Source organism: Rhodococcus sp. HM1 (genome assembly GCF_023218075.1).
In the GTDB taxonomy this organism is placed as follows: domain Bacteria; phylum Actinomycetota; class Actinomycetes; order Mycobacteriales; family Mycobacteriaceae; genus Rhodococcus.
On record NZ_JALPTB010000030.1, the window covers coordinates 1 to 57671 of the forward strand.

Here is a 57671-nt window from a genome sequence, read left to right on the forward strand (position 1 = left end):
CCTCCCGGATCCCGTATGTGCACCGGCGCCTGGCCGAACTCGGCCCGATCGCCACCCTCGACGACCCGAAAACCGTCGTCGCCAAGGGCGCGGCCGGGTTCGTCGCCGGCGGACGCGCCACCGACCCTGCCCCATGGCGCGCGACCGAGCCTGTCCGCCGCGAGCCCGCGCAGCCGCCGCGCACGCCCATTCCCGCGCCGAGTTTCACCGGTGTTCCCGTACCGGAACCGGCTCCGGTGTCCGGGCGGTCGCGCACACCGTTCGTGATCGCCGGGGCTGCGCTCGCCACGGTGCTCGCCGCGGCAGGCGTCTACTTCGCCGTCGACGGTGGCGAGACCCCCGCGACCGCCGCGGCATCCACCATCGACGCGGCCGCCACCCCGGCCGGCGCACCCCCTGCGACCTCGGACTCGGCATACATCAGCGAGGTGTCCGAGGACGTTCTGCCGTTGCTGCCCGGCAAGCTGATCACCTCGTCGTCCTCGTGCGACAAGTCCGGATTCAGTTACGAGGGTGCGTTGCAGCTGCGGTGTGTGGTGATCGCCGATTCGAGTGTCGGCAAGGCGATGCGGTTGGCGGAGGACGACGACCAGTGGGTCACCGCCTGGCGCGACGACCAGTACGCCCGCTCGAATTTCATCCGGTACCGGGACCGAACCCTGTCCGGATACGCCAGTCGCGTGCACTCCTCGGGTGATCGCATCGTCAACTACGCCACGGACGACACGTACAGTTCCGGATTCGAAACGATCGACCGGAAGACGGGTCTGATCCTGACGTACAGCGTCGACACCGTCGAGCAGGGCCTGACCCTGGCGACCGAACTCGGCTTCGCCGACTCGTGATTCGCGGCCCGTCACTGCGGGCCGGACGTTGACGGTGAGGTGAGGAAGGCGTTCTCGGCTGCTTCCCGTCCGGCGTGCCAGCCCTCGGCGTCGACGGTGCGGGCACGCGACGACCGGGTCGCGGGGAACAGGCGGCGGAATTCCTCGTCGACCGCCTCGGAGCGGCGAGCCAGGATCGGCGCGAGCGTCGTCATCGGCAGGTGCGCGTCGGCGGCGGCGTCGACCGTGGCACGAGCGTCGGCCTCCCGCAACCGTTCCCCGATCCGCCCGGCGTAACCGGCGAGGAACGCGCGCCGGAACGCGGTGGCCCCGCCGCCGACCCGGCCGCCGGTTCCGGCCGCGGCCATCGCGCGGGTCGCCTGCACGAGCAGCGACCCGAACAGCACCTCGATCTGGCGCAGTTCGACGTCACCGCCGACGACCGTGGCGATACCGACCTTCGCGAACCACACCGTGCGCGCCCGGTTCGCGCTCCCGATCGCGGTGAGCAGCAGCACCTTCTCCTTGGCGTACGGATTGTCCAGGTGCACCCGCATCCCGCGGATGCCGGACGACTCGTCCTTCCCGGCGAGCAGGGCCGCGCTCACCGCGTAGCGGGTCACGAGTTCCTGGGCCTTCGCGGTCAGCGCCTCGGCTTCCTCGGGGAAGTCGGTGGACTCGGCTTTCGACAGGAGCCCGCGGATCCGGTCGAGGATCCGCGGATCCGGGACCGTATCCGCCGAGGAGGCGGTGCGCAGCGGCGGCCACTGCGACGGCGGCGGGGCCAGAACGGTGAAGCGCGGCAGGTACTTCCAGGTGAACGCGAGGCCGGTCACCTGGAACCGCGTGACGTCCGGCAACGCGCGCTGCAGGGCGGCGCCGAACAGCGGACCCCGATCGCCGGGCGGGATCCGCGTCGCGAGTGCGGCGAGGTGCGGATGGTGGTCCGCGACGGTGCGGATCTGCCGGAGCCAGCCTTCCGGGGCCCGGTCCTCGGCGCGGCTGCGGTGCGCGTCGAACAGCACCGCGGCCGCGCCGAGCGGCACGTCCGAGAGGTCGCCGGAACGCGCCGTCACGTGCAGCACGTCCGCGGGTTGCCATCCCCGCTCGTACGCCCAGGTCAGCTCGTCGAGCAGCGCCTGGGCGCCGAGGTCTTCTTCTCGAATGTATGTTCTAGTGCTCCCCATGTGGGCAGTGTGACGGAAGGCACCGACACGAACCCGGGATGCCGACTATTCGGCGTCGTCGACGAACCGCGGGAACACCGGCGACGGTGCCGGCAGCGCGGTGCCCGGCACCAGACGCGTCGCGAGGTCCGCGAACGTGCGGGCATCCGTGTCCTGGCCGAGCAGGTCGAGGATCTTGGTCCCCGAATCCGGCATCACCGGCTGGACGAGGATGCCGACGATGCGCACGACCTCGAGCGTCACGTACAGGACCGTGGCCATGCGCGCCGGATCGGTCTTGCGCAGCACCCACGGTTCCTGCGCGGAGAAGTACCGGTTCGTCTCGCCGAGCACGTGCCAGATCGCCTCGAGCGCCAGGTGCAGGGCCTGCACGTCGAACTCGGCGCGCACCTTCTCGAGCAGGCTGTCGGCCTGCGCCAGCAGCGCCAGGTCGTCCTCGGTGAACTCGCCCGGCGTCGGCGCGAGCCCGTCGAGATTCTTCGCGACCATCGTCAGCGACCGCTGCGCCAGGTTGCCCAGTTCGTTCGCCAGATCCGCGTTGATCCGGGTGGCGATCGCCTCGTGGCTGTAGCTGCCGTCCTGGCCGTAGGAGATCTCGCGCAGCAGGAAGAACCGCAGCTGGTCCAGACCGTACTTCTCGACCATCTCGAGCGGGTTGACGACGTTGCCCACCGACTTCGACATCTTCTCGCCCTTGTTGAAGAGGAAGCCGTGCACGAACACCCGCCGGGGCAGTTCGATGCCCGCCGACATCAGGAACGCCGGCCAGTACACCGTGTGGAAACGGGTGATGTCCTTGCCGATGATGTGCAGGTTCGCGGGCCAGAACTTCCGGAACGCGTCGGACTCGGTGTCCGGGAATCCGACACCGGTGAGGTAGTTCGTGAGCGCGTCCACCCACACGTACATCACGTGGTCGGGATGCTCCGGCACCGGAACACCCCAGTCGAACGTGGTGCGCGAGATCGACAGGTCCTTCAGGCCACCGGAGACGAAGCTGACGATCTCGTTGCGGCGGGTCGCGGGGGCGATGAAGTCCGGCTGCTCCTCGTACAGCGCGAGCAGCTTGTCCTGGTAGGCGGACAACCGGAAGAAGTAGGTGGACTCCTCGGTCCACTCCACCGGGGTCCCCGTCTCGGTGGAGATCCGGGAGCCGTCCTCCTGCAGCGTCGTCTCGGCCTCGGCGTAGAACGCCTCGTCGCGCACCGAGTACCAGCCCGAGTAGGTGTCGAGGTAGATGTCGCCGGAATCGACCATGCGCTGCCAGATGGCTTTGCTGGCCTCGATGTGGTCCGCGTCGGTGGTGCGGATGAACCGGTCGTACGAGATGTTCAGGGCCTTGTCCATGGCCTCGAACACGCTCGAGTTGCGCGCGGCGAGCTCCTCGACCGGCAGCCCTTCCTTGACGGCCGTCTGCTGCATCTTGAGGCCGTGCTCGTCGGTGCCGGTCATGAAGAACACGTCGAAGCCGTCGAGACGCTTGAACCGTGCGATCGCGTCCGACGAGATGTACTCGTAGGCGTGCCCGATGTGCGGGGCACCGTTCGGGTAGGCGATCGCGGTGGTCAGATAGAACGGCGGGCGGGCGGAAATGGGCGCAGTCATGGTGGCCCTACTGTATAACCCGTGAGCAAAGCCCGTCCCGCGCCCGAGCCCCCCGAACCCCTCGCACCCCTCGTCGACGCCCACACGCATCTCGACGCGTGCGGCGCGGAGGATCCCGAATCGGTTGCGGCGATCGTCGATCGGGCCGCCGCGGTCGGTGTGGGCCGGGTCGTCACGGTCGCCGACGATCTCGACGCGGCACGGTTCGCGGTGCAGGCGGCGCACTGGGACGACCGTGTTTACGCGGCCGTCGCGATCCACCCGACCCGCGCGAACGTCCTCGACGAGCAGACCCGCGCGGAGGTCGAACGCCTCGCCGCGGACCCGCGGTGCGTCGCGGTGGGGGAGACCGGCCTGGACCTGTACTGGCCGGGCAAACTCGACGGCTGTGCCGACCCCGTCGAGCAGGAGGACGGTTTCCGCTGGCACATCGACCTCGCCAAGCGCCTCGGCAAGACGCTGATGATCCACAACCGCGACGCGGACGCCGAGCTGCTGCGGGTCCTGCACGACGAAGGCGCTCCCGAGACAGTGATCTTCCACTGCTTCTCGTCGGACGCGGACATGGCGCGGGCCTGCGTCGACGCCGGCTACGTGCTGAGCTTCTCCGGGACCGTCAGCTTCAGGAACGCGAAGGCGCTGCGCGAAGCGGCGCCGCTGGTGCCGCGCGAGCAGGTGCTGGTGGAGACGGACGCGCCGTTCCTGACCCCGCATCCGTTCCGGGGCGCCCCCAACGAGTCGTACTGCCTGCCGTACACGCTGCGGGCGCTCGCCGAGGTGCGCGGGGAGGATCCGCTCGAACTTGCGGCCGCGACCACCGCGAACGCCGAACGGGTCTACGGCTTCCCGGCGATCTGATCCCGAACCGCCCGGGTACGCGCGCCGGAACCGCAACAATCGGAGGCATGTACAACTTCGTCTACACGGCACAGCCGGCCCGGGTGGTGTTCGGAGCGGGAACGGCCGCGCGCGTGGCCGACGAGGTCGAGAAGCTCGGCCGCTCGCGAGTGTTGCTGCTCGGCGGCGATCACGTGCGCAAGCAGGCGGGTTTCGTCGAGGACGTCCTGGGCAGCCTGCGGGTCGCCCGGTTCGACGGTGCCGTCATGCACACCCCGGTCGCCGTCACGGAACGGGTGCTGCAGGTCGTCAAGGAGCACGACGTCGACGCGGTCGTCGCGGTCGGCGGTGGTTCGACGACCGGTCTGGCGAAGGCGCTGGCCGTGCGCACCGGGATCGACCAGGTGATCGTGCCGACGACCTACGCCGGGTCCGAGGTGACCCCGGTGCTGGGGGAGACCGCGGACGGGGTCAAGACGACGCGATCCTCGCCGGAGATCCTGCCGGAGACGGTGATCTACGACGTCGAGTTCACGCTGTCGATGCCGGTACCCATGGCCGTGAACAGCGCGTTGAACGCGATGGCGCATGCCGTCGAGGCCCTGTACGCCGAGCAGGCCAATCCGATCGTCGATGCGCTGGCGCTGCAGGCCATCGCCGCGATCGGCCGGGGACTGCCGGCGATCGGCGCCGACGCCGTCGACCACGGAGGCAGATCGGAGTTGCTGCTCGCGGCGTGGCTGGCGGGAACGTGCCTCGGTGCCGTCGGCATGGGCCTGCACCACAAGCTGTGCCACGTGCTCGGCGGCTCGTTCGAACTGCCGCACGCGGCGACGCACGCGGTGATGTTGCCGCACGTCATGGCGTACAACGCGGAGGCGGTGCCCGGCGTGATGGCCCGTATCGCGGACGTGCTCGGCACCGAGTCCGCGCCCGCGGGCGTGTTCGACCTGGTCGCCGCCGCGGGTGGGCCGACCACCCTCGCCGAGTTGGGGATGCGCGAGGGCGACCTCGACGAGGCCGCGCACCTGGCGACGGAGCGGAGGTACCCGAACCCGCGGGAGATCACGCGGGTCGGGGTGCGCCGGGTGCTCGGCGAGGCGTTCGAGGGCGTGCGGCCGGTCTGACCGTCAGAGCACCTGGTTCCCGTACATCTCGCCGAGCGGATCGGCGATGAGTTCGACGCGGGCGCCGTCGGGGTCGCGGAAGTACAGCGACGTCCCGCTGTGTTCCTCGGTGGCGACACCGGCGTCGGCGAGTGCCGACCGCAACCGTTCCCAGTGGTCGGGGGCGACGCTGATCGCGATGTGGTGCAGTCCGCCCAGGACCTCCCGGTAGGGGCCGACGTCGAGCCCGGGGAAGTCGAAGAATGCCAGCAGGTTTCCGTTGCCGATGTCGAAGAAGAAGTGCGTCGAGCCCGGGTAGTCGCGGTTCTCGATCAGTTCGGTGAGTGGGAATCCGAGGAGGTCCTGGTAGAAGCGGATCGTCGTCTCCACGTCGCTGCTGAGCAGCGCGGTGTGGTGGAGCCCGCGGGCGGTGGAGGCGGGCCGCCGGTCGGCGGGCAGCAGGTACTGCGTGCGGAGACGTTCGCGCTGGGCTTCGAACCGGTCGGGTTCCCGGTCGGTGGTGGTGCTCACGATTCGCTCCTCACAGTTCGTTGCGTGTTCAACTACCTGAGCGTAAACCATATCGTTGCGCAGTCAACCAATTTCCCGCGGTGCGATACATTGAGTGTGACGTGCATCACCGATGTGCGTGAACCTTCCGTTTCGTCGATGAGAGGTTCCCCATGAACAGCACGTTCTTCCGCGACATCGCGATTCTGCTGGCTCGACTGGGTATCGGCGTCATCTTCCTGGTGCACGGGTTGCAGAAGCTCATCGTCAACGGCTACTCCGGCACCAAGGCCGGCTTCGAGAGCATGGAGGTCCCCGCGCCGCCGGTCAGCGCGTTCATCGCCACGTGGGTGGAGATCCTCGGCGGCGTCTCCCTGATCCTGGGTCTGCTCGTCCCCGTGTTCGGGGTGTTGTTGTTCCTGGACATGCTCGGCGCCTACCTGTTCGTCCACATGGGTAACGGCGTCTACGTCAACGACGGCGGGTGGGAACTCGTCGGCGCGCTCGGCCTCGGGTCGCTGCTGCTCGCCGCGGTCGGGGCGGGGGCGTACAGCCTCGACCGCTTCATCGCGCCGAAGGTGCCCTTCATGGCGCGCGCGTAATCTGCGGCTGGCGCCGCCCGTGTGCCTTTGTGGCGGCTGGAACCGCCGGAAAGGCACACCGCGCGGCCGGGTTCTCGTGTGTGCGAACGGCCGGGTCGGGCCGTGAATTTCCGCCTTCTTTCGACCATCCTTTCGAACGGCGTTTCGTCCGGAATCACATGCTCGTAATTCGGGGTGAGAATCGCACGTCCGTACCACTTTCCCCGGTCTCGGCGAAGTGATCGAAAATCACGAAATGTCACCAAGCATTTACAATTGAATCCGCAGTTCAGACGGGTGCAGTTGCCGTATCAAAGCCGGTTCGTTACCGTGCTGTGATCACAGTTGTCGTCCGTTTGGAATTGTTGTGTCACCTTTTGCCAAGCTCAATCGAGCCAAATCCCCCGTGCTGTACTCGGTCGTCGCGGCCCTTTTCGTGACGCTCATCACCGGCGGAATCTTCGCCCTCGTCAAGCACAAGGAACTGACCCTCGACGTCGACGGTGAGCAGCGTGCCTTCGGCACCATGAGCTCCACCGTGAGCGACATCCTGGCCGACGCCGGATACGAAATCGGCGAGCACGACGTCGTCGCTCCGGCCGCCGACGCGACCGTCTCCGACGGCGACACCGTCGTCCTGCGCCGCGCCCGCGAGGTCAACCTGACCGTCGACGGCGAGCAGCGCTCGGTGTGGACCACCGCGCTCACCGTCGACGAGGCGCTGGCCCAGTTCCAGCTCTCCTCCGACGTCCACGTCTCGGCCTCGCGGTCGCACCGCCTGCCGCTCGAAGGCATCGACCTGGACGTCGTGAACCCGCGCAACGTCCAGTTCACCGACGGCGCCGCGCCCGCGGTCCCGGTCCGGATCGCCGCCCCCACGGTCGGTGAGTTCCTCGCCGCCAACGGCACGAAGCTCGAGCAGGGCGACTCCGTGACGCCCGCCGCCGACGCTCCGCTCACCGAGGGCCTGAACATCGTCGTCACCCGCGACCGCATCGAGTCCCGCGTCGAGAACCTGCCCGTCCCGCCGGCCGAGCACCGCGTCGACGACCCGAACATGACCGAGGGTGAGACCGCCGTCGACAACCCGGGTGTCCCGGGTGAGCGCTCCGTCACCTTCGACGTGCACACCGTCAACGGCGTCGAGGTCGGCCGCACCGAGAAGGCATCGACCGTGATCACCGAGCCCGTCGCCACGACCGTCCGCGTCGGAACCAAGCCGAAGCCCGCCGTGCCCGCCTCCGGTCGCGCATCCACCTGGGATTCGATCGCACAGTGCGAGGCCACCGGCAACTGGGCCATCAACACCGGCAACGGCTTCTACGGCGGCCTGCAGTTCACCCAGCAGACGTGGGCCGCCTTCGGTGGCACTCAGTACGCCCCGCGCGCCGATCTGGCCACCCGCGAGCAGCAGATCGCGGTCGCCGAGAAGGTGCAGGCGGCACAGGGCTGGGGTGCCTGGCCTGCATGCACCAGCAAGCTCGGCCTGAGGTAAGAACTGGAACTTGTGTCTGCGCTGTCGAAGATCAACAGTTCCCGGTCCACGCTGCTGTATGCGGTGGTGGGAGCCCTGTTGCTGACGTTGATCGCCGGGGCAGCGACCGCGGTGGCGCGGCACAAGACGATCACGGTGAACGTCGACGGCGAGCTCGTCGCACTCGCCACCATGCGCACCGACGTGCGCGGCGTGCTGTCCGATGCCGGATACGGCATCGTACAGCACGACGTCGTGGCACCGGATGCCGACGCGTCCGTCTCCGACGGCGACACCGTGGTGCTGCGCCGGGCCCGCGAGGTCCAGCTGACCATCGACGGCACCGAGCGCAGCATCTGGACCACCGCGCTGACGGTCGAGGAAGCGCTCGCCCAGCTCGATCTGGCCTCGGACGTGTACGTGTCGGCGTCGCGCTCGCACCGGCTGCCGATCGAAGGCCTCGACCTGGACGTCGTGACCCCGCGCAACGTGCGGCTCGCCGACGGCAGTGCCCCCTCCGTCCCGGTCCGGCTCGCCGCCCCCACGGTCGGTGAATTCCTCGCCGCGCACGGCGTCCCGCTCGAGCAGGCCGACGAGGTGAACCCGCCGGCCGACACCCCGCTCACGGACGGTCTCGAAATCGGCGTCACCCGCAAGCGGGTCCGCGAAGTCACCGAGACGCTGCCGCTCGAACCACCCGTCCGGCGCATCGAGGACGAGACGATGAACATGAGCCGCACCGTCGTCGAGGACCCGGGCACCCCCGGAGTGCAGGAAGTGACGTTCGCCGTCAGCACCGTCGACGGGGTCGAGACCGGCCGCGAAGCCACCGGCACGGTCGTCGTCACCGAGGCTCGGCCGTCGATCGTGCGGGTCGGCGCCAAACCGGGCACCGAGGTCCCGCCCGTCGAGGACGGCGACATCTGGGACGCGCTGGCCGAGTGCGAGGCCGGCGGCAACTGGGCGATCAACACCGGCAACGGCTACTACGGCGGCGTGCAGTTCGACCTGAGCACCTGGGAACGGCAGGGCGGGCTCCGTTACGCACCGCGCCCCGACCTCGCGACCCGCGAGGAGCAGATCGCGATCGCCGGCCTCACCCAGCAGGCGCAGGGCTGGGGTGCGTGGCCGTCGTGCTCCGGCAGCCTGGGTGTGCGCTAGGTTCAGGACGTGTCAGACGACTCTCCCCGCGGCCAGGCGGCACTGCTCGGACCTGCCGAGGTCCGGACGCTCGCCGAGGAGTTCGGCGTTCGCCCGACCAAGCAACTCGGCCAGAACTTCGTGCACGACGCCAACACCGTGCGCCGCATCGTGTCGGTCGCCGGCGTGGGCCGCGACGACGTGGTGCTCGAGGTCGGCCCCGGTCTCGGATCGCTGACCCTCGCTCTGCTCGACGTCGTGGACCGGGTGGTCGCGGTCGAGATCGATCCGAAGCTCGCCGCGCGGCTGCCCGAAACCGTCGGGCAGCGAGCACCCGAGCTCGCCGGAAACCTCGACGTCGTGCTGCAGGACGCGATGAAGGTGATGCCGGACGAGTTGCCGGTCACCCCGACCGCGCTCGTCGCGAACCTGCCCTACAACGTCGCGGTGCCGGTGCTGCTGCACCTGTTCGCCGAGTTCCCCTCGCTGCGCACCGCGTTGGTGATGGTCCAGTCCGAGGTCGCCGACCGGCTCGCCGCGCAGCCGGGCAGCAAGGTGTACGGGGTGCCCAGCGTGAAGGCCTGCTTCTTCGGGGAGGTGCGTCGCGCGGGTGCGGTCGGGCGCGCGGTGTTCTGGCCCGTGCCGCAGGTCGAATCCGGTCTCGTGCGCGTCGATCGCTACACCGAACCGCCGTGGCCCATGGATGCGGAGTTCCGCCGCCGTGTCTTCGCGGTCGTGGATGCCGCGTTCGCGCAACGCCGCAAGACGCTGCGCGCGGCGCTGAGCGGCTGGGCGGGTTCGCCGGCCGAAGCGGAACGACGCCTGGTCGCGGCGGGTATCGACCCGTCGATGCGTGGTGAAAAGCTCGATGCCGCAGCGTTCGTGCGGCTCGCAAACGTCGAGTGACCGCCGGCGCCGTTGCCTGCCAAGGCGATTCGCTCAACAGTTGCGGACTCGCGAAGTGTGTGATCTACTTGTCCACGGTCGTTAGGTAGTGTGTTTGTGGTTAACCCTCGCACATTTCTGGTTGCGAGCGGATGCGATAGCCACCACGGAAATCGTTTCAGCCGTCGAGTGACAGACCCGGACGGTGTTCAGCCGTCCGACGACGGGGAGGCGACCGCCACCCCACAGCAGTTAGGAAACAACATGGCTGAAGGTACCGTGAAGTGGTTCAACGGCGAAAAGGGCTTCGGCTTCATCGCTCCGGCCGACGGTTCGGCTGACGTCTTCGTGCACTTCTCCGAGATCCAGGGCCGCGGCTTCCGCACCCTCGAGGAGAACCAGCGCGTGAGCTTCGAGATCGGCCAGGGCCAGAAGGGCCCGCAGGCCACCGGCGTCACCGTCATCGGCTGATACCCGATACCTCCACGAAACCCCGGAACTCACAACGAGTTCCGGGGTTTCGTGCTGCAAACCGTTGCGGTGTCCCGCTTTTCGCGTCAGGCGCGCCCGTACCGGGCGGCGAGCAGCGTGTGCCGCTCGGCCAGGTCCCGACACGCGTCGCGCAGTTCGGGCGGATCCAGCACCGTGAAATCGACGTCGAACGCGTGCAGCCAGCCCGCGATCGACTCGAGCGACCGGCCCTCGAGTACCACCGCGCAACTGCTGTCGTCGACGAGTTCGACACTGCCCCAGTCGTCGTCGACCTTCGGCGCGATCTCGTCGAAGGGCGCGTGCAGCAGCACCCGGGCCTGCACCTGTGCGGCGCCGCGCCGGATCCCGCGCGCCACGAACTCGGCCGCACCGCCCGGCGGCAGCTCCCGGGGCGTGAACCGCGGACCCGTGGGGATCTTCGGATCCATCCGGTCGACGCGGAACGTGCGCCAGTCCTCCCTGTCGACGTCCCAGGCGACCAGGTACCACCGCAACCGCGACCGCACCAGGCGATACGGCTCGACCTCGCGCCGCGCGGATTCCCCGTCGTGCGTGCGATAGTCGAAGCGCAGCCGCTCGTGGGTGTGACACACCGCAGCGACCGTGCTCAGCAGCGCCGCGTCCACCGCCGACGCCGCCGGCCGCCGGTCCACCACATCCACCTCCAGCGCCTCGAGCCGGTGCCGCAACCGCGACGGCATCACCTGCCGCAGCTTGGCCAGGGCCCGGGTCGCGGCCTCACCGATCCCGGTGACCGAGTCGTTCGCACCGGCCTGCAGCGCGAACGCGACGGCGACGACCTCCTCGTCGTCGAGCAGCAGCGGCGGCATCTCGGCGCCCGCCCCGAGCCGGTAGCCGCCGCCGACCCCGACGGTCGCGTCCACCGGATACCCGAGGTCCCGCAGCTTGTCGACATCGCGCCGGACCGTCCGGGTGGTGATCGACAACCGCTCGGCGAGTTCGGCGCCGGACCAGTCCCGGCGGGTCTGCAGCAGGGCCAGCAGCCGCAGCAGGCGGGCGGAGGTTTCGCGCATGCGACGACGATCCCACGGATTGCGGACGAGTTCGGTCCTGATCGGCGACGGCTGCCGGAGCTTGGGGTCGGCACCGTCCGGGTAAGCTCTGTTCTCGTGCTTTCCGTCGTTCCGTCGCCCGTCACGGTGCGGGCCCCGTCCAAGGTCAACCTGCATCTTGCGGTCGGTGACCTGCGCGAGGACGGCTATCACGAGCTGCGCACCGTGTTCATGGCCCTGTCGCTGAGCGACGAGGTCTCGGTGGTGCCGGCCGACGGTCTCGGCGTGCGGGTGCGCGGCGCCGACGCCGCGCTGGTGCCCGCCGACTCCACCAACCTGGCGTGGCGGGCCGCTGAACTCGTCGCCGCGCGGGCCGGCCGCCGGCCCGAGGTCGCGATCACGATCGACAAGGGCATTCCCGTCGCGGGCGGCATGGCCGGCGGCAGTGCCGACGCCGCCGCCACGCTCGTGGCGCTCGACGCGCTGTGGAGCCTGGGGCTCGGGCGGGAGGAACTCCACGCACTCGCCGCCGAACTCGGCAGCGACGTGCCGTTCTGCCTGCACGGCGGCATCGCCATCGGCACCGGACGCGGCGAGCACCTCGTGCCCGTACTGTCCCGGCACACCTTCCACTGGGTCCTCGCGCTCGCCAAGGAGGGACTGTCCACGCCGGTGGTGTTCCGCGAACTCGACCGGCTCCGCGCCGAGGGAGACCCGCGCCGCGTCGGCGGCACCGACGAGCTGCTGCATGCGCTCGCCGGCGGCGATCCGCACGTGCTCGCCCCGCTGCTCGGCAACGACCTGCAGGCGGCGGCACTGTCGCTGAACCCGGCGCTGCGTCGCACCCTGCGTGCCGGTGTCGAGGCCGGCGCACTGGCCGGAATCGTGTCCGGCTCCGGCCCGACCTGCGCGTTCCTGTGCGCCGACGAGCGCGCCGCGGTCACCGTGAGCGCCGAGCTCGCCGGTGCGGGCGTGTGCCGCACGGTGCGCGTCGCGTCCGGTCCGGTGCACGGCGCCCGCGTCGTCGGCACCTCCACCCCCTGACCCTCTCGAACCCCGAAAACCGGAAGGCACTGCTCCGCGTGGCGAATCTGATCAATCTCGAACAGGTCTCGAAGTCCTTCGGCATCAAGCCGTTGCTGGACTCGGTGTCCCTCGGCGTGGAGGAAGGCGAGCGCATCGGTGTCGTCGGCCTCAACGGCGGCGGCAAGACGACGATGCTCGAGGTGCTGGCCGGGCTCGAGGAACCGGACTCCGGGCGCGTCAGCCGCGTCGGCGGCCTGCGCATGGCCGTGGTCACCCAGCGTGGCGTGCTGCCGGCCGGTTCCACCGTCGGCGAGGTGGTGCTCGGGCCGCTCGGCGTCGCCGAACACGAATGGGCGGGCGATGCCCGCATCCGCTCGGTGCTCGCGGGCATCGGCATCGACAATCTCGGGCTCGACGCGGTCGTCGACGGGCTGTCCGGCGGTGAACGCCGCCGGGTCGCGCTCGCCGCCGCGCTCGTGCAGGAGCTCGACCTGCTGGTGCTCGACGAGCCGACCAACCACCTCGACGTCGAGGGAGTGCAGTGGCTGGCCGAGCATCTGCTGTCGCGGCGCAGCGCACTCGTCGTGGTCACCCACGACCGCTGGTTCCTCGACACCGTCGCGACCCGCACGTGGGAGGTCGTCGGCGGCAAGGTCGAAAGCTACGACGGCGGCTACAACGACTGGATCTTCGCGCGGGCCGAACGGGCCCGCCAGGCCGACGCCATGGAGGAGCGGCGCCGCAACCTCGCCCGCAAGGAACTGGCGTGGCTGCGCCGCGGTGCCCCGGCGCGCACCTCCAAGCCGAAGTACCGGATCGAGGCCGCCGAGGCGCTGATCGCGAACGTGCCGCCGCCGCGCGACTCGGTGGCGCTGGCGTCGTTCGCCAAGCGCCGGCTCGGCCGCATCGTGATCGAACTCGAGGACGCGACTCTGACCACCCCCGACGGGCGCGAGCTGGTGCGCGACCTGACGTGGCGTCTCGGGCCGGGGGAGCGGATCGGTCTGGTCGGGGTCAACGGCTCCGGCAAGACGACCCTGCTGCGCACCCTCGCCGGGGAACTCGAACCGGCGTCGGGTCGCCGGGTACAGGGTCAGACCGTCGAGATCGGCTGGCTGCGGCAGGAACTCGACGACCTGCCCGCCGACATGCGCGTGCTCGAGGCGGTCAAGGACGTGGCCGAGCGAATCACCCTGGGCGACAAGGAGATCTCCGCCGGCCAGCTCGCGGAGCGGCTCGGCTTCACGCCCGCCAAGCAGCGCACCCCCGTCGGCGATCTGTCCGGTGGTGAGCGTCGCCGCCTGCAGCTGACCCGGGTTCTCATGGCGGAGCCGAATGTGCTGCTGCTCGACGAGCCCACCAACGACCTCGACATCGACACCCTGCAGCAGCTCGAGGATCTGCTCGACGGCTGGGCCGGGACGCTGGTCGTCATCAGTCACGACCGGTACCTGATCGAACGCATCTGTGATTCGACGTGGGCGCTGTTCGGCGACGGCAAGCTCACCAACCTGCCCGGCGGCATCGACGAATACCTGCGCCGGCGTGCGGAACTCGGCACCGGCGGCGCGCCGTCCGTCGCGTCGACGGTCAAGCAGTCCGGCACGGCGGGTGCGACGACGGCTCCCAAGCGCGACGGCGCCGCCGAGCGCGCGGCCCGCAAGGAACTCGCCCGGCTGGAACGGGCGGTCGCGAAGTTCGCCGAACGCGAGGAGAAGCTGCACCACCAGCTCGCCGAGGCGGCAACCGATCCCGATCGCCTCCAGAAGCTCGACGCCGAACTGCGCCAGGTGGTCGCGGAGAAGGAAGCCGCCGAGGAGCAGTGGATGGAGCTCGCCGAAGAGCTGGGCTGACGCCCCGGTGTGCCTTTGTGGCGGTGGGAGCCGCCACAAAGGCACACGGGCGGCGCAGCCGCCTCTTGACCTCGAGTCGACTCGAGGTCGCACGATGAGTCGTGTCAGCAGACAACACTCATCAGGAGGATCGATGTCCACAACCGAAACATCCAGTTCCTCAACAGTTCTGCGCCGATCGTGGACGACCGGGCGGCCTGTCGTCGTGGTCGCCGCGGTCGCGGGAGCGCTCGTGCTCAACCTCGTCCTGTGGCTGATCGGCCTGGCTGCGGGTGGTTCGTTCGAGCACACCGACGCCGGCGCGACCGTCAGTGCCGCACCCGGCGGCGTCGTACTCATGACCGTGGTGCCCCTGGGCATCGGACTCACGGTCGCGGTCCTGCTCGGTCTGTGGTGGCGAGGATTCCTGCGGATCGCCCAGGTGGTGGGCGCGTTGCTGCCGCTCGCCACGATCGCGGGCACGCTCTCGGCGGACTTCGACACGGCCAGCACCGTGACGCTCACCCTTATGCACGTGGTGATCGCCGTCGTCGCCGTCGTCGCGCTCGAAAAAGTGCGCTGAAACGCCGAGTGCGTCCTTCGAGCCCCCATCGGCCCGAAGGACGCACCGGCGCCCGACTGCTTACAGCCCCAGCAGCTTGCTGATGATCTCGTTCATGATCTCGGTGGTGCCGCCACCGATACCGAGGACGCGGGCGTCGCGGAAGTGCCGCTCGACCTCGCTCTCGCGCATCAGACCGATACCGCCGGCGAGCTGAACGGCCTCCATCACGGCCTTGTCGCAGACCTTCACTGCGTTGTTCTTCGCCATCGACGTTTCGAGCAGCATGCCCTCGCCGTTGACCCAGCGCTCCGCGACGGAACGGCAGAACGTATGCGCCGCAGTGATTTCGGTGGCCAGGTCGGCCAGGCGGTGACGCACCACCTGACGCTTGGACAGCGGGCGGCCCATCGTCTCGCGGGACTTGACCCACTCGACCGTCAGGTCGAAGCAGCGCTGAGCGGTCGCGACCGCCTGGAACGCGAGCGACAGCCGCTCACCCTGGAACTGCTGCGCGATCTGGCCGAACGCCGAGTTCTCGACGCCGACAAGGTTTTCCACGGGCACGCGCACGTCGTCGTAGAACAGCTCGGCGGTGTCCGAGCACAGCCAGCCCATCTTGTCGAGCTTGCGGGACACCGTGAATCCCGGTGTGTCCGTGGGCACGACGATCAGCGAAATACCGCCGGCACCGGCGTCGCCGGTGCGCACCGCGGTGGTGACGAAGTCGGCGCGGGTACCGGAGGTGATGTACAGCTTCGAGCCGTTGATCACGTACTCGTCGCCGTCGCGGCGCGCGGTGGTGCGGATGTTCGCCACGTCGGAGCCGCCGCTGGGCTCGGTGATCGCGAGCGATCCGATGAGCCGGCCCTCGAGCGCGGGACGGGCGAACCGGTCGATGAGATCGGTGTTGCCCGACGCGACGATGTGCGGAGTCGCGATGCCGTGGCTGAACAGGGCCGAGATCAATCCGGACGAGCCGCCCGCGAGGATGATCTCCTCGAGGATCGCGAGCATGTCGAGCGGGTTGCCGCCGGAGCCGCCGTGCTCCTCGGCGACGGACGCGCCCAGCAGGCCCGCGTCGGCGGCCTTGCGGTGCAGCTCCCGCGGAATCGCGCCCTCACGTTCCCAGGTGTCGATGTGGGGGACGATCTCCTTGCGCGTGAAGTCGGCGGCGAGCTGCCGCAGCGCCTTCCGCTCGTCGGTGTCCCAGCGCAGGATTTCGGTGGTGGTCACGGTTATTCGCCCTTCCAGACGGGTGCGCGCTTCTGCATGAAGGCCATGACGCCTTCGAGGGTGTCGGCGCTGGTGGTGAGACGCGCGAGCGCTTTGTCGGTGAGTTCCCAGGACTGATCCTCGGCGGCGATGTTGCCGTCGACGATGCCGCGGGCGACGGTCTTGCTGGCCTGCACGGCCAGGGGAGCGCCGGCCGCGACGTCCTCGGCGAGCGCCAGGGCGGTGGACAGCACGTCCGTCTGCGGCACCACGCGGTTGACGAGGCCCCACCGCAGCGCGTCCTGCGCGGACATCGGCTTGCCCGTGAGGATCAGCTCCATCGCGACCGCGCGCGGGATGGCCTGGCCGATGCGGAACACGCCGCCGGCACCGGCGATGAGCCCGCGATGCACCTCGGGCAGACCGAATTCGGCGCTGTCCGCGGCGACGACGAGATCGCTCGCCAGCGCGAGTTCGGTGCCGCCACCGAGCGCGGTGCCGTTCACCGCGGCGATCACCGGCTTGCGGATGTGGTGCTTGACCACACCGGCGAAGCCCCAGTGCGCGGTCTCGGGCGGGGTGACGCCGTCGGGTCCGGAGGTGCCGAGGGCCTTGAGGTCGGCGCCGCCGCAGAACACGCTGTCGCCGGCACCGGTGAGCACGACCACCCGCACGCTGTTGTCTTCGTCGGCGCGCTCCCACGCCTCGCCGAGGCCCTGGTGCACCTCCGCGTTGATGCTGTTGGCGGCGCGGGGACGGTTGATGGTGACGAGCAGGGTGTGGTCCCGCTGCTCGACGAGAACGACCGGTTCGGTCACGATGCGGACTCCTCGGAGGGTTGATCGACGAGAGTGATGGTGAGCGCGCCGCCGGCGTCGGCGACGCGGAGGGTCTGCCCGATGAGTGCGGGGCCGGTCGCGAGGATCGCGGCGCCCGCGGCGTCGGTGTGCCCGGCGACGCGGCGGCCGTCGGGGGTGAGGCCGATGAGGAAGCCGGTGGCCGGATTGCCGTCACGTCCGTATTCGGCTGTGGCGGTGACGACTTCGACCTCACCCTCGTAGTCGCGGGCGGCTTCGGGTGCGGTCGCCGGCAGCAGTACCGGTTCCGGATCGCCGATGTAGCCGTCGGTGTGCGGCGCCGCGGCGAGGATGACGGTGTGCTGGTACGTCAGGTAACCGCCGTTGCCGTGCACGAGGGCGAGCTCGCCGTCGGTGCGCAGCCGTCGCGCGACCGCGACGATCGAGTGCAGCGTGTAGCTGTTGAGCGGTCCGCCGAAGAACGAGTGCCCGCCGGTGACGCTGGGCACGGTCTCGCGCGGCAGCCCGAGGTGTTCGACGAGCAGCTTCGGTACCACAGGGAAGCAGCTGTAGGCGTCGACGATGTCGAGGTCGCGGGCCTTGATGTCGGCGCGGGACAGGGTGCGGGCCAGGGCGTCGGCGAGCGCGGCCGAGCGGCCGAACTCGGCGCGGGCGAGCACGTCGGCGGGTTCGGTGGCGCCGGCGCCGCCCCACACGTACACGATCCTGTCCTCGTCGATGCCGAGGTCACGGGCGGCGGCGAGGGACGTGACCACGACCGCGGCGGCCTGGTCGACGAACGGCATCGCGTTCATCAGCAGCGGGTACGGATCGGTCACCATCCGGTTGCGGGGACCGGGGGTGGCGATGTCCTCGGCGGTGCGCAGGTCCGGGTTCCACGCGGCCGGGTTGGTGGCGGCGATCTCGGAGAACGCCGCGTACAGCCGGGCGGACCAGGCGACGGATTCGTCGTGCCCGTGCCCGGCCTCGAAGCTGAGCCGGTTCTCGAACAGGGGATAGACCCGGGTCGGGGCGATCATCGCGGCGCGCTGCATGGCGAGGCTGCCCAGGTCGTCCGGGTCGAACGCGGGCGGGCCGCCGGGCGCGGTGGTCCAGCCGAGTGCGGCGGGGTCGGTGCCGGACTTGGCCGCACCGGTGACCGACGCCTGCGCTTCACCGCCGACGAGCAGCGCGATCGAGCTCGTGCCTGCGGCGATGTCGTGGGCGATCCGGTCGAGCAGCGCCGCGGGCCAGTGCCCACCGATCGGCGTGGTCGAGGTGCGGTCGGGGTTTGCTCCCAGGCGGTCGGCGAGCAGGCCCGGCAGGTCGTCGTACGCCCAGCTCGCGGTCTTGACGGCGCGGATCGTGTCGACCCGGGCGGCGAGGGCCGCGGAGTCGGCGACGCCGGTGTCGGCGAGGGCCGCGGTGGTGGCCTCGTGGATCAGGTCGAGCGGTTCGCGGGGGTCGGCGGGGGAGCCGGCACGACCGGATCGGAGGTCGCCGACACCGATCACGACCGGTACACGGGTGGGGTCTGCCATCACTGTCCTTAGGGAAGACGCGGTGTTGAACTGACCGAAGAGTAATACGGACTGATCCAGTCTGTAAATAATTCCGAGGTCTGGCACACTGCCGGTGTGACCGAAGCATCACCCCGACGCCGTGGCCGGCCGCGCGACGCCGACCTCGAGGACCGCGTGTTCGACGCCGTGCTCGAGGTCTACTCCGAGACGAGCTGGCGCGGCTTCACCCTCGACGCCGTGGGCCGCCGGGCCCGCGTCGGCCGCGCCGCCCTGTACCGGCGATGGGATTCGAAGGACGATCTGCTCGTGCAGGCCCTCGAGGCCCGCAGCCCGCTGCCGGACCCGATCGACACCGGCAGCCTGCGCGCGGACCTGGTCGAGCTCGCCGGTCAGCTGCTCCGCGGTTACCGCACCACCTCCGGGCTGGTGAGCCTGCGTGTCGCGCTCGACGCGCGCGCCCATCCGGAGCTGCTCGCCCGGCTCACCGACACGCTCAACCGCAGCCGGGTGCTCGCGGCGCGCACCATCGTGCACCGCGCGGTCGCCCGCGGTGAACTGCGCGCCGACACGTCCGTGACCCTGCTGCTCGAGATGGTCACCGGGGCGGTGCTCAGTCACGTGCTGTTCGCCCTCGGGACCCCGGCCACCGCAGCCGAGGACGAGGCGTACGCGGAGACCATCGTCGACGCGACCATCCTGGCACTGGCCCCGCCGCGGCCGAACCGATAGCACGGCGACACGGACCGGACGCGGTGAACGGGCGACAACGACGGCGACGTAACCGAACTGCAATCGAATTGCCCGGCGAGCCTCCGAAACCGATACCCCCCGACCGGAATCCGGGATAGCCTGGCTGTCAGGTACCAAAAGGTCGTACGGGCTCGGGAGGTCGGCGATGGATCGGGAGGCCGTCAGTGCGATCGAGCGGGTCAAGTACCGCTATGCTCGCGCGCTCGACACCAAGGAATGGGTCGAGTTCGCGGACACACTGACTCCGGAGGCCACCGCCGTCTACGGCGAGCATCTCAGTTTCGAATCCCGGGACGCGTTCGTGGGTTTTCTCGCGAACACGCTCGGCGCCCACGTCGTCACCGAGCACCACTGCAGCCACCCCGAGATCGACGTCGCCCCCGACGGGAAGACCGCCACCGGGGTGTGGCTGCTCGCGGACACCGTCGTCGTGCCCGAGGACGGGATGCTGCTGCGCGGTTCCGCGTACTACCACGACCGGTACGCGCTGTGCGACGACGGGAAATGGCGCATCTCGCACACCTCCTACGAACGGAACTGGGAGACAGTCGTTTCCCTCGACGACCTGCCGAGTTTCCGGCTCACCTCCAACCGCTGGGATCTGCTGGAGGTTCCGCGCGCATCATGACGTTCGACGGGATCGACTTCCCGAGACCGGGAGCGTTGCCGTATCTCACGGTCTCCGAGGCTCGCACGGCAATCGACTGGTACACAAAGGTTTTCGATGCGCAGCTCGCAGGTGACCCGGTCGTGATGGACGACGGCCGGATCGGTCATGCGGAACTGATCTTCCCCACCGGCATGGTGTATGTCGCCGAGGAGTTCCCGGAGATGGGGCTGACCGCCGCCGAGGCGGGTTCGACGTCGGTGAGCCTGATGCTGCCGGTCGACGACACCGATGCCGTCCTGGCCCGTGCCCGCGGCGCCGGCGGCACCGTCGAACGCTGGATCACCGAAAGCCACGGCAACCGCAACGCGACGCTGCTCGACCCGTTCGGGCACCGCTGGCTGCTCGTCGGTCCGGTCACGGGCAACCCCACCGGCGACACCCCGTAGCGCGCGAACACCGTGTGTCCGGCCGGTGACGACCTCGCCCGGTAGGCTCCCGCCCGTGACAGAGTCGTCCTTCATTCGTGCCCGCGTCGCCAACGGCGTCGGCGAGGTGGTGCTCGATCGGCCCTCGGCGCTCAACGCCCTGGACAGTTCGATGATCCGTGACCTGTACGCGCCGCTGTCGGAGTGGCGCGACGACCCGCAGGTCACGGCGGTACTGGTGACCAGCGCCTCCGACCGCGCGTTCTGTGCGGGTGGGGACATCAAGTCGGTGCGGGACGCGGCGCTGGCCGGCGACACCGATCGGGTCCGGGCGTACTTCGCCGAGGAGTACCGGCTGGACGAGCTCGTCGCCACCTACCCCAAGCCGTACCTGGCGCTGCTCGACGGCGTCACCATGGGCGGCGGGCTGGGCATCTCCGTCCACGGCGCGGTGCGGGTGGTGTCGGAGAACGCGATGCTCGCGATGCCCGAGACCGCGATCGGATTCATCCCCGACGTCGGCGCGAGCCACTTCCTTCCGCGGCTGCGCGGAACCACGGCACGTTGCGACGCCGTCGGCATGTACCTGGGATTGAGCGGCGCCCGCGTGTCCGCCGGAGACGCCCTCGCGGTCGGGTTGGCCACGCACTTCGTGCCCAGCGACCGCATCGGTGCGCTCGCCGACCGCATCCGCGCGGGCGAATGGCAGGACGCTCTCGACGAGTTCGCCGAGCCGGCCCCCGAGTCGGAGCTCGCCGACCGGTTCACCGACATCGAGCAGGTATTCGGCGACGGCACCGTCGCCGACATCGTTACGCGACTCGACGACGACACGCTCGGTGACCCCGCCTGGGCCATGCAGACCCGCGACGCGCTGCGGGCGCTGTCGCCGACGAGCCTGTACGCAACCGCCGAACTTCTGCGCCGCGGCGCCGAGAGCACCCTGAGCGAATGCTTCGCGCGGGAGCTCGACGTCGCCGTCCGGATCTGCGGCGAACCGGACTTCGCGGAGGGGGTGCGGGCCGTGCTCGTCGACAAGGACCGCAACCCGTCGTGGTCGCCGAAGACCATCGAAGACATCGACCCCGCGAGGATCGCCGCGCTCTTCGAGGACTGACCCCCGGGTGACTGCCTCCGTCACCCGGAGGCAGGAGTCGATTCAGCCACCCGGAGGCGGGAGTTCGTTCAGCGCGTGGGGCGCTGCGGTGCCTGCAGGTCCACGACGATCGGCTGCCCGCCGAGGGTGGCATGGATCTCCGGCTTCTCGAGACCACCGGCGAGCAGGTACTCACCGAGCAGGCTCAGCAGTTCGTCGTTGTCGACGGTCGGGTCCGAGGCGTGACTGCGGTGGGTCCGGGTGGCCAGCTCGCCGTGCGCGAGCCGCGCGGCGATCCGTACCGACGCCTGCCCCATCGAGTTGCGGCGTGCCGGGCCGACCGCCGGCCCGCCCGTCGGCAGGCTGCCGAGTTCGGTCGTGGTGGCCGGCGTTGCGCCGATGCCGTTGCTGCTCGTGCCGTTCGTGCTGGTGCTGCTCACCGGGGATGTCCCTTCCGTAGTGGTGCCGGCGCCCACCCCGCCGGCCGGGTTGCGATCGGATGCATGACTGACCTCGGCGTGCGGGCCGGGGCTGCTCGTCATCGGGGTGCTGCTCGGGAGCGGCGTGCTGGGCAGCGGATAGATGAAGGTCCCCGAGCGCTTCGGCGAATCGTTCCGCTTGACGGAACCGGTGCGGGCGCGCGCGGGTCTCCCGCCCGGCCCGACGGCCGAGGTGTCGTCGTTCATCCACAGCTCCTGAAAATCCCCCGAGCCAGCGTCAGCTCGACGGCAGGAAAATACCAGTAATCGGAGTCACATGCACTACCGCTGCAACAACCTCAGTCGGTGGTGGCGACCAGCGGCTCCAGCGTCAGATCCGGCAGTTCCTTCCGGATGTACTGCAGCCGCCACTTGTCGCTGACCAGCGCAAGCAGCACCCCGTCGGACCGGGTGAACACCTCGACGCCGCGCTGCCGGTTCAGTTCGTCCCGCGAGGCGGCGTCGGTGCGGCGGGCCAGCGCGTAGCCGAGCGGTTCGATCCGCGGTTCGACGTTGTACTCGGCTTTCATCCGCGCCGAGACGACCTCGAACTGCATGGGGCCGACGGCCGCCATCACCGGCGAGGCGTCTCCGCGCACGTCGTTGCGCAGGATCTGCACGACGCCTTCGGAGTCGAGCTGGTCGACGGCCTTGCGGAACTGCTTGTACTTCGACGCGGCGTCGACCCGCAGGACCGCGAAGTGCTCCGGCGCGAACGACGGGATCGGCGGGAACTCGACCTTCCGGTCCACGAACAGAGTGTGTCCGGGCGCCAGGGCGGTCGCGTTGACCAGACCCACCACGTCGCCCGGATAGGCGGCCTCGACCGTGGACCGTTCGCGGCCGAACACCGTCAACGCGTACTTGGTGGTGAACGGCTTGCCGGTCTGGGCGTGGGTGACGACCATGCCGCGCTCGAACACCCCGGAGACCACGCGCATGAACGCGAGGCGGTCGCGGTGCGCGGTGTCCATGCCGGCCTGCACCTTGAACACGACCGCGCTGAACGGGTCGTCGACGTTGCGGGGATTGTCGTCGATGTCGAGGCGGGCGCGCGGCGGCGGAGCCAGCGCGACGAGGGTGTCGAGGATCTGCCGCACGCCGAAGTTCAGCATCGCCGACGCGAAGATCACCGGCGACGTTTGGCCGGCGAGGAACAGTTCCTGGTCGTGGTCCTGACCGCTCGCCGACAGCAGTTCCGATTCCTCCGCGGCCTCGGCCCACGCGTCGCCTTCGCGCTCCAGCGCGGCGTCGGGGTCCAGGTGCTCCTCGGGGGCGATCTTCGCGCCGCCCGCGGTGCGGGTGAACTTGATGTACTCCTCGGCCGCGCCGTCCTCACCGCGCCGCAGCAGGCCGCGGAAGTCGCCGGCGATGCCGACGGGCCAGAACAGCGGGGTCGGCGTCAGGCCGATCCGCTCGTCGATCTCGTCGAGCAGTTCGAGCGGTGCGCGACCGGGACGGTCCCACTTGTTGATCACGGTGATCACCGGGATGCCGCGGTGGCGGCACACCTGGAACAGCTTCAGCGTCTGCGGCTCGAGGCCCTTCGCGGCGTCGATGAGCATGACCGCGGCGTCGACGGCGGTGAGCACGCGGTAGGTGTCCTCGGAGAAATCCGAGTGGCCGGGGGTGTCGACGAGGTTGATGACGTTGCCCGGGTCGTCCTCGTCGGCGGTGGACTCGCTCGAGCGGTAGTTGAACTGCAGTGCGGTGGAGCTGACCGAGATGCCGCGGGCCTTCTCCATCTCCATCCAGTCCGAGACGGTCGACTTGCGGCCGGCCTTGCCGTGCACGGCGCCGGCCTCGGAGATCACCTTCGCGTGCAGCGCCAGCGCCTCGGTGAGCGTGGACTTACCGGCGTCCGGATGGGAGATGACGGCGAACGTGCGGCGCCGAGCGGCCTCCGCGCGCACTTCCTTGGACAGGGCGGCTGTGCCGGAGTCGCTGATGGCGGTGCCGGTATCGCCGGTGGCCGAGGCGGGCGGGGTACTCAACGCGGAACTGACCTCTCGAAACGGGGGTGGGGGTGCGGGTATCGCAGGCAACTTCTCCATGTTACTCGGCGATTCGATGTCGATTTCCGTGAGATTCGGTCACGTTTGCCGGGATGCCTTTCCCCATCGGTCCCGGCGCGGGGACTCTGGACCGCAGAGCCACCGGATCGAGGAGTGCCCGTGAGCAGATTCACCGACGAGATGTACGCGACGGCGGAGAGCACACGCCGTGGGCTGATCACCGGGGAGCCGGACGAGCCGCTGCGGCAGACCTGGGGCGAGATCCACCGGCAGGCCCGCTGCATGGCCGGGGCGCTGGCCGCGGCCGGTATCGGGCACGGTGCCGCCGTCGGTGTGCTGGCAGGCAATCCCGTCGACATCGCCCCGGTGTGTCAGGCCGTCTGGATGCGGGGCGGCAGCGTCACCATGCTGCACCAGCCGACGCCGCGCACCGACCTGGCCGCGTGGGCGCGCGACACCGAGACGGTCGTCCACATGATCGACGCGCAGGTGGTGGTGCTCGGGGCGCCGTTCGACCCGGCCGAACCCGTGCTGCGCGAACGCGGCATCCGCGTCGTGACGGTCGCGCAGATGCGGGCGGGTTCGCCGATCGACCCGGTCGACACCGCCGAATCGGATATCGCGTTGCAGCAGTTGACGTCCGGATCGACCGGATCGCCGAAGGCCGTGCTGATCTCGCACGAGAACTTCTATGTCAACGCGTACGCGATGATCGACCGCATCAAGTACTCCCTCGACGACGACGTGATGATCAGCTGGCTGCCACTGTTCCACGACATGGGCATGGTCGGGTTCCTCAGCGTGCCCATGCAGGTCGGCGCGGAGGTCGTGTCGGTGACACCGCTGGAGTTCCTCAAGGCCCCGCTGCTGTGGGCGCAGCTGATCGGCAAGTACCACGGAACAGTCACGGCCGCACCGAATTTCGCGTACTCACTGCTCGCCCGCAAACTCGCGCAGGCACCGGACGGCGTCGTCGACCTGTCGTCGATGCGGTGGATGTGGAACGGCGCCGAACCCGTCGACCCCGACACCATGATCGCGCTGGCCGAGGCCGGTGCGCGTTTCGGGCTGGACCCGATGGCCCTGGCCCCCGTCTACGGCATGGCCGAGACGACCCTGGCGGTGTCGGTCCCGGACCCGGGGCACGGGCAGGTCCTCGACATCGTCGACCCGGATCTGCTCGAAGCCGGCGGCATCGCCGTGCCCACCATCCGGCCGAACGGGCGGCGGCTGGCCACGCTCGGTCATCTCGTCCCCGGGCTCGAGGGGCGGGTCGTCGGGCGCGACGGGCAGGTGCTGCCCCCGCGCGGTGTCGGCATCATCCAGCTGCGCGGCAAGGCCGTGACCTCGGGTTATCTCACCGTGGAGGGGCCGGTCCCGGCGCAGGACGCCGACGGCTGGTTCGACACCGGCGACGTCGGCTACTTCACCGAGGAAGGTCGCGTGGTGGTGTGCGGCCGGGTCAAGGACGTCATCATCATGGGCGGCCGCAACGTGTATCCGACCGACATCGAACGCGCCGCGTGCAGTGTCGACGGGGTGCGGCCCGGGAACGCCGTCGCGATCCGTCTCGACGCCGGCGACAAACGCGAATCCTTCGCGGTCGCAGTCGAAACCAACCGGATCGACGACCCCGCCGAGATTCGCCGCATCGAACACGAGGTGGTGCACGCCGTCGTCGCCGAGGTCGGGGTGCGGCCCCGGACGGTCGCGGTGCTCGGCCCGGGCAGCATCCCGAAGACCTCGTCCGGCAAGCTGCGGCGCGGCAGCTCGGCCGCCCTCCTGGCCCGCTGACCCGTGCGCGTTTCCGGTAGCGCCCGCTACCGGAAACGCGCACGAGGGGCAGCGGTCAGTGGATGCGGTTCTGCGCGCCCTCGAGGCCCAGGCGCAGCAGCAGCTCGACGGCGTCCGCCCCCTCCTCGCAGAACACGTCGAGTTCCTTGCGCTCGGTCGTCGAGAACGGCTTGAGCACGAAATCGGCCGGATCCTGCCGGCCCGGGGGACGGCCGATGCCCATCCGCACCCGCAGATAGTCCTTCGTACCCAGCGAACTCGACGTCGACCGCAACCCGTTGTGCCCGTTCTCGCCGCCGCCCAGCTTGAGCCGGATGGTGCCGAAATCCAGATCCAGCTCGTCGTGGATCACCACGATGTTCGCCGGGTCGACCGAGAAGAACTTCGCCAGTCCCGCGACCGGGCCACCCGACAGGTTCATGTAGGTGCGCGGTTTCGCGATGATCACCTGCCTGCCGTCGAGGCGGGCCTGCACGATGTCCGAGTTGCTGCGCTTGTGCGCGCCGAACGAACCGCCCACGCGCCCGGCGAGCACCTCGGCCACCATGAAACCGATGTTGTGACGGGTCTTCTCGTACTTCGGCCCGGGATTGCCGAGCCCGACGACGAGCGCGGTGTCCTCGCTCACGTTCGTGTGTTCCTTCCCGACCGGTGGCGGTTGCGGCGACCGGTCACACGCGCGCGGCGCGCCATCCCGCGGGGGATGACGCGCCGCAACGAATCATGTGGAGCCGTGGGTGGCTCAGGCCTCCTCGGCCGGAGCCTCGGCCTCGGCGCCCTCGGCCGCTTCGCCCTCGAGGGCCTCGGCGGACGGAGCCACGACGATGTTCACGAGCAGCAGATCGGCCTCGTCCTGCAGCGACGCGCCCTTGGGCAGCTCGACGCCACCGGCGAGGATCTGGGTGCCGGCCTCGGCGCCCTCGATGGAGACCTCGACCTGCTCGGGGATGTGCAGGGCCTCGGCCTCGAGCTTGATGGTGGTGACCTCGTTGACGACGAGGGTGCCGGAAGCGGCCTCACCGGTGATGACCAGCGGCACCTCGACGACGACCTTCTCGCCCTTCTGGACGACCAGCAGGTCGGCGTGCTCGATGTAGTTGCGGATCGGGTGCACGACGACCGACTTGGTCAGCGCCAGCTCCTCGGAACCGTCGACCTCGAGGGTGAGCACGGCGTTGGTGCCGTGGGCGCGCAGCACGGCCGCGAACTCGCGGGCCGGGAGGGCGAGGTGCTTGGGCTCGGTGCCGTGGCCGTACAGCACGGCGGGGACCTGTCCGTCACGGCGGGCACGGCGGGCAGCGCCCTTGCCGAACTCGGTGCGGACGGCGGCTACGAGACGGTTCTCGTCGGACATGATGTAACGGCTCCTACGCTTGTGGCTCTCACTGGGTCGGTCTTCTCGACGATGCGGGACCGGACGCGCGCGGGCCGGGAGCGTGGAACGCTCGAGCGGAGCCGCAGCCGCGTCGATCACGGTGAGCCAGCGATTTCGCGGTTCACCCTCGCCGAGACAACTCGAAGTACTTTACCGGATCGCCGGGGGTAAAGCGAACGGCCCCCATCCCGTCACAGGCTCCGCACCGCGGCGAGGAATCGGTCGACGTCGGCGGGGGAGACGAAGTAGTGCGGTGACGCGCGCACCACCGCGTCGAGTGTCCGCGCGGTCATGTCCAGCAGCGTCGAGCTGCGATGACTGACGGTCACCGTCATCGACTGCTCGGCGAGCGCGTCGCGGACCGCCGTGGGTTCGCGACCGTCCACGGTGAACGAGACGATGCCGCTGCGCGGGTCACCGAGGTCGCGGACCTCGACCCCGGGGATGCGGCCGAGGCCGTCGCGCAGGTGTTCGGAGCGGTAGGCGATGGCCTCGGTGACCGCGTCGATCCCGAGGTCGAGCAGGTAGTCGACCGCAGCCCCGAGACCCAGGCGCGCGGCGACGTCGGCCTCCCACAGTTCGAAGCGGGTGGCGTCGGGTGCGATCTCGTATTCGTCGGCTCCCGACCACCGCGCGCTGTGCAGGTCCAGCACGGCGGGCTCGAGTTCACCGATCAGCCGCGGCCGCACGTAGAGGAATCCGGTGCCGCGCGGGCCGCGCAGCCACTTGCGCCCGGTCGCGGACAGTGCATCCACGTCGAGTTCGGGCACGTTCACCGGGAGTTGCCCGACGGACTGGCACGCGTCGAGCAGCACGAGCGCCCCGACCTTGTGCGCCGCGTCCGCGACCTCCCGCACCGGGTTGATCAGGCCGCCGTTGGTGGGGGCGTGCACGAGCGACACCAGCTTCACGCGCTCGTCGAGCATCGCGGTGAGTGCGTCGACGTCGATGCGCCCGTCGGGGCCGGACGGGATCTGCTCGACGGTCGCGCCGGTGGCGCGGGCGCGCTGCAGGGCGGCGACCGCGTTGGCGGCGTATTCGACGCGGGAGATCAGGATGCGGTCGCCGGGCTGCAGCGGCACCGCGTAGAAGAACGACGTCCACGAGCGGGACGCGCTGTCGGTGAGCGCGACGGACGTGGGATCGACGTCGAGCAGCCGGCCGATCGACGTCTTCACCGCGTCCAGCGCGTCGAGCCGCTCGTTCGCGGCGACGTAGCCGCCGACCTCGGCTTCGCGGCGCAGATGCGCGACGACGGTGTCGAGCACGGGCGTCGGGGGCAGCGACGAACCGGCGCTGTCGAGGAATACGCGGTCGAAGCAGCCCGGGGTGTCCCGGCGAACCCGTTGGAGATCGAGCACGGTGCGACCACCTCTTCCGCGTCCCGTACGGACAGCCCGTACGCCTGGAATGTAACCCCGGACCGCGTGTCGCGGCCGGTGTTCTCACGGCGCTGCGGCAACGGGCGCGTTAGGCTCGTCCCAGTCCTGGCTCGGCGGCGAGAGAGGGTGATCGAGTGGCGACTGCGATCAACACGGCGTACTCGCGCGCTGCCCTCACGTCGCGGGCCGAGGCGGTGGCGCACGTTCGCCGCAGCAGTTTCCGGTTCGGGCCGCCGCGGTTGATCGGGGTGGAGCTGGAATGGCTCACCGCCCGTGCGGACGGCACGGCGGCCCGTCCCGAACTCCGGTCGATCGTCGATTCGCTCGGTTCGCATGCCCCGCGGACGGTGGCTCCGACGTCGTCGGCGCGACCGTTGCCGTCGGGCAGTGTGGTCACCCTCGAACCCGGTGGCCAGGTCGAACTGTCCAGCGTGCCGTGCGCGTCGGCGCGGCAGGTGTGCGACCGTCTCGTCGCGGATGCCCGGATGCTGCGCTCGCTGCTGGCCCGGCGGTCGCTGCTCATGCTCGATTCCGCCGGTGACGGCGTGCGGCCGCCGCACCGGTTGCTGCGCACTCCGCGCTACAGCGCGATGGAACTGCGGTTCGACCGGATCGGACCGATGGGGCGGCTGATGATGAACAGCACCGCCGCAGTGCAGGTCAGTGTCGACGCCGGCGCGGACGACGACGAAGTGCGCCGCCGCTGGCACCTCCTGCACGCGATCGGGCCGGCAATGATCGCCGCGTTCGCGTGTTCGCCTGCGCTCAACGGTGTTCCGGACGGCAGCTGGGTGTCGCAGCGCATGCGGACGTGGCTGAACCTGGACCCCGGACGCACCACCCCGGTGTCCGACCCCGCCGACTATCCGGCGTGGGCGCTCGACGCGCCGCTGCTGTGCGTCCGATCGTCCGGCCCCGACTGGAATGCGCCACCGGACGCGTCGTTCGCGGACTGGCTGGACGGCTCCCTGGACGGGGATCTGGGTCGCCGCCCCACCGTCGACGACCTGGACTATCACCTCACCACGCTGTTTCCGCCGGTGCGGCCGTGCGGGCACTTCGAGGTGCGTTATCTCGATGCCCAACCGGGGGATCTGTGGCAGGTCCCGGTCGCGGCGATCGAGGCGCTGCTGAGATCCCGGGCGGTGATGGACGAGGCGGAGGCGATCGCGGCCCCGGTCGCGGACCGGTGGGAGGAAGCCGCACAGCATGGCCTCGCCAGTCTCGAAATACGTGCTGCGGCAGTCGGTTTGCTGGCGCTAGCGGCGGAGGCGTCGCCGGACATGAGATTCACGGCGGCGCTCGATGCCGCGGCGGTCCGGTGCTGCCGCGGTCGCGGACCGGAGGATCAGAGCCGGTGAGCGCGCTGCGGGCACAGGTGATGCGGGATCTCGCCCGCGCCCGTGTCCGCACGGCTGCGCTGACCGACCTCGACGACGCGGAACTGACGGCGCAGCATTCGCCGCTGATGAGCCCGCTCGTCTGGGACCTCGCGCACATCGCGAACCAGGAGGAACGCTGGCTGCTGCGCGAGGCCGCCGGACTGGAGGCCGAGCGTCCCGACATCGACGACCTGTACGACGCGTTCCGTCATCCGCGGGCAACCCGGAACGGTCTACCGCTGCTCGATCCCGCACAGGCCCGCCGGTACGCCGACGACGTGCGGGCGCGGGTGACGGAATCGTTGGAGAAGTGTGAATTCGACACCGACCTCACCCGCGACGGATTCGTCTACTCGATGATCGCGCAGCACGAACAGCAGCACGACGAGACGATGCTCGCGACCCACCAGTTGCGTTCGGGCCCACCGGTGTTGTTCGCCCCGGAGGCGCCGCGCACCGGACATCCGGTCGAGGCGGACGAGATCACGGTCCCGGCTTGCGAAGTCGAGATCGGGACGTCCATCGATCCGGCAGCACTCGACAACGAACGGCCCGCGCACCGCGTGCACGTGCCTGCGTTCCGCATCGACACCTTCCCCGTCACCAACGGCCGCTATCTCGAGTTCATGGCCGACGGCGGATACGACCGCCCGGAGCTGTGGAGCGAAACCGGCTGGGAGCACCGGCTCCGCGCGGGTCTCGAGGCCCCGCAGTTCTGGACGCGGCAGCACGACGGCACGTGGTGGCGCCGCCGATTCGGGGTCATGGTGCCGGTGCATCCCGACGAACCGGTCGTCCACGTGTGTTTCCACGAGGCCGACGCCTACGCACGGTGGGCCGGGAAGCGGCTGCCCACGGAGGTGGAGTGGGAGACGGCCGCGCGATGGAACCCTGTGGAGCAGCGCAGCACCCGATACCCGTGGGGCGACGTCGATCCCGGCCCCGAGCATGCGAACCTCGGGCAGCGTCACCTCGGGCCCGCGGTCGTCGGCGCGTATCCGGCGGGGGCGTCGCCGCTCGGGGTGCAGCAACTGATCGGTGACGTGTGGGAGTGGACGTCGTCGGGTTTCGAACCCTATCCGGGGTTCGTGGCGTTCCCGTACCGCGAGTACTCCGAGGTGTTCTTCGGCGGCGACTACCGGGTTCTGCGCGGTGGTTCGTTCGGTACGGACGCGGTCGCGTGCCGCGGGACCTTCCGCAACTGGGACCATCCGATCCGTCGCCAGATCTTCTCCGGATTCCGTTGTGCCCGAGATATTCCCGACACTCCGGACGTCGCGGATGTGTAGGCATCTGGGCTACCTCGGCCCGGTGCGCACGGCCCGGTCGCTGATCGCCTACGGTCCGCACTCGCTGTTCCGCCAGTCGTGGGCGCCGAAGGACATGCGCGGCGGCGGCACCGTCAACGCCGACGGGTTCGGAGTGGCCTGGTGGACCGCCGACGGCATCCCCGGCCGGTACCGGAGCGAGAAACCGATCTGGTCGGATCCCTTTGTCACCGAAGGCTTGTCCTCGATCCGGACCGGGGCGATGGTCGCCGCGCTCCGATCCGCGACCGAGGGTATGCCGGTGGAGCGGTCGGCGGCCGCCCCCTTCACGGACGGCCGGTGGGCGTTCAGCCACAACGGGCGGGTCGTCGGGTGGCCCGGGACGCTCGTGTCGCTCGCGGAGCGGCTCCCGGTATCGGAGCTGCTGCGGCTCGAATCGCCCACCGACGCCGCGACTTTGTGGATGCTGCTGCGATCGCGCCTGCGCACCGACAGGCCCGAGGCCGCGCTCATGCGGCTCGTCCGTGACGTGATCGACCTTTCGCCGCACTCTCGTCTGAACCTGTTGCTGGGCAACGGCTCCGGGCTGTGGGCGACCGCGTGGTACCACTCGCTGTGGGTGCTCGTCGACGAGCGCATCGCGGTGGTGTCCTCGGAACCGTACGACGATGATCCGCGCTGGAAGCAGGTGCCGGACCGGCATCTGGTCAGCGCCCGACCGGGACACCTGATCGTGTCCCCCATGGAGGTCCCGAGCGTATGACCGTCGACGTCTATCTGACCCCGGCCGAACTCGACGAGGCGTTGCGGGCCGACGCGCGCCGCGGCCTGACCGCGACCCCGAAGTGGCTGTCGCCGACCTGGCTGTACGACGAGCGCGGCGGGGACCTGTTCGAACAGATCACCCGGCTGCCCGAGTACTATCCGACCCGCACCGAACGTGCTCTGCTGAAAGCGTTCTCGGCGGACATCGCGGACACGATGCGGCCCGAGCTGCTCGTCGAACTGGGGTCCGGATCGTCGGAGAAGACCCGGTTGCTGCTCGACGCGCTCGCCCCCTACCTGCACACCTACGTCCCGCAGGACGTGTCCGAGTCCGCCCTGCAGGGCGCGGTCGCCCGCCTGTCCGCCGACTACCCCGACCTCACGGTGCGCGGGGTGGTCGGGGACTTCACCGGTTCGCTGAGCCATCTGCCCGACGGGGGCCGGCGGATGATCGCGTTTCTCGGGGGCACCATCGGCAACCTGGTCCCGGCCGAGCGGGCGGAGTTCCTGGCCGAACTCGCCGCGACCCTCGACAAGGGGGAGTGGCTGCTGCTCGGCGTCGGTCTCGTCGTCGACCCGGAGATCGTCGTCCCCGCGTACGACGACGCGGCCGGCGTCACCGCCGAATTCGACCGCAACGTGCTGCATGTGCTCAATCACCGGCTCGGGGCGAACTTCGAACCGGATCGTTTCCGGCACGTGGCGCTGTGGGACGCGGACAACGAGTGGATCGAGATGCGGCTCGAGGCCACCGCGGCGATGACGGTGCAGATTCCCGGCCTGGACCTCGAGGTGTCCTTCGACGAGGGTGAGCAGCTACGCACGGAGATCTCCGCGAAGTTCCGGCTCGACGGCATCGCCCGCGAACTCACCGACGCCGGGTTCGTCGTCCGCCACGAATGGGTCGACCCCGACGACCGGTTCGCACTGATCGGGGCGTCGCGTCGCTGACCGGTTGCGGACCGTGGTTGCCGCGCACAGGATCACGGCGGCACCCCCGACGAGGACGGGCACCGTCGGCGGTTCGCCGAGAAGCACCGCGGCCCAGCAGATCGTCATCACCGGCTGGGTGAGCTGGATCTGGCTCACCCGCGTCATCGGGCCGATCGCCAGACCCCGGTACCAGGCGAAGAAGCCCAGGAACATGCTCACCGCGGCCAGATAGGCGAACGCTGCCCACTCGGTGGCCGTGCCCGTGGGCCGGTGGTCGACTACGGCGAGCACGGTCACGGCGAGCGTGACCGGTGCGCTGAGCACGAGCGCCCACGAAATGGTCTGCCAGGAACCGAGTTCGCGCGCCAGCAGGCCACCTTCGGCGTAGCCGATCGCGGCGGCGACGACGGCGGCGAGCAGCAGCAGGTCGGCCGGATGCAATCCGCTGAACTCACCCGACTGCAGCATGCCGAATGCCACCGCGGCGGTCGCGGAAACGGCGGCGGTGACCCAGAACGACGGCGCCGGCCGGTCCCGGCCCCGCACCACGGCGGCGACCGCGGTCGCCGCGGGGAGCAGCGCGATCACCACTGCACCGTGGGTCGCGGACGTCGTGGTCAATGCGTATGCGGTGAGGACAGGGAACCCGATCACGACCCCGCCGGCGACCACCGCGAGCCGCATCCACTGCGCGCCGCGGGGACGTCGCTGCCGAGTGAGGGCCAGTGCGGCGGCCGCGAGCAGGGCCGCGACGACCGCCCGCCCGATTCCGACGAAGATCGCGGACATCGCGCCGTCGTGCACCGCGATCCGGGTCAGCGGCAGGGTGAGGGAGAACGCGGCCACACCCGCCAGACCCCATCCCAGACCGCTTCTCGGGGTCGATAGCACCTGGCTGTGCGCGGTAGTAGCGCTACTATTGGCTCTCATGTCCGACGATAGCAGTAGTGCCCGGATCGTGTCCGATCTTCGGCGCTGGATCGCGACCGCACCGCCGGGCGCGAAACTCCCGTCGACGCGCGCCCTCGTCGCGAAGTACGGCGCCAGCCCGGTCACCGTGCAGGCCGCGCTGCGGACGCTCCAAGCGCAGGGATCGGTGGAAAGCCGCCCCGGGGTAGGCACTTTCGTCCGCGCCGTCCGGGTGGCGGGACCCAGGGACTACGGGTGGCAGACCGCGGCGCTCGGTTCGCCGGACCGCCGTGTACCGCGGCTGCCCGCCTCGCTCCGCACCCTCCCGAACGATGTGATCGCGCTGCACTCCGGCTACCCCGACCGCGAACTGCTACCGGAGCGGCTGGTGCGAAGTGCCTTCGGTCGCGTCGCCCGCAGCGACGCCGTCGTCGGGCGCCCACCGACCGCGGGCCTCCCCGAACTCCAGGCCTGGTTCGCGACCGAACTCGGGGCGGAGACCCCGCTCGGTGTGGCACCCCCGACGCCGAGCGACACCGTCGTCGTCCCCGGCAGCCAGAGCGGGCTCAGCGCCGCATTCCACGCGCTGGTCGGAGCCGGCAACCCGCTGCTCGTGGAATCACCCACCTACTGGGGCGCGATGGTCGCGGCCGCGCAGGCCGGCGTGCAGGTCGTGCCCGTCCCCAGTAGCGCCGGCGGCCCGGACCTCGGTGAACTCGCCCGCGCATTCGACCGCACCGGAGCCCGTGTCTTCTACGCGCAACCGAACTTCGCGAATCCCACCGGCGCGCAGTGGTCGCCGGACCTGGCCGACGACGTCCTCCGCCTCGTCCGCGACGCCGGGGCCTTCCTCGTCGAGGACGACTGGGCACACGACTTCGGGATCACCGCCGATCCGGTGCCGCTCGCGACGCGTGACGACAGCGGGCACGTCGTCTACGTCCGGTCGCTGACCAAGAGCGTGTCCCCGGCCGTGCGGGTCGCCGGGATCGTCGCGCGGGGGCCCGCCCGCGACCGCATCCTCGCCGAAGTGCAGGCCCAGTCGATGTACGTCAGCGGTGTCCTCCAAGCGGTCGCCGTCGACGTCGTCACGCAACCCGGATGGCGCACCCACCTGCGCGGCCTGCGGCCGCAACTTGCCGCCCGCCGGGATCTGCTCGCCCGGTCCCTGCGCGAGCACGCACCCGGGCTGCACCTCGACGCGCTGCCCGCGGGCGGGCTGAACCTGTGGGCGCGGCTGCCCGAGCACACCGACGTCACCGCACTCGTCCGGGACTGCGAGGCCGCGGGGGTCGTCGTGACCGCGGGCGACGAATGGTTTCCCGCCGAACCCACGGGCCCGCACCTGCGGATGAACTTCTCCGGTCCCGACCCGGGGGCGTTTCCCGACGCGGCCCGGATCATCGGCGAGGTCCTGGAACGTCAGCGGAAGGACTGAACAGACGGGCCGGTTGGACAGACACGGGTGGGGCACGGAAGCCTGATCGGTATGGCTTCACCGCGACCCGCGCTGACGACCCCGGTTCTGCTGCTCATGGCGCTGGCGACCGGATTGTGTGTGGGCGCGAACTACGTCAACCAGCCGCTGCTCGACACCATCGCCACGGCCCTCGGCACCTCGCACTCGGCAGCCGCGTTCACCGTCACCGTCGCCCAGGTGTCCTATGCGCTCGGCCTGCTGTTCCTCGTGCCGCTCGGGGACATGCTCGACAAGCGACGACTCGCCGTCGGCCTGATGATCCTCGCGGCCGCCGGGCAGGTGGCCAGCGGATTCGCCCCGAACATCGGGGTCCTCACCGCCGGTATCGCCGTCACCGGCCTGTTCTCCGTCGCCGCGCAGGTGCTCGTGCCGTTCGCCGCGACCCTCGCCGAACCGGAACGGAGCGGCCGGGCGATCGGCACCGTGATGAGCGGGTTGCTGCTGGGGATCCTGTCGGCGCGCAGCGTCGCCGGGCTGCTCGCCGAACTCGGGGGCTGGACCACCGTGTACCGGGCGGGGGCGGTCGCGCTCATCGTCGTCGCGGTCGCGCTGTGGCGGAAGCTGCCGAGCTCGCGGCCCACCGCCTCGACCGGCTACGCGGCGACGCTGCGGTCGCTCGGCACGCTCGCGCGCACGCATCGGCGGCTGCGCACCCGCGCGCTGTTCGGCGCGGTGTCGTTCGGATCGCTGGCGGCCCTGTTCTCGACGATGACGTTCCTGCTGGCCGGCGAACCCTACGGTTTCGGCGACGCGCAGATCGGCCTGGTCGGTCTCGCCGGGGCGGCCGGTGCGCTCGCCGCAAGCTTCGTGGGAAGGGCCGCGGATCGCGGATACGCCCGCCTCACGACCGGGATCTCCGTGGTCCTGCTCGTCGTGTCGTGGGCTGCGCTCGCCGCCGGTGGCCACAGCCTCGCGTGGTTCCTGATCGGGTTCGTCGCCGTCGACCTCGCGGTGCAGGGCGTGCACATCACCAACCAGAATGTCGTCTTCGCGCTGGATCCGGCGGCGCGGGCCCGCATGAACTCCGTGTACATGGTGGCGTACTTCGTCGGTGGGGCCTCCGGTTCGGCGCTGGGGACCGTCGCGTGGACGACGGCCGGATGGTCCGGGGCGTGCATCGCCGGTGTCGCCCTGGCGGTGACCGCGGTCGGCGTGTGGGCACTGGATCTGCGTGCCGAGCGCCTCGCGGTCACGACACCGCCGAAGACGGTCACCGCCGGTCGGAGGTAGCCGCGCCGATCAGGGTCGCGCTCCCACACCGGTGGCCAGTTCCTGTATCCGGCCGCGCACGCTGTCCGGCGCCAGCGGCGGGGTCGGCAGGCCGGCGCCGGAGCGCAGTCCGTCGACGAACTCCCGGAGAACCTCGACGGGGGAGTGGGCCGGTGACCAGCCCAGCTCGGATCGTGCCCGGGCACAGTCCATCAGCGGCAGCCGCAGGACGGTGTCGAACAGCCCGGGCTCGGCCGGGGCGAGGTGGGTGTGCCACGCGGCGGCCGCCGCGGACCGGACGAGACCGCTACGCACCGGGACGACCCGGGCACCGAGCAGATCACCGAGGGTGTGGGCGTCGACCGGGGGTTCGGCGGCGAGGTTGAAGGGACCGCGCACCGGTCGCAGCACGGCCCGGACGTAGGCATCGGCGACGTCGTCGGCGTGCAGAATCTGCATGCTCAGACCGGGCATGTCGGGGACCACGGGGATCGCGCGCACCAGCGAACCGGGGACGAACGGGCCCCCGAAAATTCGGCGCTGCGCCGACGCCGAGCCGCGCTGGAAGATGAAACCGGGACGCATCCGCACGACCCGGATCTGCGGGTGGTCGCGTTCGAACACGTCGAGCCACCGTTCGAGATAAGCCTTCTCCCGCGGATACGCCGCGCCCGGCCAGCCGTGGGTCGGCCACGACTCGTCGACGGCGTGCCCGTCCTCCGGGCCCGGCGAGTAGGCGCCCACCGACGACGCGACCACGATCACCGGAACCTGCGCGTCCGCCGCCGCGGTGAGCGTCCGGATCGTGCCGAGGACATTGTTCTCCCACGTCTTCTCGGGTTTGTGCGTGGGATGGAACAGCCACGCGAGATGGATCAGAGCGCCGGCGCCGCGCATCGTGGAGTCCAGCTCCGCGGTCGCGACGTCGACCGCCTCGAACCGGGCCTTCGGAGCGGTCCATTCGGTGGCGCGGCGCGCAACGCCGAGTATCGATTTCACGGCGTCCTGCTCGCCGAGCGCCCGTACCACGGCGGTGCCCACGTTACCCGTCGCACCGGTCACCACCACGTGGAGTCCGGACGGTGCCGCCTGTGTCTCCTCGCGCTGTGTCTCCTCGCGCTGTGTCTCCTCGCTCATGGACCGGGGCATACCCGCAGCCCGCCGCGGCCAATCGGCGCGTCGCGACGGTCAGGTCAGGTCGGTCGTGGGAAGCAGCCGCAGCTCCCGCGCGCGGCCCACCGCTTCGTAGCGCGTGTGCACACCGAGTTTGCGGTAGATGCTGCGCAGCTGGGTCTTCACCGTGTTCGGGGAGACGAACAGTTCCTTGGCGATCTCCCCGAGCGTCGATCCGCGCGCGAGCAGCGCCAGCACTCCCGCTTCCCGCGGCGACAACTCGACCCGGGCGATGGTGTCGACGAATATCGACTCGACCGGTCCACCCGGCACCGCCGTGCCGCTCCACGCGACCAGCGTCTCGACGTAGCGCGGGGGCAGCGTTGTGAATGCGCGGCGATTGCCGAGCCGGACGGAGAGCATGCACGCGCGGTTCCAGGCACGCACGGCGTCGTCGTGCCCGTCCCGATCGACCTGGGCCGCAGCCTCGAGCAACAGGGCCTCGAGGTGGGCGCGCGGATAACCGCAGTCCGTCCAGGAGACTCGTTTGAGCAGTTTCGACGCGACCTCGGGGTGACCTGTGAGCAGTTCGACGCGCGCGGCCGCCACCACCAGGAACGGGTGGTTGGACGGCTCCTCGTCGACCGTCGCACGAGCTAGATTGCCGTTGCCGAGCGCGAGTTGCAGGTCCACCTCGACGGCGGTGAGCAGTACCCGGGAGAACGCACCGGCCGAGTGCTTGTCACTGTGCGCAGCGATGGCCTGGTGCAACCAGGTCAGACCCGAGTAGGCGTCGTGGGTGGCCAGCGCGTACTGCGAGTGGGCGTAGGCGACGAACGCCCACAGCTCTTCGCGCACACTCGGCCGGCCGAGGAGTTCGAGCGTTTCCTTCGCGGGGGCGAGGTCGAGCACATCGAGATGCTGCAGGACCGCCGCCGTCCGGCCGGAAACCTTGGCTGCGCCGGACCACGACCCGGCGTTGTCGTAGCGGCGGGCCCGGTCGAGCCATTCGCGGACCCGGGTGTTGTCGCCGGCCAGCGCCCAGCCCAGCGCCGAGCCCCCGGCGGATTGGTGTGCCACGAAACCCAGTTCGTACGACACGCCACTCTGGTAGGCGCGCCGAAAGATGGTCGTCGCCTCGGGCAGGTGCCCGGCGAGCTGCAAGGTCAGGGCCCACTGCATCCGCAACAGCGGCAGCTGTTCACCGAAGGCGGCGGGCCGGCGGGCCGTGATGCTCGACACGAGCGGTTCGAACTGCAGGGTGCGCGTCGCGGCCTCCGCGATGCGGCCGCCCCGGCGCAGCGCGATCGTCTGCGCGGTCGCCACGTACAAGTGGTTGACGGCTTCGGTGTGGCGGGCCGGATCCGTGAGGGTCGCGGGGTCGTCGACGAGTTGCTCCCCCAGGATCGGATGGTCGTCGATCATCGAGGTGACCAGGGCCCGCCCGGCCCGCAGCTCGGGATTGTCGACGAGCACGTCGTCGGGCAGCGCCCGCATCACCCGGACGAGCTCACCGAACCGGTTCGAGGCCATGTCCACCCAGGAACGCCGGACGATTTCCGCTGCGAGAGCCCAGTTTCCGGATTCGGCTGCATAGAGCGCCGCCGCCGAGGGCCTGTCCGCATCCATCTCGGACCGGGCGAGCCGGGCCAGCAGCTCGTCGAGACGGCCGGGGTTCTCCCGGCGGGACACGGCCATCACCCGCTCACGGAGGGCCGGCGGCCACCACCAGGTGGGGGCGTCGACACCGAACGAGCCGACCATCAGGCCGACCGTCTCGAGGTGCACCATGAGCCGGCCCGCGTCCGGGCGCCCGGTCAATGTGACGGCGTCCTCCGGGGTGATGCGGCTCGCGGCGGCGATCGACAGCGCGAACGCCCGATGTTCGGGGCCGAGGCGCGCGAGACGCTCGTCGACGTACTTGTCGAGGAGCGCGGCCACACCCGGATCGGGCAGACCGTGCTGACCGGTACGGCTGGTCGGGCGGTTGCGCACGACCGCGGCCGCGGCGGACACCAGCGCCGGCACCCCGCCGAGCGCGTTGTGCAGGTCGCCGAGCGCCGCATCGTGCAGGGTGACCCCGTGCCGGTGGAACAGTTCGGTGGTTTCCTCCCGGGTGAACGCCAGGTCGTCGGCGGAGACGAACGTGGAGTCGATGCCGCGGGCGGTGATGCTCAGCAGCGCGGAGGTGCTGCCCTGCATGCACGCGATCACGTCGACGGTGTGGGACTCGTCGAGCAGATCGAGCAGCGGGGCGATGAGGGTCCGTCCGGTCGTGACGGGTACCCCGGACAGGACCAGCACGATCGGTGTCTCCGACGAGTCCAGGACCCGGACGAGAAGATCGCGCGGACCCGCGGTGGCTTCCGGCACGGCGAGCCCGGCGCGCCGGCAACAGTCCAGGACCACGGCCCAGACCTCGTCCTCGGTGGCATCGTCCGGCAGCGGCGGCACCCACAGCACGGAACGGTCGGGGGTGCCGCCGGCATGCAGCCACGACGCGACCAGCGTGCGTTTGCCGAAACCGGCCGGCGCGAAGACCATCGTCAGCGCCGACTCACGGTCGAGCAGGGCGGACAGTCGGGGTCGTGGCAGCGCACTGCGCAGCGCCCGCCACGACGGCACCCCGGCGCGACCGGGGGTCGGAACGCTCACGCGGACTCCTTCGACAAAGCACGAGCTGAACGAAGGCCACCGCTCCCGATCGGGGGCGTCCCCTCCGGGCCATCGTCAGCTCAGCGTATCCAACAGCATGACGAATCGGACAATCTGCCCCCGATGTCGTCTCACCCCATGATGGTGGTGGTGGGCAGCGACTTTTGCAACGGCCCATATGCAAACCCGGCCTTCGGGAACGCTGTCGACACGAACTCGGGAGTTTTGGTCACGGCGAGAACATCCCTGGGCTTCGTGACCGGCGGGCGCAAGACTCCGTGAGGTGCGCTTCCAGATACTCGACATCATCTTCAATCCGCCGCATCCGGTCACCGGCCGGGTCGTCCCGCCTGCCGACCGGCTCGAACGGGTCGTCGAGATGGCGGTGCTGGCCGAGCAGCTCGGCATCGACAGCTATTCGGTGGGGGAACGGCACGCGGGCGACGTGCTGTCGTCGAGCCCGACGGTCGTGCTCGGCGCGATTGCGCAGGCCACCGACCGGATTCTGCTGTCCACCGGCGTCACGGTCCTGTCCGTTCTCGATCCGGTCCGGGTCGCCGAGGATCTGAGCACCGTCGACCAGCTCAGCCGCGGTCGCCTCGAGATCGTGATCGGCAAGGGCAACGAGGTACTGCAGTATCCGCTGTTCGGGCTGGACATCGGCAGGCAATACGAATACCTGACGGAGAACTACGAACTGCTGCGCACCTTGCTGCGCGAGGAGCACGTCGACTGGACCGGGGACCACCGGCCGCCGCTCACCGACGTGACGACCCTGCCGCGACCGTTCGACGGACCCTTCCGCATCTGGCACGGCTCGGCGACGTCCGCGCACGCCGTCGACCTCGCCGCGAAGTGGGGCGATCCGATCGTGACCGCGAACGCGCTGCAGCCGCGGGAGAACTACAAGGTGCTCATCGACCGCTATCGCGAGCAGTACGCCGCGTACGGGCACGACCCCGAGAAGGCGTACGTCGGTTCGGGTTCGGGCGGATTGTTCCTCGCGGACACCACCGAGCAGGCGATCGACGAGTACCGGCCGATCTACGAAGGGATCGTCCGCCAGGCCGATCAGCGCAAGCACGATCCGGCGGCGGTCGGGAAGGTCACCAGCTTCCGCACCATCGAGGACGCGGTCGAACGGGGGCCGGCGCTGGTCGGTTCCCCGGAACGGGTCGCCGAGAAGATCCTCGACTACCACGCGAGTTTCGGGCACGTCCTGCAGTCGGTGTCCATCAACCACGTGCTGGATTTCGAGCAGCAGAAGGACACCCTGCGCCGCTTCGCGGAGGAGGTGATCCCGCTGGTGCGCGCCGAACTGCCCCCGACCACGTTGTGGTCCGACGCGGACCCCGACCGTGCGAAGGGCTTCGTCGTGGCCTGACGAACCCGCGCGAGTCGACGGCCGGCAATACCATCACGAGATGGCGACCGCCCTCTACTACGGTCTCGGTACTGCGCTTCCGATGCTCGTCGGTGCCGTCATCGGCCTGCGCTACGACCTGCCGAGGCCACTGCTGGCCGGACTTATGGCCTTCGGTGCCGGAGCGATGGTCGCGGCGGTGTCGACCGAGCTGTTCCAGCCGGCGTTCGAGTCGGAAGGGGTCGTCGTCGCCGGGATCGCCCTGATGCTCGGTGCCCTGGTCTATGTGGTTGCCGACCACCTCATCGAGAACCGACTCGGATCTGCGGCGCTCGGTTTCGCCCTGATGCTCGGCGCACTCCTCGACGGGATCCCGGAGAACACGGCCCTCGGTGTCTCGCTCGGCGGCGAGGGCGGCGGTCTCGTCCTGCTGGTGGCGATCGCGGTGGGCAACGTGCCCGAAGCGGTCGCGGGTGCGGCGTCCATGCGCGCGCGACCGAACTTCGACCGCAGCCGGGCAGGTCTGCTGTGGACGACGACCGCAATCGTGCTCGTGCTGGTGGTGGTCGCTGCGAATGCCGCGGCGGACTCGATCTCGGCGCAGTCGATCGCGGTGATCCAGGCGTTCGCCGGTGGCGCGACGATCGCCGTGCTCGCGGATTCGTTGATGCCCGAGGCGTACCGGGAGGGTGGGTGGTGGGTCGGGTTGTCGACCGCGGCGGGCTTCCTGGTCGCCTTCGCGCTCGGTGGCTGACGGCCCGCATCCACCGAACGTTCAGCAGCAGCGGGCGCCGGGATTCGAATCGGTCGCCGCGTGCCGGTCCCGCCAGTACTCGCGTTCGGTCGGCACCGGTTCGCCCGGGTGGAGCCGCCGGTGCAGTTCGACGTACCGCGCGTAGTCGTGGTCGCCCATCAGCGCGCCGACCCACCACCAGACGCGGCGCAGCACGGCGGTCACGACGCACCGTCCTCGCTGTGCGGGTGCGTATGCTCCCGGTGTGCATGATCGGGGTGCACGTGCGCCGCACCGGGCACCCGGACCTTCCCCGCATGGATCAGCTCGTCCCACTGTTTCTGCAGGTCCCGTTCGGCAGGGGTGGGCACGAATCCGGCGGGCGCGAAGATCTTCGACGGGACGTCGGGGGTTTCGGTCGTGGGCAGGCCACCGGCCCGCACCGCGCGCACGCACACCACCACCCCGGCGGCGACGACGATGAGCACCAGCCCCGCGAACACGATCGACAGGGTGCCCTGGATGAACGTGTTGCGGATGACCGCGTTGATCGCCTCCGGGGTGCGCGCCGATCCGAAGCTGGTGGCGCCCGAGTTCTTCGCGTCGACGAACGCGCGGTGCTGCGCCCAGTAGCCGACCGCCCGATCGGACGAGAAGATCTTCTGCCACGACGCGGTCATCGTCACCACGAGATCCCACACGAGCGGCACCCCCGGAATCCACGCCCACTTGACCAGGCCCTTTTTCACGACGATGGTCAGCACCACGGTCAGCGCGATCGCGGCGAGCAACTGGTTGGCGATACCGAACAGCGGGAACAGCGTGTTGATGCCGCCGAGCGGATCGGTGACGCCCATCAGCAGGATCGCACCCCACAGCCCGACGACGACCAGCGTGCAGAACCAGGCGCCGGGACGCCAGGACGGATCCTTGAACCGGCGGGCGGGTCCACCGAAGTTGCCGAGCGAATCCGACAGCATGAACCGGGCCACGCGGGTGCCGGCGTCGACGGTGGTGAGGATGAACAGCGCCTCGAACATGATCGCGAAGTGGTACCAGAACGATTTGAGGCTGTCGCCCCCGAACAGGTCGCTGAGCACCTGCGACATACCGAACGCGAGGGTCGGCGCCCCGCCGGTGCGGGAGATGATCGACTCCTCGCCGACCGCTTCGGCGGCGACCGCGAGTTGCTCCGGCGTGATGTCCGGGCCGCCGAGACCGAGGCCGTTGACGTAGGCCGCGGCGGTCTCCGGGGTACCCCCGGTCAGGGCCTCGGGGGCGTTGAGCGCGAAGTACAGGTGCTGATCGATGATGCACGCGGTGACCAGCGCCATGATGGCGACGAACGACTCGGTCAGCATGCCGCCGTAGCCGATCAGCCGGATCTGCTTCTCCTTCTCGAGCAGCTTCGGGGTCGTGCCCGACGCGATCAGCGCATGGAAACCGGACAGCGCGCCGCACGCGATGGTGATGAACAGGAACGGGAACAGCGATCCGGCGAACGCGGGTCCGTTGCCGGCGATCGCGAACGGGGTGATGTCGGGCATCTCCAACGCCGGGCGGGCGATGAGGATACCGATGGCGAGCAGCGCGATCGTGCCGACCTTCATGAACGTCGACAGGTAGTCGCGCGGGGCCAGCAGCAGCCACACGGGCAGCACTGCCGCGGCGAAGCCGTAGGCGATGAGCAGCCACGCGATCGTCACCTTCGACAGCGTGAACCAGTCCGCGCCCCACTCGGTTTCGGCGACCCAGCCGCCGCCGATGATCGCCAGCAGCAGCAGGACCACGCCGATGACCGAGACCTCCGCGACCTTCCCGGGTCGCAGGTACCGCAGGTACACGCCCATGAACAGCGCGATCGGGATGGTCATGGCGATGGAGAACAGGCCCCACGGGCTCTCGGCGAGCGCGTTGACGACGACCAGCGCGAGCACCGCGATGAGAATGATCATGATGACGAACACGGCGATCAGTGCGGCGACGCCGCCGATCGGGCCGAGCTCGTCACGGGCCATCTGGCCGAGGCTGCGGCCGCGCCGCCGCGACGAGATCCACAGCACCAGGAAATCCTGGACGGCCCCGGCGAACACGACACCGACGATGATCCAGAGGGTTCCCGGCAGGTATCCCATCTGCGCGGCCAGGACCGGGCCGACGAGGGGACCGGCCCCGGCGATCGCCGCGAAGTGATGACCGAACAGCACCCGGCGGTCGGTCGGCATGTAGTCCTTGCCGTTCTCCAACTCCTCGGCCGGTGTCGCCCGTTCGTCGCGCGGTTGCACGATCTTGCGTTCGATGAACCGCGCATAGAAGCGGAACGCGATCAGATAGCTGCACACCGCAGCGATCACGAACCACACCGCGTTGATGTTCTCGCCGCGCACCAGGGCGATCATCGCCCACGCGATCGCACCGAGAATCGCCAGGACGAGGAAGACGACGCGGGCGGTGGGGGAGATCGGCGTCCGGTCCACGACCCCGACCGGAGGGAGGTCGGGATCGGTCCGCAGATGCTCGATGTCCCCGCGTGTTCCTGCCGGTTCGACTGCCATGTCGGCTCCTCCCCGGGTCGACCCGGGTCGGTGGTCCGATCGGCGGGACGAACCTCGTCGGCTGCACGTGATGTGACAGCCGTCACGCTACCGTCTGGTGGCGGGCGGGAACGGGAAAAACCGGGGATGCCGCGTCCGGCGGCAGTGGATCAGGACTGGGCGCTGAGCCGTGCCTTCTCCAGCGCGCCGAGCGTGCGCATGATGGTGGCCTTCTGCTTCTCGAGGTCGCTGCGGCGGGCGCGCGCCGCCAGGCCGGTCTGCTCGGCGACGAGCGCGAGCTGCGCGTCGATCGCGGAGAGCTGGTCGAGCAGCGCGAGGGCGCGGGCCTGGATCTCGTCGACGTCGACGGCGTCGGTGCGCACGGGTGCGGGAGCGGGCTCGGAGGAGCTGCGGGACGACGAGGGGCGCGGCGACGCGGTGCGCGGCTTCGAGGCGCGGGCCGGGGCGTTCTCGGCGACCACGGCGGCGGCGCGCGGACGGAGGGCCTTGCGCACGAGCGCCGGATCGGGCTGCTCGGCGAGCCGAATGTCGTTGAGGGCGCGGCGGGCATCGCGTGCGGCGAGGCGGTGCTCGTACTCTTCCTCGTCGTCGGACTGGAGGGTTCCGCCGATCGGGCGCAGGCCGTACATGCCGACGAACTTGCGCGCTTCCTCGATGATGTCCTCGTGCTTGCGGCAGGTCGCGCAGCGCGGCTCGTTGCGGTACTCCTCGACGCCCTCGAGGTCGCCGCACCATACGCAGGCACCCGGTGTCCACCGTCGTGCTGTCCGGATTGTCGCGGATTCGGTGGGGGCCTCGAGAGTCTGCGCGTCGATCACGAGGAGCCACCTTAAGTGAAAATCGGGCGGCCACGGCGCGTGGGACGGACGTGACCTGCGGGGACGGACGGGAAAGTGACGAAGATCATGTTAGCGGGGCGACCGCGTTAGGCAAAGTGTTGCGGCACAGCGCTTTCCGTACCGGCCGGTCTGCTGGTTTCCGTCGGCCGTCAGGTGGCGGTCGCCGCGGTGAGCCATTCCACGAGCGGACGGAAACGGCGCCAGGCGTCACGGACCTCGTCGAGCGTGCGGGCGCTGTCGAGCCACGGGGGCGACTGTTCGGTGCGTCCCGCGGTGAGCGCCTTGTGGCGCATCAGGTCGAGCCGCGGGTGGTCGGGGTCGACCCCGCGCGGACGCGTCTTCAGTTGGGCGCCACCGATTTCGAAACCTTCCCGGCGCAGCTTTCGGATCAGTTTCTCGAGCTGGGTGCCGCGCCGTTGGTCGTCGACGGCCGCACGGTACGCCTCGATCTGTGCACCGGATCCGGCGTAGAAGCCGCCGGCGACGACCAGACCCGCCGCGTCGACCTGCACGTAGTAGCCGACGCCCGGAGCGGTCTGCACGAAGCCGCCCTGGTGTGTCTTGTACGGCGTCTTGTCCTTGCTGAACCGGACATCGCGATAGGGCCGAAAGACCTTGCCGGTACCGAATTCCGGCTCCAGTTCGGCGAGCAGCGCAAGCATCGGGCCGCGCACGCAGTCGTCGTAGACGGCCTTGTGCGCGGCCCAGAATGCCTTGCTGTTGTCGGCTTCGAGATCCTCGTAGAAGTCGAGTGCGGCGACGGGGAATCCAGTGAACACCCCGACAGTGTGCCCTGTGGAACGGGTTTCAGGCCACGCCGTTGAACAGCGACGTCACCGAGCCGTTCTCGAACACCTCGCGGATCGTCTGCGCCAGGAGCGGAGCGATCGACAGCACGGTGAGGGTCTCGAACTGCTTCTCCGGCGGGATCGGCAGCGTGTTGGTGACGATGACCTCCTTGGCGCCGCACGCGGCGAGGCGCTCTGCGGCCGGGTCGGACAGCACACCGTGCGTCGCGGCGATGATGACGTCACCGGCGCCGGCCTCCTTGAGGACCCGCACCGCGCCGGCGATGGTGCCGCCGGTGTCGATCATGTCGTCGATCAGGATGCAGGTGCGGCCCTCGACCTCACCGACCACGCGATTGGACTTGACCTGGTTCGGCACCAGCGGATCGCGGGTCTTGTGGATGAACGCCAGCGGGGCACCACCGAGGGTGTCGGCCCACTTCTCGGCGACGCGGACGCGACCCGAGTCGGGGGATACCACGGCGATGTTGTCGACGCCGTAGTGGCCGCGGATGTACTCCGCGAGCTGACCCTGCGCGTGCATGTGGTCGACCGGGCCGTCGAAGAAGCCCTGGATCTGGTCGGTGTGCAGGTCGACGGTGATGATGCGGTCGGCACCGGCGGTCTTGAGCAGGTCGGCGATCAGGCGAGCCGAGATGGGCTCGCGGCCGCGGTGCTTCTTGTCCTGACGGGCGTAGGGGTAGAACGGCAGGATCGCGGTGATGCGCTTGGCCGAACCACGCTTGAGCGCGTCGATCATGATGAGCTGCTCCATCACCCACTGGTTCAGCGGGAACGGATGGCTCTGCAGCACGAAGGCGTCGGAGCCACGCACCGACTCCTCGAACCGCACGAAGGTCTCGCCGTTGGCGAAGTCACGCGCGGTCTGCGGCGTGACCTGGATGCCCAGTTCCTTCGAGACCTGCTCCGCCAGCTCGGGGTGTGCCCGGCCGGCGAAGAGCATCAGGTTCTTCTGATTGTCGATCCAATTGGTCACTGGTCCAGGCCGTCCTTTTGCGGTTCGTTCTCTTGCTGCTGCTGCGACGCCAACGATGCTGCCTCAGCGGCGGGGGTCCCGGCTCGATTTCGCTGGACCCATCCTTCAATATTGCGCTGTGGCGCACCCGACACTGCCAGCGCCCCCGGTGGAACGTTCCGCCGGAGCACCGTCCCGGCGCCCGTGTACGCGCCGTCGCCCACCGTCAGGGGGGCCACGAACATGGTGTCGGAACCGGTCCGCACGTGCGATCCGACGACGGTCCGGTACTTCTTGACCCCGTCGTAGTTCACGAACACGCTCGACGCGCCGATGTTGGAATGCTCACCGATCGTCGCGTCCCCGACATAGGTCAGGTGCGGCACCTTCGAATGCGCTCCGATCTGCGCGTTCTTCGTTTCGACGAACGTGCCGATCTTGCCTTCGGCGCCGAGTTCGCTGCCCGGTCGAAGGTACGCGAAGGGGCCGACGGATGCGTCCGCGCCGATCACCGAATCCGATCCGTGGGTCCGCACCACCGACGCTCCGGCACCGACCTGCACATCGGTCAGGGTGGTGTCCGGCCCGATCACCGCGTCCTCACCGATCGACGTGCGCCCGTGCAGTTGCACACCCGGGTGCAGCGTCACGTCCGGTGCGAGGGTGACGTCGACGTCGACCCACGTGGTCGCCGGGTCGATCACCGTCACACCCTCGCGCATCCAGTACTCGAGGGTGCGGCGGTTCAGTTCGGCCGCGAGCGCCGCGAGCTGCACACGGTCGTTCGCTCCGGCGACGCTCACCGCGTCGTCGGTGTAGTGGGCGCGCACGGTCAGCCCCTCGCCGCGGGCGATCGACACGACGTCGGTCAGGTACAGCTCGCCCTGCGCATTGTCGGCGCTGAGCTTGCCGAGCGCCGAGCGCAGCGCGGCGACGTCGAACGCATACACACCGGCGTTCACCTCGGTGATCGCCAGCTGGGTCGGGGTCGCTTCCTTGTGCTCGATGATCGCGGTGACGTCGCCGTCGGTGGTGCGCAGGATCCGGCCGTAGCCGGTGGGGTCGGCCGCGGTCGTGGTGAGCACGGTGACGGCCGCAGCTTCGGGTTCGGCGTGCGTCTCCAGCAGGGCGCGCAGCGTGTCGCTGTCGAGCAGCGGGACGTCCGCGGCCGTGACGACGACGGTGCCGGCGAAGTCGTCGGGAAGGGTGGTCAGTGCGCACTCGACGGCGTGGCCCGTGCCGAGCTGCTCGTCCTGCACGGCGACGCGAACGTCTCCGTCGAGGTGGGCTGCGAGGTCGGTGACGGCGGTGGAGATGCGTTCACGGTCGTGACCGACGACCACGACCAGGTGATCCGGGTCGAGCGCCGCCGCCGCGCGCACGGAATGCTCGAGCATGGTGCGGCCGCCGAGCGAATGCAGCACCTTGGGGGTCTTGGACCGCATCCTCGTACCCGCTCCGGCGGCCAGGACGACTATTGCGGTCTGCACTTGCATGAAGCTCCCTCGACGTTCGACATGCGTCATGGACGAGCGTGTGAGGGCCGGGTCGGCCCCCGTTCGCCTTGCTCCGCCGCCAGGACTCGAACCTGAACTATCTGAACCAAAATCAGAGGTGCTGCCGATTACACCACGGCGGATCGCCGCACGTCCGCGAAGTGAACCCCGGGGCGTGCGGTGTGATCCTCGCATGCCGATACGGTCGGCGTCGAACGCGGGGCGGAGACGAGGCGGTCCGCACGGCCCGCAGATTAGGCTCGGCTCCGGGGCCCAGCGTGCAAGCAGGTGTGGCGCCGGAAAGGAAACCGTCGTGTCGCGAACACCGCAACATCAATCGGAGCGGACACCGCGTATCCGCATGACCGGTACGCAACGCCGCGAGCAGTTGATCGAGATCGGCCGGGCCCTGTTCGCCGAGCGCGGTTACGAGGGCACGTCCATCGAGGAGATCGCGCAGCGCGCCGCCGTGTCCAAGCCCGTCGTCTACGAACACTTCGGCGGGAAGGAAGGGCTCTACGCCGTGGTCGTGGACCGCGAGATGACCATCCTCATGTCGATGGTCACCGAGAGCCTGACGCGGAACCGGTCCCGCGTCCGCGTCGAACGGGCCGCGCTCGCGCTGCTCACCTACATCGAGGAACGCACCGACGGTTTCCGCATCCTGGTGCGCGACTCCCCGGTCGCCGCCGAGGAAGGCACCTACTCGAGCCTGCTCAACGAGGCGATGCGTCAGGTCGGCACCCTGCTCGCCGGCGACTTCGCCCGCCGCGGCCTGGACCCGGACCTTGCGCCGCTCTATGCGCAGGCCCTCGTCGGCATGGTCGCGACCACCGCGACCTGGTGGCTCGACGAACGCAGCCCGTCGAAGGAGGTCGTCGCGGCGCACCTGGTGAACCTGTGCTGGAACGGCCTGACCCGGCTCGAAGCCGATCCGACGCTCGGCGCCGATTGATACAGTCGAAAGTCCGCGAATACCGAGGTAGACGACACCGCGGTGGTACCGTTGCCCGGCCGATTCGTAGAAGCGACGGGATTGAGGTGACAGTGGTTTCCCGCACGTCGATTGCCTGTGCCGAGCGCGTCCGGGCCGAGCGCCCTGTTCCCGTTCGCCGGGGGCGCTGAGATGGCACGTCAGGTTCGCGCCGAGGCCACCCGGGAATCGGTGCTGCGCGGCGCCGCCGAGGTCTTCGTGCGGCTGGGATACGCGAACGCCAGCCTCAACGAGATCATCGACGAATCGGGCGTGACCAAGGGCGCGCTGTACTTCCACTTCGGCTCCAAGGAGGAGCTCGCCCGCGGCGTCATCGACGCCGGTTTCGCCCGCTCGGCGGAGGCCGGTCTCGCCAAGATCGACGAACGCACGCCGGCGCTGGAGACGATGATCGAGCTGTCGGTCCTGTCCGTCGACCTGTCGGTCTCCGACCCGGTGGTCCGTGCGATGTTCCGGCTCGTTCTCGAGATCGGCGACTATCGCGGCTCCGGCGACAACCTGTTCGAGATGTGGCTCGGCACGTTGCAGCAGCTGGCGCGCCGGGCGCAGGAGGAAGGCGACCTGTCCCCGGATTTCGATCCCGATGCGGCCGGTCTGATGGTGCTGCAGATGGTCGTCGGGGCGCGCACCGTCGCCGCCGGTCTCGGTCGCCGCGACCGGTCGATCGAACACATCGAGCTGATGTGGACGAACCTGCTGCCGTCGCTGGTTCCGGCGACGAAGGTCGAATACTTCCGGCAGTTCGCCGCGCGACGCCTGCGCGTCTGAGCCGCCCGCGGCTGCGCGTCTGACGACGCCCCGGCGGGTTATCTGTATCCGTCGGTAACGGACTGTTACTGTGCCGTGAACTGCGCGCTGCGCCGGGGGCAGCGCGCAGTTCACCACACAGTGACAGGAACGTATCGATGCGAGTCTTGCGACAACTCGTGGCGACCGGCGCTGCTGCCGCGCTGGCCCTTACCCTCACCACGGCTGCCCTGACCACGGCGACCACCGCCGGCGCCGAGCCCGTCCAGGTCGACGACGTCTTCAACCCGTTCGTGGTGAGCACCTTCCGCGACGGGCAGATCGCGCATCCGTCGCAGTGGACGCCGCGCCCGGCCTCCACCGACCCGTGGTTCGACCCGCCCGCCCTCGGCGACGGGGACGTCCCCGGCACCCTGCTGCGGCACCGCCCGGTGACGGTGCAGGTGTACGGGGTACAGCCGGGCCACGTCACCGCTCATCAGCTGATGTACGTCACCACCGATTTCGACGGCTCGCGCACCGTCGCCACCGGCATCCTCATGCTCCCCGAGGACGGCACGCCGCCGCAGGACCGCAGACTCATCGGCTACTCCGAGGCCAACGACAGCCTCGGCCCGAACTGCATGCCGAGCACCCAGTGGACCGGTGGCAACCAGACCGATCCGTCGCTGTTCTCCGCGCTCGGACCCGTCGCGCAGATGTTCGGCCGCGGCTGGGCCGTGATGATGAGCGACACCGCCAACGACGGCGACACCGCCCCAAACGGCTTCTCCATCGGCCGGTTCAGCGGACCCGCGACCCTCGACGGGCTGCGCGCAGCCATCGCGCTGCACGACGCCGGGTTCGCGCCGGACGTCCCGGTCGGGATCTTCGGGATCGCCGGGGGTGGGGTGGCCGCCGGGTTCGCCGCGGAGATGGCCGGCACCTACGCGCCGGAACTCAATCTCGTCGGCACCGTGCTCCAGGCCATGGTCGTCGACAGCGCGACCTTCGAACGCACCGCGGACGGCGGTATCGGTTCGGGATTCGTGTTCGCCAACTCGCTCGGCTTCGCTGCGAAGTACCCGGAGATCGACCTCGACGCCGAACTCACCCCGCTCGGCCGGGCCGCTGCCGACCTGTTCCACAGCACCTGCCAGGGGCTGTATCTGATGTTCCCGTTCGTGCCGTTGTCCGCGCTGTACACGCACGGGCGGCCCGCCGACAACCCGGCGTTCGCGCGGGCCTACGCCGAGAACGCACTCGGCACCCGACCGAACGAGATCCCGACCGCCCCGGTGCTCATCACGTCGTGCCGCGACGACTTCCTCGTCCCCTACGAGGACGTCGAGAACCTCGGCAACTTCTGGCGCGCGCACGGCGCCGACGTCGGATTCGATCCGTCGGTGTGCGGGATCGGCGACGTGCTGACCGACCCGGTCCGGGTGGGCGTCGAGTTGCTCGGCATGCAGAACGTCGACTGGTTCGATCGGCGCTTCGAGGAGGCCGGCCGATGAAACGTCTGCTCGCCACCGCCCTGACCGCCGTGACCCTCGCCGTCGGGGCCTCCGGAACAGCCACTGCCGCACCCGATCTCGACGCTGTCCTCGATCTCGACACCGTCCTCGACGTTCCCCGCAACAACCTCGACTCCGAGCACGGCGGGGGAGTCGCGACCGATCTGTCGGCCGACCCCGAGGTGCTGCGGCCGCTGCTCGACCGGGCCCGCGCCACCGGGGCCGACCCGGAACGCTACGCGGCCCTGCTGCACCAGTACTGGCTCGCCGTGGCGGCCCGCAACGCCGGGATCGACCTGAATCGGTGGGACCCGCAGCTCGGGTTGACGGCCAACGAGCAGAATCTGAAGAACACCTTCGCCTACTACCAGAAGCTGCAGCGCGAGCATCCCGACTTCCTGTGGACCGGACAGGGGGGCCTGGCCGGACCGTCCTTCGGTGCCGGCGTCATGGACGTCGACCTGGTCGGGGTGGTCATCGGCGTCCGGGAGCTGCGCGACGCCCTCGCCCAGGTCACCCGCACGCTCGACGACGCCGCCGCCCCCGCGGCGGCGGAGCTGCCCGAGGACCTGCGGGCGGTACTCGCCGTCGGGCACACCATCACCCCCGAGGACATCGCGGACTTCCAGGTCCGGGTCATCGCGATGAGCAAGCACATCTTCACCGACCTGCTGCCGCAGCACGAGGCATACCTGGCCGGTGGTCTCTACGCGATCGACGAGTTCCGCCGGGCGGGCATCATCGACGACCGCGCCGTCCGGGCCTGGCGCGATCTCGCGACCGGGGACCCGGAGCTGGTAGTGCGCGGCAACGCCGAACTGCTGCACCGCGAGCAGTACCAGTCGATCGCCGACCAGTGGGACGCCACCCGCGAGGCCCGCGGTCCCGTCGGCCGGGCGCTGACCTACCTGTCGACGTTCGGCGCCGACCCCGCGATCCCGGGCGTGCTACCGCCCCGGGAGGCGTTCCCGCTGACGCTGACCGCGGGCGATCCCGCCGTCGGCCCGCAGTGGCGCCTGCAGACACCGCTGCCCGCGTTCAACTGGTCGGACCGCGACGCCCGCTGGGAGTACATCACCACCCACATGCTGCCGAAGTACCGGTCGCTCGCCCAGGATCGGCCGGCCGAACTCGCGGTCGCCCTGAGCAAGCCGATGGATCAGCAGTTCCTGGAACAGCGGGCCCTGAATCGGCTGGTGCCCATCCTGCGGTCGGCGGCCCGCACGACGCAGGTGCAGTACTACTGAACGTGCCCGCTCGTTGCAATCGGCGGCGCGGCCTGACAGCATCGCCGCCGTGACCTTCGGACCGTTCGACGCCGAGCATGCCCCCGCCGCACTCGCCCGCGTCCTCGACGACCTCGGTGCGGACGCAGCGGTCACGATCACGGCCGTGCCGCCGCTGCTGACCGTCACCCAGGCGGCGGACGTGCTCGGTGCCTCCCGCGCCGAGGTGGCGCGCCTCGTCGACAGCGGGGCGCTGCCCGCCGAGTTCCACGGCCTGCACCGGCGGGTGGACCGCGCCGACGTCGTCGCACTGGCGCAGCGTCGCGCGACGATCCGCACCCAGGTCCTCGACAACCTCGCCGACCTGGCCCGCCGCGACGGCCTGTACGACGAATTCTGATCGGAAAGCAGGGGGAAGATGCCCGTACGGGTGGTGCTCGGTGCATCGGTGCTCGCCGATGCGCGAATGCGGGACGTGGCGCTCGCGTTCGCGGAAGACGGTCTGTACCAACCGTATTGGAGCGACGGTGTCATCGCCGAAGTGGACCGCCGGCTGCCGACGGAACTGCCGCGACCGGCCCGCGACTATCTGTTCGCCGAACTGGACCGGGCGTTCCCGGACGCCCGCGTCACGTGGCCGACGACGGTGCTGCGGGAGGTGCCGTACGTCGTCGACCCGCGCGACACCCACCTGACGGCGGTCGCGCTGATCGCTCACGCCGACGCCGTCGTCACCACCGACCCGGCGATCGCCGCCGCGCTCGAACGCTCCGGAATCGAACCCTGGACCCCCGACGCGTTCGTCACGTTCGTCGTCGACGCCGACCCCGGCCGCGCGCGGGCCACGCTGCTGCGGATGGTGCGCAGACGCTGGCTCCCCGGCGCCGACGAGACCGACGACGCACTGCTCTCGCGCCTGGTGACCTGGGCGCGCCGTGCGCTGGGGGACAGCAGCGCCGACCTGCTCGCGTCCGCGGACTGAGGCACCCTGCCCGCGACGCATAGAATCGAAAAGTTCTCGTCGTACACCCAGGAGCGACTGTCACGTGTCTGCTGTGCCCGCCACCCCTCTGTCCGGACTGGCGCGGATCGCGCTGGCCGACGACCAATTGCAGCGGGTCGCCGCGCTCGCCGGCACCGCCGAGCAGGCCCTGGTCGCCCCGCCCGCGGCCCGGCCCTTCGTCGCCGCCGCGCTCGCGGACAAAGCGCCGCTGCTGGTGGTCACCGCCACCGGTCGCGAAGCCGACGACCTGACCGCCGAACTCACCGAAATCCTCGGCGCCGCCGTCGCGCAGTTCCCGTCGTGGGAGACGCTGCCGCACGAACGGCTGTCGCCGAGCGCGGACACCGTCGGCCGGCGGCTGCAGGTGCTGCGCCGCCTCGCCCGGCCCGACGACCGCGACTACGGCCCCGAACTGCGCGTCATCGTCGCGACCGTGCGGTCGCTGGTGCAGCCGATGGCGCCGGGTCTCGGCGAGATCGATCCGATCACCCTGCGGGTCGGTTCCGAACACGACTTCGACGAACTCGTCGAACGCCTCGTCGAACTGGCCTACACGCGCGTCGACATGGTCGGCAAGCGCGGCGAGTTCGCGGTGCGCGGCGGCATCCTGGACGTGTTCCCGCCGACCGCCGACCATCCGGTGCGCGTCGAGTTCTGGGGCGACGAGGTCACCGAGCTCCGTCCGTTCTCCGTCGCCGACCAGCGCTCGATCCCCGACGTCGAGGTCGCCACGCTCATCGCGCCGCCCTGCCGCGAGTTGCTGCTCACCGAGGAGGTCAAGGAACGCGCGGCGCAGCTCGCGAAGGACAACCCGGCCGACGCGGCGCTCGTCGAGATGCTCGACAAGATGGCCGGCGGTGTTCCGGTCGAGGGCATGGAGGCGCTGCTGCCCGTGCTGCAGTCCGGTGAGCTGCAGCTGCTCACCGAGGTGCTGCCCGCCGGCACCCACGTCCTGCTGTGCGACCCGGAGAAGGTCCGCACCCGCGCCACCGACCTCGTGCGCACCGGCCAGGAGTTCCTCGAGGCATCGTGGACGGCCGCGTCGATCGGCGGTGCCGCGCCGCTGGACACCGCGAACCTGACCGGCGCCGACGGCCGGAAGATGGATCTCGCGGCCTCGGCGTACCGGACGCTGCGGCAGGTCCGGGAGGCCGCCGAAGCGCAGGGCGTGCCGTGGTGGACGCTGAGCCCGCTCGCCTCCGGCGCCGACACCGAGGTGGTTCTCGAGGTGCAGCCCGCGCCGGAGGTGCGCGGTTCCGAGGAACTGCTGTCGATGCTGTTCGTGAACCTGCGCGCGCACGTCACCACCGGTGGCCGCGCGGTGATCGTGGTCGCCGGTACCGGTACCGGCCTGCGTGTGCTCGAACGGTTGAAGGACAACGAGGTTCCCGCCGCGAAGCTCGAGCCGGGCGCCGAACCGGTCCGCGGCCAGGTCGGCGTGATCAAGGGCGCGCTCCACGAGGGCCTCGTGCTGGCCGGTAACGGCGACAACCAGGTGCCGGGGCTCGTCGTCGTCACCGAGGCGGACCTGACCGGCAACCGGGTCACCACCGCCGAAGGCCGCAAGACGCCCGTCAAGCGGCGCAACCAGGTCGATCCGCTGGCGTTGACCGCCGGCGACTACGTGGTGCACGACCAGCACGGCATCGGCCGGTTCGTCGAGATGGTCGAACGGACCGTGGGCGGTGCGCGCCGCGAGTACCTCGTCATCGAGTACGCGGCGAGCAAGCGTGGCCAGCCCGGCGACCGGTTGTTCGTGCCGATGGAGTCGCTCGATCAGCTCTCCCGGTACGTCGGCGGTGAACTGCCCGCGATCAGCAAGCTCGGCGGCTCCGACTGGGCCAACACGAAACGCAAGGCGCGCAAGGCCGTTCGCGAGATCGCGGGGGAGTTGGTGCGCCTGTACGCGGCGCGGCAGGCGTCGCCCGGTCACGCCTTCGGCCCGGACACCCCGTGGCAGAAGGAGATGGAGGACGCGTTCCCCTTCACCGAAACCCAGGACCAGCTCACCGTCATCTCCGAGGTGAAGGCCGACATGGAGAAGCCGGTGCCGATGGACCGCGTCGTCATCGGCGACGTCGGCTACGGCAAGACCGAGATCGCGGTGCGCGCCGCGTTCAAGGCCGTGCAGGACGGCAAGCAGGTCGCGGTCCTGGTGCCCACGACCCTGCTCGCACAGCAGCACCTGCAGACCTTCACCGAGCGGATGGCCGCGTTCCCCGTCACCGTCAAGGGCCTGAGCCGATTCACCGATCCGGCCGAGTCCCGCGAGATCGTCGCGGGCATGGCCGACGGCGAGGTCGACATCGTGGTCGGCACCCACCGGCTGCTGCAGACCGGAATCCGTTGGAAGGACCTCGGTCTGGTGATCGTCGACGAGGAACAGCGCTTCGGTGTCGAACACAAGGAACACATCAAGGCGCTGCGCACGCACGTCGACGTACTGACCATGTCGGCGACCCCGATCCCGCGCACCCTGGAGATGAGCATGGCCGGCATCCGCGAGATGTCGACGATCCTCACCCCGCCCGAGGAGCGGCACCCGATCCTCACCTACGTGGGCGCGTACTCGGACAAGCAGGTCGCCGCCGCGATCCGTCGCGAGCTGCTGCGCGACGGCCAGGTGTTCTACGTCCACAACCGGGTCAGCTCGATCGACAAGGCCGCCAAGAAGATTCGTGACCTCGTCCCCGAGGCCCGGGTGGTCGTCGCGCACGGCCAGATGAACGAGGACACCCTCGAGAAGACCGTGCAGGGCTTCTGGGAACGCGAATTCGACGTGCTGGTGTGCACCACGATCGTCGAGACCGGCCTGGACATCTCCAACGCCAATACGCTCATCGTCGAACGGGCCGACTCGCTCGGTCTGTCGCAGCTGCATCAGCTGCGCGGTCGCGTCGGCCGGTCCCGCGAACGCGGCTACGCGTACTTCCTGTACCCGCCGGAGAAGCCGCTCACCGAAACCGCGTACGACCGGCTCGCAACCATCTCGCAGAACTCCGACCTCGGCGCCGGCATGGCCGTCGCCATGAAGGACCTCGAAATCCGCGGCGCCGGAAACGTTCTCGGAGCCGAACAGTCCGGTCACGTCGCCGGTGTCGGATTCGACCTGTACGTGCGCCTGGTCGGCGAGGCCGTCGAGGCGTACCGCGCCGCAGCCGACGGCACCCCCATCACCACCGAGGAGGCGCCCAAGGAGGTGCGGG

50 protein-coding genes, 1 tRNA gene and 2 pseudogenes (1 of these 53 running past the window's edge) are annotated in these 57671 nt (G+C 70.0%); 31 read left to right on the forward strand and 22 right to left on the reverse strand.

What is annotated here, in order from left to right; genetic code table 11:
• Positions 1-845: pseudogene (locus M1M07_RS16600) on the forward strand (Hsp70 family protein); the annotation flags it as partial.
• 11 nt (positions 846-856) lie between these two features.
• On the opposite strand, the gene M1M07_RS16605 reads toward M1M07_RS16600, so the two are convergent.
• Positions 857-2011 carry a DUF2786 domain-containing protein gene (locus tag M1M07_RS16605; RefSeq protein ID WP_197250941.1) on the reverse strand — a complete coding sequence of 385 codons (1155 nt, stop codon included), beginning with the start codon at positions 2009-2011 and terminating at the stop codon, positions 857-859.
• Between the two features lie 45 nt (positions 2012-2056).
• Positions 2057-3616, reverse strand: a complete 1560-nt coding sequence (gene metG, locus M1M07_RS16610) for a methionine--tRNA ligase (RefSeq protein ID WP_248674921.1) — start codon at positions 3614-3616, stop codon at positions 2057-2059.
• A gap of 21 nt (positions 3617-3637) precedes the next feature.
• On the opposite strand from metG, the gene M1M07_RS16615 reads away from it, so the two are divergent.
• Both M1M07_RS16615 and M1M07_RS16620 read left to right on the forward strand, forming a co-directional pair.
• Complete coding sequence (locus tag M1M07_RS16615; RefSeq protein WP_248674922.1) at positions 3638-4474, forward strand: TatD family hydrolase; 837 nt, start codon at positions 3638-3640, stop codon at positions 4472-4474.
• A gap of 47 nt (positions 4475-4521) precedes the next feature.
• Positions 4522-5580, forward strand: coding sequence for a maleylacetate reductase (locus tag M1M07_RS16620; RefSeq protein WP_248674923.1), 1059 nt, complete (start codon positions 4522-4524; stop codon positions 5578-5580).
• A gap of 3 nt (positions 5581-5583) precedes the next feature.
• Here M1M07_RS16620 and M1M07_RS16625 read toward each other — a convergent pair whose 3' ends face one another.
• The gene (locus M1M07_RS16625; RefSeq protein ID WP_197250945.1) at positions 5584-6090 is read right to left on the reverse strand and encodes a VOC family protein; all 507 of its coding nucleotides are present in this window, start codon (positions 6088-6090) and stop codon (positions 5584-5586) included.
• 152 nt (positions 6091-6242) lie between these two features.
• On the opposite strand from M1M07_RS16625, the gene M1M07_RS16630 reads away from it, so the two are divergent.
• The 5 genes from M1M07_RS16630 (at position 6243) to M1M07_RS16650 (ending at position 10620) form a co-directional block, all read left to right on the forward strand.
• A complete protein-coding gene (locus M1M07_RS16630; RefSeq protein ID WP_248674924.1) occupies positions 6243-6671 on the forward strand; it encodes a DoxX family protein in 429 nt (142 codons plus the stop codon).
• 346 nt (positions 6672-7017) lie between these two features.
• Positions 7018-8145, forward strand: coding sequence for a resuscitation-promoting factor (locus tag M1M07_RS16635; protein WP_197250947.1), 1128 nt, complete (start codon positions 7018-7020; stop codon positions 8143-8145).
• Between the two features lie 12 nt (positions 8146-8157).
• Positions 8158-9285, forward strand: coding sequence for a resuscitation-promoting factor (locus M1M07_RS16640; RefSeq protein WP_248674925.1), 1128 nt, complete (start codon positions 8158-8160; stop codon positions 9283-9285).
• A 9-nt stretch (positions 9286-9294) separates the two neighbouring features.
• Positions 9295-10170: a 16S rRNA (adenine(1518)-N(6)/adenine(1519)-N(6))-dimethyltransferase RsmA gene (rsmA, locus tag M1M07_RS16645; protein WP_248674926.1), complete on the forward strand. Its 876-nt coding sequence runs from the start codon at positions 9295-9297 to the stop codon at positions 10168-10170.
• A 243-nt stretch (positions 10171-10413) separates the two neighbouring features.
• A complete protein-coding gene (locus tag M1M07_RS16650; protein ID WP_068155724.1) occupies positions 10414-10620 on the forward strand; it encodes a cold-shock protein in 207 nt (68 codons plus the stop codon).
• A gap of 86 nt (positions 10621-10706) precedes the next feature.
• On the opposite strand, the gene M1M07_RS16655 is transcribed toward M1M07_RS16650, so the two are convergent.
• Positions 10707-11675 (reverse strand): YafY family protein, encoded by a 969-nt coding sequence (locus tag M1M07_RS16655; protein ID WP_248674927.1) that lies wholly within the window; start codon positions 11673-11675, stop codon positions 10707-10709.
• A 96-nt stretch (positions 11676-11771) separates the two neighbouring features.
• Here M1M07_RS16655 and M1M07_RS16660 point away from each other — a divergent pair, with 96 nt between their 5' ends.
• The 3 genes from M1M07_RS16660 (at position 11772) to M1M07_RS16670 (ending at position 15095) form a co-directional block, all read left to right on the forward strand.
• Complete coding sequence (locus tag M1M07_RS16660) at positions 11772-12698, forward strand: 4-(cytidine 5'-diphospho)-2-C-methyl-D-erythritol kinase (protein WP_197250950.1); 927 nt, start codon at positions 11772-11774, stop codon at positions 12696-12698.
• Between the two features lie 38 nt (positions 12699-12736).
• On the forward strand, positions 12737-14533 hold the full coding sequence (locus tag M1M07_RS16665) for an ABC-F family ATP-binding cassette domain-containing protein (protein ID WP_197250951.1): 1797 nt from the start codon (positions 12737-12739) through the stop codon (positions 14531-14533).
• Positions 14534-14666: 133 nt separating this feature from the next.
• Positions 14667-15095, forward strand: a complete 429-nt coding sequence (locus tag M1M07_RS16670) for a DUF6069 family protein (protein ID WP_197250952.1) — start codon at positions 14667-14669, stop codon at positions 15093-15095.
• Positions 15096-15155: 60 nt separating this feature from the next.
• Here the strand turns inward: M1M07_RS16670 and M1M07_RS16675 are convergent, their stop codons facing one another.
• Genes M1M07_RS16675 through M1M07_RS16685 form a run of 3 tightly spaced genes read right to left on the reverse strand, consistent with a single transcriptional unit; the run spans position 15156 to position 18627 of the window.
• Positions 15156-16310: an acyl-CoA dehydrogenase family protein gene (locus M1M07_RS16675; RefSeq protein ID WP_248674928.1), complete on the reverse strand. Its 1155-nt coding sequence runs from the start codon at positions 16308-16310 to the stop codon at positions 15156-15158.
• 2 nt (positions 16311-16312) lie between these two features.
• Complete coding sequence (locus tag M1M07_RS16680; protein WP_197250953.1) at positions 16313-17107, reverse strand: enoyl-CoA hydratase-related protein; 795 nt, start codon at positions 17105-17107, stop codon at positions 16313-16315.
• Entirely contained in the window at positions 17104-18627 is a 1524-nt protein-coding gene (locus tag M1M07_RS16685) for an acetyl-CoA acetyltransferase (protein ID WP_197250954.1), read from the reverse strand. The genes M1M07_RS16680 and M1M07_RS16685 overlap by 4 nt, the downstream gene beginning before the upstream one ends.
• Positions 18628-18723: 96 nt before the next feature.
• Here M1M07_RS16685 and M1M07_RS16690 point away from each other — a divergent pair, with 96 nt between their 5' ends.
• The 4 genes from M1M07_RS16690 to M1M07_RS16705 all read left to right on the forward strand — a co-directional run bounded on the left by M1M07_RS16690 (position 18724) and on the right by M1M07_RS16705 (position 21511).
• Positions 18724-19338, forward strand: a complete 615-nt coding sequence (locus M1M07_RS16690; RefSeq protein ID WP_248674929.1) for a TetR/AcrR family transcriptional regulator — start codon at positions 18724-18726, stop codon at positions 19336-19338.
• A 166-nt stretch (positions 19339-19504) separates the two neighbouring features.
• Positions 19505-19987, forward strand: coding sequence for a nuclear transport factor 2 family protein (locus M1M07_RS16695; protein ID WP_197250956.1), 483 nt, complete (start codon positions 19505-19507; stop codon positions 19985-19987).
• A complete protein-coding gene (locus tag M1M07_RS16700) occupies positions 19984-20415 on the forward strand; it encodes a glyoxalase/bleomycin resistance/extradiol dioxygenase family protein (RefSeq protein ID WP_197250957.1) in 432 nt (143 codons plus the stop codon). The genes M1M07_RS16695 and M1M07_RS16700 overlap by 4 nt, the downstream gene beginning before the upstream one ends.
• A 55-nt stretch (positions 20416-20470) precedes the next feature.
• A complete protein-coding gene (locus tag M1M07_RS16705) occupies positions 20471-21511 on the forward strand; it encodes an enoyl-CoA hydratase/isomerase family protein (RefSeq protein ID WP_248674930.1) in 1041 nt (346 codons plus the stop codon).
• 68 nt (positions 21512-21579) lie between these two features.
• Here M1M07_RS16705 and M1M07_RS16710 read toward each other — a convergent pair whose 3' ends face one another.
• Positions 21580-22176 (reverse strand): hypothetical protein, encoded by a 597-nt coding sequence (locus M1M07_RS16710; protein ID WP_248674931.1) that lies wholly within the window; start codon positions 22174-22176, stop codon positions 21580-21582.
• A gap of 92 nt (positions 22177-22268) precedes the next feature.
• A complete protein-coding gene (locus M1M07_RS16715) occupies positions 22269-23963 on the reverse strand; it encodes a peptide chain release factor 3 (RefSeq protein WP_248674932.1) in 1695 nt (564 codons plus the stop codon).
• A gap of 180 nt (positions 23964-24143) precedes the next feature.
• Here M1M07_RS16715 and M1M07_RS16720 point away from each other — a divergent pair, with 180 nt between their 5' ends.
• A complete protein-coding gene (locus M1M07_RS16720) occupies positions 24144-25778 on the forward strand; it encodes a fatty acyl-AMP ligase (protein WP_248674933.1) in 1635 nt (544 codons plus the stop codon).
• 55 nt (positions 25779-25833) lie between these two features.
• Here the strand turns inward: M1M07_RS16720 and pth are convergent, their stop codons facing one another.
• From pth to M1M07_RS16735, 3 genes are all read right to left on the reverse strand, one after another.
• Positions 25834-26406, reverse strand: a complete 573-nt coding sequence (pth, locus tag M1M07_RS16725) for an aminoacyl-tRNA hydrolase (RefSeq protein ID WP_248674934.1) — start codon at positions 26404-26406, stop codon at positions 25834-25836.
• Positions 26407-26520: 114 nt separating this feature from the next.
• Positions 26521-27132 carry a 50S ribosomal protein L25/general stress protein Ctc gene (locus M1M07_RS16730; RefSeq protein ID WP_197253047.1) on the reverse strand — a complete coding sequence of 204 codons (612 nt, stop codon included), beginning with the start codon at positions 27130-27132 and terminating at the stop codon, positions 26521-26523.
• A gap of 212 nt (positions 27133-27344) precedes the next feature.
• Positions 27345-28514 carry an aminotransferase class V-fold PLP-dependent enzyme gene (locus M1M07_RS16735; protein ID WP_248674935.1) on the reverse strand — a complete coding sequence of 390 codons (1170 nt, stop codon included), beginning with the start codon at positions 28512-28514 and terminating at the stop codon, positions 27345-27347.
• 167 nt (positions 28515-28681) lie between these two features.
• Between M1M07_RS16735 and egtA the strand changes: the two genes are divergently transcribed.
• The 4 genes from egtA to egtD are packed head-to-tail and all read left to right on the forward strand — an operon-like array spanning position 28682 to position 32901.
• Entirely contained in the window at positions 28682-29896 is a 1215-nt protein-coding gene (egtA, locus tag M1M07_RS16740) for an ergothioneine biosynthesis glutamate--cysteine ligase EgtA (RefSeq protein WP_248674953.1), read from the forward strand.
• A gap of 20 nt (positions 29897-29916) precedes the next feature.
• Positions 29917-31206 (forward strand): ergothioneine biosynthesis protein EgtB, encoded by a 1290-nt coding sequence (egtB, locus tag M1M07_RS16745; RefSeq protein WP_248674954.1) that lies wholly within the window; start codon positions 29917-29919, stop codon positions 31204-31206.
• Positions 31199-31948: an ergothioneine biosynthesis protein EgtC gene (gene egtC, locus M1M07_RS16750; RefSeq protein ID WP_248674936.1), complete on the forward strand. Its 750-nt coding sequence runs from the start codon at positions 31199-31201 to the stop codon at positions 31946-31948. The genes egtB and egtC overlap by 8 nt, the downstream gene beginning before the upstream one ends.
• Positions 31945-32901: an L-histidine N(alpha)-methyltransferase gene (egtD, locus tag M1M07_RS16755; RefSeq protein WP_197253044.1), complete on the forward strand. Its 957-nt coding sequence runs from the start codon at positions 31945-31947 to the stop codon at positions 32899-32901. The genes egtC and egtD overlap by 4 nt, the downstream gene beginning before the upstream one ends.
• On the opposite strand, the pseudogene M1M07_RS16760 reads toward egtD, so the two are convergent.
• Positions 32902-33813, reverse strand: a pseudogene (locus tag M1M07_RS16760) (DMT family transporter); the annotation flags it as partial.
• Between M1M07_RS16760 and M1M07_RS16765 the strand changes: the two are divergent.
• Together M1M07_RS16765 and M1M07_RS16770 are read left to right on the forward strand one after the other, a co-directional pair.
• A complete protein-coding gene (locus M1M07_RS16765; protein WP_248674937.1) occupies positions 33812-35230 on the forward strand; it encodes a PLP-dependent aminotransferase family protein in 1419 nt (472 codons plus the stop codon). The pseudogene M1M07_RS16760 and the gene M1M07_RS16765 sit on opposite strands and share 2 nt — an antisense overlap.
• 51 nt (positions 35231-35281) lie before the next feature.
• Entirely contained in the window at positions 35282-36502 is a 1221-nt protein-coding gene (locus tag M1M07_RS16770) for an MFS transporter (protein ID WP_248674938.1), read from the forward strand.
• Between the two features lie 9 nt (positions 36503-36511).
• Here M1M07_RS16770 and M1M07_RS16775 read toward each other — a convergent pair whose 3' ends face one another.
• Together M1M07_RS16775 and M1M07_RS16780 are read right to left on the reverse strand one after the other, a co-directional pair.
• Entirely contained in the window at positions 36512-37618 is a 1107-nt protein-coding gene (locus tag M1M07_RS16775; RefSeq protein ID WP_248674939.1) for an NAD-dependent epimerase/dehydratase family protein, read from the reverse strand.
• Between the two features lie 51 nt (positions 37619-37669).
• A complete protein-coding gene (locus M1M07_RS16780; RefSeq protein ID WP_248674940.1) occupies positions 37670-40249 on the reverse strand; it encodes a LuxR C-terminal-related transcriptional regulator in 2580 nt (859 codons plus the stop codon).
• Between the two features lie 283 nt (positions 40250-40532).
• On the opposite strand from M1M07_RS16780, the gene M1M07_RS16785 reads away from it, so the two are divergent.
• Positions 40533-41633: an LLM class flavin-dependent oxidoreductase gene (locus M1M07_RS16785; protein ID WP_197253040.1), complete on the forward strand. Its 1101-nt coding sequence runs from the start codon at positions 40533-40535 to the stop codon at positions 41631-41633.
• A gap of 40 nt (positions 41634-41673) precedes the next feature.
• Positions 41674-42366 (forward strand): ZIP family metal transporter, encoded by a 693-nt coding sequence (locus tag M1M07_RS16790; protein ID WP_197253039.1) that lies wholly within the window; start codon positions 41674-41676, stop codon positions 42364-42366.
• 21 nt (positions 42367-42387) lie between these two features.
• On the opposite strand, the gene M1M07_RS16795 is transcribed toward M1M07_RS16790, so the two are convergent.
• From M1M07_RS16795 to M1M07_RS16825, 7 genes are all read right to left on the reverse strand, one after another.
• Positions 42388-42570 (reverse strand): YbdD/YjiX family protein, encoded by a 183-nt coding sequence (locus M1M07_RS16795; RefSeq protein ID WP_197253038.1) that lies wholly within the window; start codon positions 42568-42570, stop codon positions 42388-42390.
• The gene (locus M1M07_RS16800) at positions 42567-44900 is read right to left on the reverse strand and encodes a carbon starvation CstA family protein (RefSeq protein ID WP_248674941.1); all 2334 of its coding nucleotides are present in this window, start codon (positions 44898-44900) and stop codon (positions 42567-42569) included. Before M1M07_RS16800 ends, M1M07_RS16795 begins: the two co-directional genes overlap by 4 nt.
• Before the next feature lie 149 nt (positions 44901-45049).
• On the reverse strand, positions 45050-45718 hold the full coding sequence (locus tag M1M07_RS16805; RefSeq protein ID WP_248674942.1) for a hypothetical protein: 669 nt from the start codon (positions 45716-45718) through the stop codon (positions 45050-45052).
• 170 nt (positions 45719-45888) lie between these two features.
• Positions 45889-46518, reverse strand: a complete 630-nt coding sequence (locus tag M1M07_RS16810) for a DUF2461 domain-containing protein (RefSeq protein WP_248674943.1) — start codon at positions 46516-46518, stop codon at positions 45889-45891.
• 28 nt (positions 46519-46546) lie between these two features.
• Positions 46547-47524 carry a ribose-phosphate diphosphokinase gene (locus M1M07_RS16815; protein ID WP_197253035.1) on the reverse strand — a complete coding sequence of 326 codons (978 nt, stop codon included), beginning with the start codon at positions 47522-47524 and terminating at the stop codon, positions 46547-46549.
• On the reverse strand, positions 47521-48999 hold the full coding sequence (gene glmU, locus M1M07_RS16820; protein WP_248674944.1) for a bifunctional UDP-N-acetylglucosamine diphosphorylase/glucosamine-1-phosphate N-acetyltransferase GlmU: 1479 nt from the start codon (positions 48997-48999) through the stop codon (positions 47521-47523). Before glmU ends, M1M07_RS16815 begins: the two co-directional genes overlap by 4 nt.
• A gap of 71 nt (positions 49000-49070) precedes the next feature.
• Positions 49071-49142, reverse strand: a tRNA-Gln gene (locus tag M1M07_RS16825).
• A gap of 218 nt (positions 49143-49360) precedes the next feature.
• On the opposite strand from M1M07_RS16825, the gene M1M07_RS16830 reads away from it, so the two are divergent.
• The 7 genes from M1M07_RS16830 to mfd all read left to right on the forward strand — a co-directional run.
• The gene (locus tag M1M07_RS16830) at positions 49361-49954 is read left to right on the forward strand and encodes a TetR/AcrR family transcriptional regulator (protein ID WP_197253033.1); all 594 of its coding nucleotides are present in this window, start codon (positions 49361-49363) and stop codon (positions 49952-49954) included.
• Positions 49955-50125: 171 nt separating this feature from the next.
• On the forward strand, positions 50126-50761 hold the full coding sequence (locus M1M07_RS16835; RefSeq protein ID WP_197253032.1) for a ScbR family autoregulator-binding transcription factor: 636 nt from the start codon (positions 50126-50128) through the stop codon (positions 50759-50761).
• A 137-nt stretch (positions 50762-50898) separates the two neighbouring features.
• Positions 50899-52236, forward strand: coding sequence for a lipase family protein (locus tag M1M07_RS16840; RefSeq protein ID WP_248674945.1), 1338 nt, complete (start codon positions 50899-50901; stop codon positions 52234-52236).
• On the forward strand, positions 52233-53483 hold the full coding sequence (locus M1M07_RS16845) for a Tat pathway signal protein (protein WP_197253031.1): 1251 nt from the start codon (positions 52233-52235) through the stop codon (positions 53481-53483). The genes M1M07_RS16840 and M1M07_RS16845 overlap by 4 nt, the downstream gene beginning before the upstream one ends.
• 49 nt (positions 53484-53532) lie before the next feature.
• On the forward strand, positions 53533-53862 hold the full coding sequence (locus M1M07_RS16850) for a helix-turn-helix domain-containing protein (RefSeq protein WP_197253030.1): 330 nt from the start codon (positions 53533-53535) through the stop codon (positions 53860-53862).
• Positions 53863-53880: 18 nt separating this feature from the next.
• On the forward strand, positions 53881-54444 hold the full coding sequence (locus tag M1M07_RS16855; RefSeq protein WP_248674946.1) for a PIN domain-containing protein: 564 nt from the start codon (positions 53881-53883) through the stop codon (positions 54442-54444).
• A gap of 64 nt (positions 54445-54508) precedes the next feature.
• Positions 54509-57671 carry the 5' portion of a transcription-repair coupling factor gene (gene mfd, locus M1M07_RS16860; protein WP_248674947.1) on the forward strand. Its footprint extends 488 nt past the window's final position, so the window shows 3163 of its 3651 coding nt (coding positions 1-3163); its start codon is at positions 54509-54511; its stop codon lies off the right edge, out of view.

Excerpts from the sequence above, each read along its gene's own strand:
- M1M07_RS16695 (WP_197250956.1), top strand. The coding sequence starts at position 19,505 with ATGGATCGGGAGGCCGTCAGTGCGATCGAGCGGGTCAAGTACCGCTAT.
- M1M07_RS16835 (WP_197253032.1), top strand. The coding sequence starts at position 50,126 with ATGGCACGTCAGGTTCGCGCCGAGGCCACCCGGGAATCGGTGCTGCGC.
- M1M07_RS16830 (WP_197253033.1), top strand. The coding sequence starts at position 49,361 with ATGACCGGTACGCAACGCCGCGAGCAGTTGATCGAGATCGGCCGGGCC.
- M1M07_RS16775 (WP_248674939.1), bottom strand. The coding sequence starts at position 37,618 with ATGAGCGAGGAGACACAGCGCGAGGAGACACAGCGCGAGGAGACACAG.
- M1M07_RS16790 (WP_197253039.1), top strand. The coding sequence starts at position 41,674 with ATGGCGACCGCCCTCTACTACGGTCTCGGTACTGCGCTTCCGATGCTC.
- M1M07_RS16840 (WP_248674945.1), top strand. The coding sequence starts at position 50,899 with ATGCGAGTCTTGCGACAACTCGTGGCGACCGGCGCTGCTGCCGCGCTG.
- egtC (WP_248674936.1), top strand. The coding sequence starts at position 31,199 with ATGTGTAGGCATCTGGGCTACCTCGGCCCGGTGCGCACGGCCCGGTCG.
- M1M07_RS16655 (WP_248674927.1), bottom strand. The coding sequence starts at position 11,675 with ATGCGCGAAACCTCCGCCCGCCTGCTGCGGCTGCTGGCCCTGCTGCAG.
- M1M07_RS16605 (WP_197250941.1), bottom strand. The coding sequence starts at position 2,011 with ATGGGGAGCACTAGAACATACATTCGAGAAGAAGACCTCGGCGCCCAG.
- M1M07_RS16855 (WP_248674946.1), top strand. The coding sequence starts at position 53,881 with ATGCCCGTACGGGTGGTGCTCGGTGCATCGGTGCTCGCCGATGCGCGA.
- M1M07_RS16700 (WP_197250957.1), top strand. The coding sequence starts at position 19,984 with ATGACGTTCGACGGGATCGACTTCCCGAGACCGGGAGCGTTGCCGTAT.
- egtD (WP_197253044.1), top strand. The coding sequence starts at position 31,945 with ATGACCGTCGACGTCTATCTGACCCCGGCCGAACTCGACGAGGCGTTG.
- M1M07_RS16685 (WP_197250954.1), bottom strand. The coding sequence starts at position 18,627 with ATGGCAGACCCCACCCGTGTACCGGTCGTGATCGGTGTCGGCGACCTC.
- M1M07_RS16630 (WP_248674924.1), top strand. The coding sequence starts at position 6,243 with ATGAACAGCACGTTCTTCCGCGACATCGCGATTCTGCTGGCTCGACTG.
- M1M07_RS16845 (WP_197253031.1), top strand. The coding sequence starts at position 52,233 with ATGAAACGTCTGCTCGCCACCGCCCTGACCGCCGTGACCCTCGCCGTC.
- M1M07_RS16770 (WP_248674938.1), top strand. The coding sequence starts at position 35,282 with ATGGCTTCACCGCGACCCGCGCTGACGACCCCGGTTCTGCTGCTCATG.
- M1M07_RS16620 (WP_248674923.1), top strand. The coding sequence starts at position 4,522 with ATGTACAACTTCGTCTACACGGCACAGCCGGCCCGGGTGGTGTTCGGA.
- M1M07_RS16765 (WP_248674937.1), top strand. The coding sequence starts at position 33,812 with ATGTCCGACGATAGCAGTAGTGCCCGGATCGTGTCCGATCTTCGGCGC.
- M1M07_RS16670 (WP_197250952.1), top strand. The coding sequence starts at position 14,667 with ATGTCCACAACCGAAACATCCAGTTCCTCAACAGTTCTGCGCCGATCG.
- M1M07_RS16730 (WP_197253047.1), bottom strand. The coding sequence starts at position 27,132 with ATGTCCGACGAGAACCGTCTCGTAGCCGCCGTCCGCACCGAGTTCGGC.
- glmU (WP_248674944.1), bottom strand. The coding sequence starts at position 48,999 with ATGCAAGTGCAGACCGCAATAGTCGTCCTGGCCGCCGGAGCGGGTACG.
- M1M07_RS16800 (WP_248674941.1), bottom strand. The coding sequence starts at position 44,900 with ATGGCAGTCGAACCGGCAGGAACACGCGGGGACATCGAGCATCTGCGG.
- M1M07_RS16650 (WP_068155724.1), top strand. The coding sequence starts at position 10,414 with ATGGCTGAAGGTACCGTGAAGTGGTTCAACGGCGAAAAGGGCTTCGGC.
- metG (WP_248674921.1), bottom strand. The coding sequence starts at position 3,616 with ATGACTGCGCCCATTTCCGCCCGCCCGCCGTTCTATCTGACCACCGCG.
- M1M07_RS16710 (WP_248674931.1), bottom strand. The coding sequence starts at position 22,176 with ATGAACGACGACACCTCGGCCGTCGGGCCGGGCGGGAGACCCGCGCGC.
- egtB (WP_248674954.1), top strand. The coding sequence starts at position 29,917 with ATGCGGGATCTCGCCCGCGCCCGTGTCCGCACGGCTGCGCTGACCGAC.